51 protein-coding genes (1 of these 51 running past the window's edge) are annotated in these 57671 nt (G+C 58.2%); 25 read left to right on the top strand and 26 right to left on the bottom strand.

All coding sequences use genetic code 11. From position 1 onward, the window contains the following. The 4 genes from KUF73_RS22740 to rpsU all read right to left on the bottom strand — a co-directional run. A protein-coding gene (locus tag KUF73_RS22740) for a bifunctional diguanylate cyclase/phosphodiesterase (protein ID WP_218440263.1) crosses the window boundary here: on the bottom strand, nt 1-3318 show its 5' portion. Its footprint begins 429 nt before the window's first position; 3318 of the gene's 3747 nt are visible here — the first part of the coding sequence; it begins with the start codon at nt 3316-3318; the stop codon falls past the left edge of the window. A gap of 122 nt (nt 3319-3440) precedes the next feature. Further along, nucleotides 3441-5288, bottom strand: coding sequence for an RNA polymerase sigma factor RpoD (gene rpoD, locus KUF73_RS22735; protein WP_218440262.1), 1848 nt, complete (start codon nt 5286-5288; stop codon nt 3441-3443). A gap of 67 nt (nt 5289-5355) precedes the next feature. Then, entirely contained in the window at nt 5356-7335 is a 1980-nt protein-coding gene (gene dnaG / locus KUF73_RS22730; RefSeq protein ID WP_218440261.1) for a DNA primase, read from the bottom strand. 480 nt (nt 7336-7815) lie between these two features. Then, nucleotides 7816-8031, bottom strand: a complete 216-nt coding sequence (gene rpsU, locus KUF73_RS22725; protein ID WP_002551877.1) for a 30S ribosomal protein S21 — start codon at nt 8029-8031, stop codon at nt 7816-7818. 199 nt (nt 8032-8230) lie between these two features. Between rpsU and tsaD the strand changes: the two genes are divergently transcribed. Beyond that, complete coding sequence (tsaD, locus tag KUF73_RS22720) at nt 8231-9256, top strand: tRNA (adenosine(37)-N6)-threonylcarbamoyltransferase complex transferase subunit TsaD (protein WP_218440260.1); 1026 nt, start codon at nt 8231-8233, stop codon at nt 9254-9256. A 23-nt stretch (nt 9257-9279) separates the two neighbouring features. On the opposite strand, the gene plsY is transcribed toward tsaD, so the two are convergent. After that, the gene (plsY, locus tag KUF73_RS22715; RefSeq protein WP_218440259.1) at nt 9280-9849 is read right to left on the bottom strand and encodes a glycerol-3-phosphate 1-O-acyltransferase PlsY; all 570 of its coding nucleotides are present in this window, start codon (nt 9847-9849) and stop codon (nt 9280-9282) included. A gap of 74 nt (nt 9850-9923) precedes the next feature. Here plsY and folB point away from each other — a divergent pair, with 74 nt between their 5' ends. Both folB and folK read left to right on the top strand, forming a co-directional pair. Further along, the gene (gene folB / locus KUF73_RS22710) at nt 9924-10280 is read left to right on the top strand and encodes a dihydroneopterin aldolase (RefSeq protein ID WP_218440258.1); all 357 of its coding nucleotides are present in this window, start codon (nt 9924-9926) and stop codon (nt 10278-10280) included. Next, entirely contained in the window at nt 10271-10789 is a 519-nt protein-coding gene (gene folK / locus KUF73_RS22705) for a 2-amino-4-hydroxy-6-hydroxymethyldihydropteridine diphosphokinase (RefSeq protein WP_218440257.1), read from the top strand. Before folB ends, folK begins: the two co-directional genes overlap by 10 nt. A gap of 78 nt (nt 10790-10867) precedes the next feature. Here folK and KUF73_RS22700 read toward each other — a convergent pair whose 3' ends face one another. The 11 genes from KUF73_RS22700 to KUF73_RS22650 all read right to left on the bottom strand — a co-directional run bounded on the left by KUF73_RS22700 (nt 10868) and on the right by KUF73_RS22650 (nt 25006). Beyond that, entirely contained in the window at nt 10868-12091 is a 1224-nt protein-coding gene (locus KUF73_RS22700; RefSeq protein WP_218440256.1) for a multifunctional CCA addition/repair protein, read from the bottom strand. 63 nt (nt 12092-12154) lie between these two features. Further along, the gene (locus tag KUF73_RS22695; protein WP_218440255.1) at nt 12155-13717 is read right to left on the bottom strand and encodes a SpoVR family protein; all 1563 of its coding nucleotides are present in this window, start codon (nt 13715-13717) and stop codon (nt 12155-12157) included. Continuing rightward, nucleotides 13714-14985 carry a YeaH/YhbH family protein gene (locus KUF73_RS22690; protein ID WP_218440254.1) on the bottom strand — a complete coding sequence of 424 codons (1272 nt, stop codon included), beginning with the start codon at nt 14983-14985 and terminating at the stop codon, nt 13714-13716. Before KUF73_RS22690 ends, KUF73_RS22695 begins: the two co-directional genes overlap by 4 nt. Before the next feature lie 141 nt (nt 14986-15126). Next, nucleotides 15127-17049: a PrkA family serine protein kinase gene (locus tag KUF73_RS22685; RefSeq protein WP_046029985.1), complete on the bottom strand. Its 1923-nt coding sequence runs from the start codon at nt 17047-17049 to the stop codon at nt 15127-15129. A gap of 297 nt (nt 17050-17346) precedes the next feature. Then, entirely contained in the window at nt 17347-17676 is a 330-nt protein-coding gene (gene glpE, locus KUF73_RS22680) for a thiosulfate sulfurtransferase GlpE (RefSeq protein WP_218440253.1), read from the bottom strand. Between the two features lie 33 nt (nt 17677-17709). Then, the gene (locus KUF73_RS22675; protein WP_218440252.1) at nt 17710-18594 is read right to left on the bottom strand and encodes a symmetrical bis(5'-nucleosyl)-tetraphosphatase; all 885 of its coding nucleotides are present in this window, start codon (nt 18592-18594) and stop codon (nt 17710-17712) included. After that, nucleotides 18594-18974, bottom strand: a complete 381-nt coding sequence (apaG, locus tag KUF73_RS22670) for a Co2+/Mg2+ efflux protein ApaG (protein ID WP_218440251.1) — start codon at nt 18972-18974, stop codon at nt 18594-18596. Before apaG ends, KUF73_RS22675 begins: the two co-directional genes overlap by 1 nt. Nucleotides 18975-19097: 123 nt before the next feature. Beyond that, on the bottom strand, nt 19098-19916 hold the full coding sequence (rsmA, locus tag KUF73_RS22665; protein WP_218440250.1) for a 16S rRNA (adenine(1518)-N(6)/adenine(1519)-N(6))-dimethyltransferase RsmA: 819 nt from the start codon (nt 19914-19916) through the stop codon (nt 19098-19100). Then, a complete protein-coding gene (pdxA, locus tag KUF73_RS22660; protein WP_218440249.1) occupies nt 19913-20902 on the bottom strand; it encodes a 4-hydroxythreonine-4-phosphate dehydrogenase PdxA in 990 nt (329 codons plus the stop codon). Before pdxA ends, rsmA begins: the two co-directional genes overlap by 4 nt. Beyond that, the gene (gene surA, locus KUF73_RS22655; protein ID WP_218440248.1) at nt 20899-22215 is read right to left on the bottom strand and encodes a peptidylprolyl isomerase SurA; all 1317 of its coding nucleotides are present in this window, start codon (nt 22213-22215) and stop codon (nt 20899-20901) included. Before surA ends, pdxA begins: the two co-directional genes overlap by 4 nt. After that, nucleotides 22196-25006, bottom strand: a complete 2811-nt coding sequence (locus KUF73_RS22650; RefSeq protein WP_218440247.1) for an LPS-assembly protein LptD — start codon at nt 25004-25006, stop codon at nt 22196-22198. Before KUF73_RS22650 ends, surA begins: the two co-directional genes overlap by 20 nt. A gap of 130 nt (nt 25007-25136) precedes the next feature. On the opposite strand from KUF73_RS22650, the gene KUF73_RS22645 reads away from it, so the two are divergent. The 3 genes from KUF73_RS22645 to KUF73_RS22635 are packed head-to-tail and all read left to right on the top strand — an operon-like array spanning nt 25137 to nt 27590. Then, on the top strand, nt 25137-26156 hold the full coding sequence (locus tag KUF73_RS22645) for an aminoglycoside phosphotransferase family protein (RefSeq protein ID WP_218440246.1): 1020 nt from the start codon (nt 25137-25139) through the stop codon (nt 26154-26156). Continuing rightward, nucleotides 26153-26824, top strand: a complete 672-nt coding sequence (gene murU, locus KUF73_RS22640) for an N-acetylmuramate alpha-1-phosphate uridylyltransferase MurU (protein WP_218440245.1) — start codon at nt 26153-26155, stop codon at nt 26822-26824. Before KUF73_RS22645 ends, murU begins: the two co-directional genes overlap by 4 nt. A gap of 1 nt (nt 26825) precedes the next feature. After that, entirely contained in the window at nt 26826-27590 is a 765-nt protein-coding gene (locus KUF73_RS22635; RefSeq protein WP_218440244.1) for a TerB family tellurite resistance protein, read from the top strand. Nucleotides 27591-27689: 99 nt separating this feature from the next. Here the strand turns inward: KUF73_RS22635 and KUF73_RS22630 are convergent, their stop codons facing one another. Further along, a complete protein-coding gene (locus KUF73_RS22630; RefSeq protein ID WP_218440243.1) occupies nt 27690-28679 on the bottom strand; it encodes an alpha/beta hydrolase family protein in 990 nt (329 codons plus the stop codon). Nucleotides 28680-28752: 73 nt separating this feature from the next. Between KUF73_RS22630 and KUF73_RS22625 the strand changes: the two genes are divergently transcribed. The 14 genes from KUF73_RS22625 to KUF73_RS22560 all read left to right on the top strand — a co-directional run bounded on the left by KUF73_RS22625 (nt 28753) and on the right by KUF73_RS22560 (nt 44633). Then, nucleotides 28753-31146 carry a PAS domain S-box protein gene (locus KUF73_RS22625; RefSeq protein WP_218440242.1) on the top strand — a complete coding sequence of 798 codons (2394 nt, stop codon included), beginning with the start codon at nt 28753-28755 and terminating at the stop codon, nt 31144-31146. 103 nt (nt 31147-31249) lie between these two features. Next, nucleotides 31250-31879: a response regulator transcription factor gene (locus KUF73_RS22620; protein ID WP_218440241.1), complete on the top strand. Its 630-nt coding sequence runs from the start codon at nt 31250-31252 to the stop codon at nt 31877-31879. A gap of 325 nt (nt 31880-32204) precedes the next feature. Continuing rightward, entirely contained in the window at nt 32205-33329 is a 1125-nt protein-coding gene (locus KUF73_RS22615) for an ABC transporter ATP-binding protein (protein WP_218440240.1), read from the top strand. A gap of 47 nt (nt 33330-33376) precedes the next feature. Beyond that, a complete protein-coding gene (locus KUF73_RS22610; protein WP_218440239.1) occupies nt 33377-34420 on the top strand; it encodes an ABC transporter substrate-binding protein in 1044 nt (347 codons plus the stop codon). 197 nt (nt 34421-34617) lie between these two features. Beyond that, a complete protein-coding gene (locus KUF73_RS22605; RefSeq protein WP_218440238.1) occupies nt 34618-35865 on the top strand; it encodes an ABC transporter permease in 1248 nt (415 codons plus the stop codon). 12 nt (nt 35866-35877) lie between these two features. After that, nucleotides 35878-36702: an ABC transporter permease gene (locus tag KUF73_RS22600; RefSeq protein WP_218440237.1), complete on the top strand. Its 825-nt coding sequence runs from the start codon at nt 35878-35880 to the stop codon at nt 36700-36702. A gap of 218 nt (nt 36703-36920) precedes the next feature. Then, complete coding sequence (locus KUF73_RS22595; protein ID WP_218440236.1) at nt 36921-38069, top strand: iron-containing alcohol dehydrogenase; 1149 nt, start codon at nt 36921-36923, stop codon at nt 38067-38069. Nucleotides 38070-38161: 92 nt separating this feature from the next. After that, nucleotides 38162-38836 (top strand): ribulose-phosphate 3-epimerase, encoded by a 675-nt coding sequence (gene rpe / locus KUF73_RS22590; RefSeq protein ID WP_218440235.1) that lies wholly within the window; start codon nt 38162-38164, stop codon nt 38834-38836. Then, the gene (locus tag KUF73_RS22585; RefSeq protein ID WP_218440234.1) at nt 38833-39651 is read left to right on the top strand and encodes a phosphoglycolate phosphatase; all 819 of its coding nucleotides are present in this window, start codon (nt 38833-38835) and stop codon (nt 39649-39651) included. Before rpe ends, KUF73_RS22585 begins: the two co-directional genes overlap by 4 nt. A gap of 70 nt (nt 39652-39721) precedes the next feature. Then, nucleotides 39722-41203: an anthranilate synthase component I gene (gene trpE, locus KUF73_RS22580; RefSeq protein WP_218440233.1), complete on the top strand. Its 1482-nt coding sequence runs from the start codon at nt 39722-39724 to the stop codon at nt 41201-41203. Between the two features lie 112 nt (nt 41204-41315). After that, nucleotides 41316-41909, top strand: coding sequence for an aminodeoxychorismate/anthranilate synthase component II (locus KUF73_RS22575; RefSeq protein ID WP_218440232.1), 594 nt, complete (start codon nt 41316-41318; stop codon nt 41907-41909). Between the two features lie 9 nt (nt 41910-41918). Continuing rightward, on the top strand, nt 41919-42968 hold the full coding sequence (gene trpD, locus KUF73_RS22570) for an anthranilate phosphoribosyltransferase (RefSeq protein WP_218440231.1): 1050 nt from the start codon (nt 41919-41921) through the stop codon (nt 42966-42968). Further along, nucleotides 42965-43801 carry an indole-3-glycerol phosphate synthase TrpC gene (gene trpC, locus KUF73_RS22565; RefSeq protein WP_218440230.1) on the top strand — a complete coding sequence of 279 codons (837 nt, stop codon included), beginning with the start codon at nt 42965-42967 and terminating at the stop codon, nt 43799-43801. The genes trpD and trpC overlap by 4 nt, the downstream gene beginning before the upstream one ends. A gap of 130 nt (nt 43802-43931) precedes the next feature. Continuing rightward, nucleotides 43932-44633, top strand: coding sequence for a lipoate--protein ligase family protein (locus KUF73_RS22560; RefSeq protein ID WP_218440229.1), 702 nt, complete (start codon nt 43932-43934; stop codon nt 44631-44633). A gap of 10 nt (nt 44634-44643) precedes the next feature. Here the strand turns inward: KUF73_RS22560 and crp are convergent, their stop codons facing one another. After that, on the bottom strand, nt 44644-45288 hold the full coding sequence (gene crp / locus KUF73_RS22555; RefSeq protein ID WP_218440228.1) for a cAMP-activated global transcriptional regulator CRP: 645 nt from the start codon (nt 45286-45288) through the stop codon (nt 44644-44646). 223 nt (nt 45289-45511) lie between these two features. Between crp and KUF73_RS22550 the strand changes: the two genes are divergently transcribed. Together KUF73_RS22550 and speD are read left to right on the top strand one after the other, a co-directional pair. Then, on the top strand, nt 45512-45934 hold the full coding sequence (locus KUF73_RS22550; protein ID WP_008061600.1) for an OsmC family protein: 423 nt from the start codon (nt 45512-45514) through the stop codon (nt 45932-45934). Between the two features lie 238 nt (nt 45935-46172). After that, entirely contained in the window at nt 46173-46967 is a 795-nt protein-coding gene (gene speD, locus KUF73_RS22545; protein WP_218440227.1) for an adenosylmethionine decarboxylase, read from the top strand. 174 nt (nt 46968-47141) lie between these two features. Here speD and coq7 read toward each other — a convergent pair whose 3' ends face one another. The 6 genes from coq7 to hemJ form a co-directional block, all read right to left on the bottom strand. Then, a complete protein-coding gene (gene coq7 / locus KUF73_RS22540; protein WP_218440226.1) occupies nt 47142-47789 on the bottom strand; it encodes a 2-polyprenyl-3-methyl-6-methoxy-1,4-benzoquinone monooxygenase in 648 nt (215 codons plus the stop codon). 175 nt (nt 47790-47964) lie between these two features. Beyond that, entirely contained in the window at nt 47965-48303 is a 339-nt protein-coding gene (locus KUF73_RS22535) for a histidine triad nucleotide-binding protein (RefSeq protein WP_053162884.1), read from the bottom strand. Nucleotides 48304-48384: 81 nt separating this feature from the next. Then, nucleotides 48385-49173 carry an SDR family oxidoreductase gene (locus KUF73_RS22530; protein WP_218440225.1) on the bottom strand — a complete coding sequence of 263 codons (789 nt, stop codon included), beginning with the start codon at nt 49171-49173 and terminating at the stop codon, nt 48385-48387. 61 nt (nt 49174-49234) lie between these two features. Beyond that, nucleotides 49235-50185: a DUF805 domain-containing protein gene (locus tag KUF73_RS22525; RefSeq protein ID WP_218440224.1), complete on the bottom strand. Its 951-nt coding sequence runs from the start codon at nt 50183-50185 to the stop codon at nt 49235-49237. Nucleotides 50186-50260: 75 nt separating this feature from the next. After that, a complete protein-coding gene (locus tag KUF73_RS22520; protein ID WP_218440223.1) occupies nt 50261-51229 on the bottom strand; it encodes a nitronate monooxygenase family protein in 969 nt (322 codons plus the stop codon). Nucleotides 51230-51262: 33 nt separating this feature from the next. Further along, nucleotides 51263-51694, bottom strand: coding sequence for a protoporphyrinogen oxidase HemJ (gene hemJ / locus KUF73_RS22515; protein ID WP_218440222.1), 432 nt, complete (start codon nt 51692-51694; stop codon nt 51263-51265). Nucleotides 51695-51829: 135 nt separating this feature from the next. Here hemJ and argC point away from each other — a divergent pair, with 135 nt between their 5' ends. Both argC and erpA read left to right on the top strand, forming a co-directional pair. After that, nucleotides 51830-52864: an N-acetyl-gamma-glutamyl-phosphate reductase gene (argC, locus tag KUF73_RS22510; RefSeq protein ID WP_218440221.1), complete on the top strand. Its 1035-nt coding sequence runs from the start codon at nt 51830-51832 to the stop codon at nt 52862-52864. A gap of 168 nt (nt 52865-53032) precedes the next feature. After that, nucleotides 53033-53383 (top strand): iron-sulfur cluster insertion protein ErpA, encoded by a 351-nt coding sequence (erpA, locus tag KUF73_RS22505; protein WP_007906865.1) that lies wholly within the window; start codon nt 53033-53035, stop codon nt 53381-53383. 66 nt (nt 53384-53449) lie between these two features. On the opposite strand, the gene KUF73_RS22500 is transcribed toward erpA, so the two are convergent. After that, entirely contained in the window at nt 53450-54541 is a 1092-nt protein-coding gene (locus KUF73_RS22500) for an anhydro-N-acetylmuramic acid kinase (RefSeq protein WP_218440220.1), read from the bottom strand. Between the two features lie 3 nt (nt 54542-54544). Beyond that, on the bottom strand, nt 54545-55963 hold the full coding sequence (locus KUF73_RS22495; protein WP_218440219.1) for a peptidoglycan DD-metalloendopeptidase family protein: 1419 nt from the start codon (nt 55961-55963) through the stop codon (nt 54545-54547). A gap of 212 nt (nt 55964-56175) precedes the next feature. Here KUF73_RS22495 and tyrS point away from each other — a divergent pair, with 212 nt between their 5' ends. Continuing rightward, nucleotides 56176-57375 carry a tyrosine--tRNA ligase gene (gene tyrS, locus KUF73_RS22490; protein WP_218440218.1) on the top strand — a complete coding sequence of 400 codons (1200 nt, stop codon included), beginning with the start codon at nt 56176-56178 and terminating at the stop codon, nt 57373-57375. Nucleotides 57376-57671: the final 296 nt, after the last annotated feature.

Here is a 57671-nt window from a genome sequence, read left to right as displayed (position 1 = left end):
TTCCAGTTGCAGTAAGTCGGGTTTGAGGTGGTTGTCCTTGAGCAGCTGTTCGATGCGGCCGAGCAGATTTGGTTGGCGCAACTGCGCGCCGGCGAGATTGACCGATAACGGGCCGAGGCCTTCGTAGGTCAGGTTCCATTCGCGCATTTGCCGGCAGGCGGTTTCGAGCACCCAATCGCCGATTTGCAGGATCATGCCGTTTTCTTCGGCCAGGGAGATGAAGTGTTCCGGCGATACGTCGCCAAGGGTCGGGTGACGCCAGCGAAGCAGCGCTTCTGCGCCTACCAGGCGATAGTCGTCGAGGCTGATTTTCGGTTGATAGTACAGCTGCAATTCATTGCGCTCGATGGCACGGCGCAGTTCATGTTCCAGCGCCACGCGCTCACTGGCTTGCGCGGTGAGGTCGCAGGTGTAGCTTTCGACCCGATTGCGGCCCTTGGCTTTGGAGCGGTACATCGCCGCGTCGGCGTTCTTGATCAGCGTGGCGACGTCGCAGCCGTCCTGTGGGTAAAGGCTGGTGCCGATGCTGGAACTGATGAAGAACTCGTGTTCTCCCGCCTGGAACGGCGCGGTGAAACAATTGAGCAGCTTGGTGGCGAGGTTGTCGGCGTCGCTGGGTTGCTGCAGGCCCGGAAGCAGGATGATGAACTCATCGCCGCCCAGGCGCGCCACGGTGTCGATATCCCGTAGCTGTTCCTTGAGGCGCACGGCAATGCCCTTGAGTAGCAGGTCGCCGACCGGGTGACCAAGACTGTCGTTGATGTGTTTGAAACGGTCCAGATCGAGGAACAGCACCGCGCCCTGGCCGCCATTTTCCTTCTGGGTATTGAGTGCGGTCAGCAGGCGGCTTTCGAATAGCGTGCGATTGGGCAGGCCAGTCAGTGGATCGTGATGCGCCTGGTAATCGAGTCTTGCCTGGGCGTGTTTAAGGCTGGATATATCGGCGAATACGGCGACAAAGTGAGTAATGAACTTGTCGCGGTTGCGCACGGCGCTGATGGTCAGCCAGCTCGGGTAGAGCTCGCCGTTTTTACGGCGGTTGGAAATCTCGCCTTGCCAATGACCTTCAGCGGTCAGTTGATGCCACATGGCGGCGTAGAACGCGCTGTCATGCAGGCCCGAGGCCAGCAAGCGCGGGGTATGGCCGAGTGCTTCGCTTTCGCTGTAACCGGTGATTTCGGTAAAAGCGCGATTGACTGCGCTGATGTGTTGCTGCGTGTCGGTGATCAACACGCCTTCGGCGGTGCTCTCGAACACCGTGGCGGCCTGTTGCAGTTTTTCCTGCATCAGATGGCGCTCGGTGATGTCGCGGGCGATGGTCAGCATGCAGTCTTCGTCGCCAATCGGCAGTGGCCGGCTGGACACTTCGCAGAGACGGATTTGCCCGTCACTGCGGCGGATATGGCAGCTGAAGTCGCGGACGAATCCGTCGCGGTGCAGCAAATCGAGCATCTGTTTGCGCTCGTTTAAGTTGACCCAAATCCCCAGGTCCAGCGCCGAGCGATCCACAGACATCGCGCTGTTGAACCCGGTAATTCGGCTAAAACCCTCGTTGACCTCAATCAGCAAGCCATCGCTCTGGCGCGATAGCAGCAAGCCGTCGGGGGAAGCGTGGAAGGCTTTGGCGAATTTTTCTTCGGAGGTTTGCAGTTGTTGCTGGGTTTCCTTGAGCTGGGTGATGTCGCGTACGACCACCACCAGCGCTGGAGTCGTATCGAGGTCGAAAGGCTCCGCTGAGATCAGGCCGGTAAACACTTGGCCATTGCTGCGGCGAAAGGGCATCTCCAGGTTGCGGATGCTGCCGGCCTGCAAGCGTTGCAGCAATCCCGGCCCGACGCCGGGGATGCCCCAGATGTTGAGGTCGGTGGCGGTCTGGCCGATGACTTCTTCGGCGCTGAGCCCGATCTGCTCCTCGAACGCTTCGTTGACTTCCAACAGGCAGCCGTCGGAGAGGCGCGCTATGACCAGGATGTCCGGGCATTGCTGAAAGACCGAGGCAAACTTCTGTTCCGACAGGCGTAACGCCTCTTCAGTGCGCTTGGCTTCGGTGATGTCGATCATCAAACCGCGCATCACAGGCTCGTGGCCGTGTTCGATCAGGCTGACGATGTCGCGCACCCACAAGCAGCGACCGTCAGCGGTGATGACCCGGTAGTCGAGGCTATGATCGCGCCCCGCCAGCACTTCGTGATCGCAGAAATTTTGTGCGCGGATAAGGTCAGCGGGGTGAATGATGTTGCGCCAGAAACCCGGAATCAACCAATGGGACAGGGGATAACCGAGCAGTTCCTCGGCATGAGGCGAGACATAGCTGTAGGTAAAGTCGCTCATCCGCGCTTCCCAGGCAATGGCCGACAAACTCTCCACCAGCCCGCGATAGTGATATTCGCTGCTGCGCAGTTCCTGCTCCAGATCGACTCGACGGGTGATTTCCGAACTTAGTCGGCGATTGACCCGGATCACTGCGGCCAACACCATAATCAGCAGCAATAATCCAGGCACGCCGTAGACCAGCAAATCGGACCAGAAAGTACGATGATCGAGGACGTTGCCTACCCAATGTTCCTGGATAGAGCTGATTTCGGCCGGAGACATGTCCGCCAGGACTTTGTCCAGGATGCCGACCAGAATTTTGTTGTCTTGCGGCACGCCCATGGCTAATTGGTAGCGATAGGGGGTTTCGCCGCTGACATACAATCCGTCCAGCTTGAGCTGTCGCAGGCTCCATACGCTGGAAGCGAGATCGCCAACCACGGCGTCCACCTCATCAGTCGCCAGCGCCTGCAAAGCCGAGCTGACGTTGGGCATGGCGACCAGATTCAAGTCGGGATTGTGGGTGCGTAACAACTCATGGGGCGCATAGTTTTCTACCACGGCGATTTTTAGCCCGTACAAATCCTCGATTTTGCGTGGCTCGGGCCCGCCGACATGCGCCAGGATGACAATCGGGAAGTCCAGGTAAGGGCGCGTGAACGATAGAAAAGCCTGACGCTCCGGGGTCGACATGATGCCCGGCAAGACATCCAGCTTGCCTTGTTTGGCCTGGTCCAGCACTGCCGTCCAGCTCACAGGCTCGATGGGCGTGAGCTTGACCGCCAAACGCTGGCGGATCAGGTCGATATAGTCTGCTGCCAGGCCCTGATAGCGGCCCTGATCATCGCGAAACTCAAAAGGTGGCCATGACGCATCTACACCCAGGCGCAAGTCTGGGTGGGCCGCAAGCCAGCTACGTTCTTCGTCGGTCAGAGTCAGCGCGCCAGCCGTTGCGGTCCAGGTCATTAGCGACAGCAAAAAAAGCACGGTCGGCAGTCTGGGCATAACGGTCTCGTTATGGCTCGGGGGAATGCTTCGAGTGTAGACGGGCAAATCGGCGGGAGGGGAGAGCGGGGGGATTTAATCTGCAGAAAGCAAAACCCCCGGCTGGGCCGGGGGTTTTGTGATTACTCGTCGAGGAAGGAGCGCAGATGCTCGCTTCTCGTCGGGTGGCGCAGCTTGCGCAGCGCCTTGGCTTCGATCTGACGAATCCGTTCACGGGTCACGTCGAACTGCTTACCAACTTCCTCAAGGGTGTGGTCGGTATTCATGTCGATACCGAAGCGCATGCGCAGCACCTTGGCTTCACGGGCAGTGAGGCCGGAGAGAACTTCGCGAGTCGCTTCTTTAAGGCTCTCAACGGTTGCAACATCGATTGGCGACTGCATGGTCGAGTCTTCGATGAAGTCACCCAGATGGGAGTCTTCGTCATCACCGATCGGGGTTTCCATGGAGATCGGCTCTTTAGCGATCTTCAATACCTTACGGATTTTATCCTCAGGCATTTCCATGCGTTCGCCCAGCTCTTCCGGGGTCGGTTCGCGACCCATTTCCTGCAACATCTGGCGGGAAATACGGTTGAGCTTGTTGATCGTCTCGATCATGTGCACCGGAATACGGATGGTGCGGGCCTGGTCGGCGATCGAGCGAGTGATCGCCTGACGGATCCACCAGGTGGCATAAGTCGAGAATTTGTAGCCGCGACGGTATTCGAACTTGTCTACCGCTTTCATCAAGCCGATGTTGCCTTCCTGGATCAAATCGAGGAATTGCAGGCCACGGTTGGTGTACTTCTTGGCGATGGAGATCACCAGACGCAAGTTCGCTTCAACCATCTCTTTCTTCGCGCGGCGGGCCTTGGCCTCACCGATCGACATGCGACGGTTGATGTCCTTGATCTCGGCGATCGTCAAACCGGTTTCGGTTTCCAGCGCGGTCAGCTTCTGCTGGCAACGAATGATGTCCGGCTGCAGGCGACCAATGGCTTCAGCGTATTTGCTTTTGCCTTTGGCCAGCGCATCGGTCCAGCTTTCGTCGACTTCGTTGCCCGGGAACTGGCGCAGGAAGTCGGCACGCGGCATGCGCGCATCGCGAACGCAAAGCTGCATGATCGCGCGCTCTTGCTGACGCAGACGATCCAGCGCACTGCGAACACGCTCGACCAGGCCTTCGAATTGCTTCGGAACCAGTTTGATCGGCATGAACAGCTCGGCCAGCGCCAACAGTTCGGCGATAGTCGCCTTGTTGCTGCGACCGTGCTTTTTCAGCGCTTTGCGGGTGATTTCCATCTGATCGGCAACGGCGCCAAAGCGCTGTGCAGCGATGATCGGATCTGGACCGCTTTCGGCTTCTTCTTCGTCATCCGAAGCTTCGGCGTCATCGTCGTCGGTATCGTCGTCCGCTTTCACGGCTTTCGGATCGATCGGCGGTGGCACTTCGGCTGCAGGCGGCGCAATGCCGTCGTCCGGGTCGATATAACCACTAAGGACGTCGGACAGGCGACCACCTTCGGAGGTGACGCGGGTGTACTCGGAGAGAATATGATCAACCGTGCCAGGGAAGTGCGCGATTGCGCTCATCACTTCACGGATGCCCTCTTCAATACGCTTGGCGATTTCGATTTCGCCTTCACGCGTGAGGAGCTCTACAGTACCCATTTCGCGCATATACATGCGCACTGGGTCGGTAGTGCGACCAATGTCGGTCTCGACCGCTGCCAACGCTGCTGCTGCCTCTTCGGCCGCGGCTTCGTCGGTATCGGCGTCGGCCAGCATAAGGGAATCCTTATCTGGCGCAACCTCGAATACGTTGATCCCCATGTCATTGATCATGCGGATGATGTCTTCCACCTGTTCCGGATCTGAAATATCCTCCGGCAGGTGGTCGTTGACCTCCGCGTAAGTCAGGTAACCCTGCTCACGACCAAGTGTGATCAACTCTTTGATACGAGACTGCTGTTGCGCTTTTCCGGACATAACACCCTATCCACTGAAGGTCTTGGCGGGCAAAAAACAAGCCGAGGATTATACCTGAGCTATGACCTCACGCGCCAGTTGAGGTCGGGTTTGGTGCAGCCATATTGCGTTTTAATAGGTCGCGCATCTGATTTGCTATCTGATTTGCTTCCTCGGCAGTCAACCCTGGCTGCCTGGCTTTCCTGATGAGTTCTTCCAGGCTATCGGTGTGTTGACCTGCTGATAACCTAGTAATGGTGTCTAAAAACTGTTGTTCAAGGTTGTCGCCGTCAATCAGCCACTCCTTTTCTGCAAGGGCTTTGAGCAGGCGTCCTTGTTCGGTCCCATGCCAGCGAGCCATAAGCTGAATAGAGTTTAGCTTAGGATTTTTCTGCACCGCTTCGATGAGGGCTACCAGCAATTGTGCGTAGGTGTTGCTCTCATTGGCGAAATGATTGGCGGTTTCTACCTTGCCAGCCAATTGCGGATGATGAATGAGTGTGCGTAGCGCAATTAATGTGGGGGCTTCGACTGCAATCGGTTTGCGCGGGGCGCTCTGTTGATCGCGATCACCGCCGCGTTTGCCAGTCTTGTCCCAGGGTTTTTTGTCCCATTTCTTGCCGCCAGCACCGGGTTTCTTCGGCGTCCATTCTTGTTGCGGCACATACATTTCTTGCGACTGCGGCTGATGATAGTCGCTGTAATCGGGCATCGCGTCGTAATCGACGCCGGGATCGTAGGCGGGCGGCGCTTCCTGTGGTGCGCTTTGGGCCAATTGACTGACCGTTTCATTGCTCAGGCCGGTAATTTCGGTCAGGCGCTGGCGCATCAAGATGCGCAGATTGGCCCCTGGCACCTTGTCGATCAGCGGCGCCGCAAGCGTGGCCATGTGGGCCTTGCCTTCGAGCGAGCGCGGGTCCGATTCTTCGGTCAGCTGCTGAAAGAAGTAATCCGCCAACGGTTGGGCGTGCTGGTTGATTCGCGCACGGAAGGCGTCTGTACCCTCGGAACGGACCAGTGTATCCGGGTCTTCGCCTTCGGGCAGAAACAGGAAGCGTGCGCGACGGCCGTCTTGCAGGCTCGGCAAAGTTGCTTCCAGTGCGCGCCACGCGGCGTTGCGACCAGCCTGGTCGCCGTCGAAGCAGAAAAGCACGTTGGGTACGACGCGAAACAGTCGCTTCAGGTGCTCTTCGCTGGTGGCGGTGCCCAGGGTTGCGACGGCGTTGCGCAGGCCTTGCTGGGCGAGGGCAATAACGTCCATGTAGCCTTCGACAACGATGATCTCGTCGAGATTGCGGTTGTTCTTGCGCGCTTCATACAGGCCGTAGAGTTCCTGGCCTTTATGGAATACCGGGGTTTCCGGTGAGTTCAGGTATTTTGGCTTGTCGTCGCCCAGAACCCGGCCGCCAAAGGCGATGATGCGCCCGCGACTATCGCGGATCGGGAACATCACGCGATCACGGAAGCGATCGTAGCGTTTGCCGGATTCGGCGTTCTCGATCAGCAAGCCGGCATCAATCATGGCTTTTTGTTGCAGGGTGTCGCTGCTCAGGTGCTTGAACAGGTTGTCCCAGCCCGGAGGTGCGAAGCCAAGGCCGAAATCGCGGGCGATCTCGCCGGTCAGGCCGCGACCTTTCAGGTAGTCCACGGCAGCCTTGCGCGAGGGATGGCTTTTCAAGGCTTGGCGATAAAAATCGGCGGCGGCAGTGAGCAGCGGGTATAGCGGCGAATCGGTTGGCTGCCGCGGTTTGTGCGGGCGGCCGCTTTCTTCGCGAGGGATTTCCATGCCGGCGGCTTTGGCCAGTTCTTCGACCGCCTGGACGAAATCCAGGTTGTCGTGATCCATCATGAAGCCGAGGGCATTACCGCCAGCGCCGCAGCCGAAGCAGTAATAGAACTGCTTGTCGGGGCTGACGCTGAACGATGGAGTTTTTTCTTTGTGGAACGGGCAGCAGGCGGTGTAGTTCTTGCCGGCTTTTTTCATTTGCAGGCGCGAGCTGACCACATCGACGATGTCGGTGCGGTTCAGAAGGTCGTCAATGAAGCTCTGGGGAATTAGCCCGGCCATGGCGTTCTCGTCATCTGCGCTGAATGGGGTCCGGAACGAAGGGTAGCCGAACGTAGGTCATTGTTTGGGCGCGCAAGATGTGCGGCTCGACCGGTGTCGTCTGCGTAATCGTTGTCGGGAAGTGTATCTGCCGAAAATCCACTGACGTTAATTCCAATCAGTATTCGACTATTTGAAAGTGTTGCGCTGAGTCCGTCTGCGGCCTGTCATGGGCCTCGGATAGCTCATCATTTGGCACGCAAGGAGGTGCCTTGGCTGATCGTCGTGAGAGGAATCAGTGGGTGTGCTCGTCAGTAGCCTTGAAAGGCTCGTCAGAAAAGACGTGCACCGCTGGCAAAAGAGCCAGGTCTGACGCGGTGAAGCAGATTTGTCTTGGTCGCGTCTGCGGCTTCGACAGTGAAGCATCAAGCGTTTTACGCAAATGCCATTAGCCCGGCTGAGAGCCGGGCTTGGCAGAAGCTTGCTACGGTCGTCTGTGTATTAGTACAGACGAACGGCGCGGCGCTGTTCGCGCTGAACTTTCTTGGCGTGACGCTTAACAGCGGCTGCTGCTTTGCGCTTACGCTCAGAAGTTGGCTTCTCGTAAAATTCGCGGCTACGAACTTCAGCCAGTACACCGGCTTTTTCGCAGGAGCGCTTGAAACGACGCAGAGCTACGTCGAAGGGTTCGTTCTCTTTTACTTTGACGGCTGGCATCCAGAGCTACCTTCATTCATTACCGGGGGCAACATCCTCGCGGCAAAAGAGCACTTGAAGACGTCGGTTTTTAAGGGTTGCGGATGTTAACCCCTCATCGCACGGATTGCAAAGCCTCTGATCGAAAACCGCTGGTCGGGGCATCACGCGACGACTATTATGCGCGCCTTCGAATTCAGCCTAAACAAGGCGCAAACCCATGCTAGTACTGGGATTAGAAACCTCCTGCGACGAAACCGGTGTCGCACTTTACGACAGTGAGCGCGGCCTGTTGGCCGACGCGCTGTTCAGCCAGATCGACCTGCACCGCGCCTACGGTGGCGTGGTGCCGGAGCTGGCCTCGCGTGATCACGTCAAACGCATGCTGCCCTTGATTCGTCAGGTGTTGGCAGAAGCCGACTGCGTCCCGACCGAGATCGACGCCATCGCCTACACCGCGGGTCCTGGCCTGGTCGGGGCATTGCTCGTCGGTGCCTCCTGCGCTCAGGCGCTGGCGTTTGCCTGGGGCATTCCGGCGCTGGGCGTGCACCACATGGAAGGCCACTTGCTGGCGCCGATGCTGGAGTCGCAACCACCGGAATTCCCGTTCGTCGCTTTGTTGGTATCGGGCGGCCATACGCAACTGGTTCAAGTCGACGGGATCGGTCAATACACATTGCTGGGCGAAACGCTTGACGACGCAGCAGGCGAAGCGTTCGACAAGACGGCGAAAATGATGGGCCTGCAATATCCAGGCGGCCCGGAAATCGCGCGCATGGCAGAGCAAGGGGTTGCAGGACGCTTCGTCTTCCCGCGCCCAATGTGCGATCGCCCTGGCCTGGATTTCAGCTTCAGCGGCTTGAAAACCTTCGCCCTGAACACCTGGCAGCAGTGCGTAAGCGCCGGGGACGACGGCGAGCAAGCCCGTTGCGACATCTCGCTGGCGTTCCAGCAGGCCGTGATAGAGACTTTGACCATTAAGTGCAAGCGCGCCCTGAAAGCTGCTGGGATGAAACGCTTGGTGATTGCCGGCGGCGTGAGTGCAAACAAGGCGTTGCGCACTTCTTTGGAAAAAATGCTCGGCGACATGAAGGGCGATGTGTTTTATGCCCGTCCGCAGTTCTGTACCGATAACGGCGCAATGATCGCGTTTGCCGGTTGCCAGCGTTTGCAGGCCGGTCAGCATGAAAGCCTGGCGATCAGTGTTCAGGCGCGCTGGCCGATGGAGCAATTGTCAGCGCTGTGATGAGCGTGGCTCACGATCGGTATCTAAAAATGCCGTTCGCGCCCGGCAAACAGGTCGCGTAGATTGCCGCGGTGGCGCCAGACGATCATCCCCGTGAGTGCGCTCATGGGCAGCAGCGCTGCCGGTTCTTGCCAGGCCAGCAACGGCAGGGTCAGAGGTGTGGCAATCAAGGCAGCCAGCGAGCTGGTTCGGGTCAGGTAGAACGTCAGCAGCCATGCGCACACCGCTAGCAGGGCCGCAGGTGGGTATAGGCCCAGCAACATGCCGGCAGCAGTGGCGACGCCTTTGCCGCCGCGAAAGCGGAAGTACAGCGGGAACAGATGGCCGATGACGGCGCAGACACCGATCCAGGCTTGATCCTGTAGCGAAAGGCCCGAAATTTCGGCGATCAGCACAGGCAGAAGGCCTTTGCAGAGATCGCCGAGCAACGTCAGGATGGCGAGTTTTTTGCCGGCCAGGCGCAACATATTGGTGGCGCCGGCATTGCCAGAGCCACTCATTCGCGGATCGGGGTTACCGGTCAGGCGGCTGAGCAAAATGGCGAAGGACAGAGAGCCGAGCAGGTAGGCGAGGATCGCCAATAACCAAAACATGCTAACTATTCCGGGCGAGGACGCCCTGATTCTAACGGCGCATTGCGCCCTTGTCGTGTAGCGGAGAAAAGTGCTTGGACAGAGTGTTTATCGAGGGCCTGGAAGTCGACACCGTGATCGGTGCCTACGACTGGGAGCGAAGCATCCGACAGTGCTTGCGTCTTGATCTGAGTTTCGCCTGGGATAATCGTCCGGCAGCGGCCGGCGATGACCTGACCCTGGCGCTCGATTACGCGAGTGTTTCGTCGCGCATCCAGGCCTTTGCCGAGCAGGCGCAGTTCCAGCTGGTCGAGACCTTCGCCGAGCGTCTGGTTGAAGTATTGATGAGCGAATTCAAGATAACTTGGGTGCGCCTCAAGCTGACCAAGCCCGGTGCAGTGCCGGCCGCTACCGGTGGCGTGGGCGTGGAGATCGAGCGCGGATGTCGCTGACTCAGGTCTATCTCGGGCTCGGTAGCAATATCGAGCGCGAAACCCATTTGCAGGCTGGCCTGGATGCCTTGGCAGGTTTTCTGGTGGATATCCGTTGCTCGGCGGTTTTTGAAAGTCAGCCGGTGGGGATCAGGAGCGGTCCGTTTTTCAATTTTGTGGTATCGGCCTTTACGGATCTGCCGCTGATCGAACTGGACCGCCGGCTGAAATTTATCGAAGCCGATAACGGCCGTTACGCGCCGGACCGCAAGGGTTTGCCGCTGGATATCGATGTATTGCTGTTCGGTGATCTGGTGGGCAACTTCGATGGCTTGATCTTGCCGCGCGCAGAGATTCTGAAGAATGCCTTTGTGTTGTGGCCCTTGTCGCTGATTGCGCCGGATCGCGTGCATCCGGGTGTCGGCGAAAGCTTTGCGACGCTGTGGCGTGATGCGCAGATTGATCAGGTGTTGGCGCCGGTGGCGTTTGAGTGGCGCGGTGAGCAGTTGACCCCTTCGGGATTGCTGTAAAGCAAAGATCGCAGCCTGCGGCAGCTCCTACATCAATCCACGTAGGAGCTGCCGCAGGCTGCGATCTTTTGATCTTGCCTAAGTGCTTTCCTTGTACACCTTCAACGCCTTGAGCCGCTCACGTTTGATCGCCTCACCCAACTCTGGCCCTTTAAATCCCTTCTCCAGCAACGGCTGAACCGCCACGCTACGCGCCGCAGTAGCCGCCCCACGCAGATAGTCCGCCTGTGGGTAACTTCTCTGCTCCAGCCCTTTGCGCCCGCGTGCGTCCATCTCGCATGCCGCAATGAACTCCTCGAACCGTTGCGGCCGTCGGTAAACATCGAAGCTCTGCAGCAACTCCAGCAAGGTCGATGGCTTCAGTTCAAGGGCGCGGTGGCCGTGAGTGTGATATTCGCCCACCAACAGCGCCAACTCCTGGCAATCCCTCGGTGCCTTGAAACGTTCGTTGACCGCTTTGATCAACTTCAGCCCATTGAACTCATGGGCAATATGCCGAGGCCATTCTTCTTCCGGCGTCAGTCCTTTGCCCAAGTCATGCAGCAGGCAGGCCCAGCGTACAGTCAGCGGTTGTTCATGCCGTGCGGCTTGTTCCAGCACACTCAAGGTGTGCACGCCCGTGTCGATTTCCGGGTGATGGGCTTCTGGTTGCGGCACGCCGAACAACGCATCGACTTCCGGCATCAGCACTCTTAGAGCGCCGCATGCGCGCAAAACTTCAAGAAACACTTGCGGTTGATCTTCCATCAGTGCGCGGGAGATTTCTTTCCAGCTTCGTTCAGCTGTCAGTGCTTCAAGCTCGCCTGACTCGCTGAGTTGGCGCATCAGCTCCAGCGTTTCCGGGGCGACGTTGAATCCCAGTTCGGCATAGCGCGCAGCGAACCGTGCAACGCGTAGAACCCGGAGCGGATCTTCGGCAAACGCGGGTGAAACATGGCGAAGAACGCGAGCTTCAAGATCGCGTTGGCCATGGTAGGGGTCTGTCAGATTCTGTTGATCGTCTTCGGCCATGGCGTTGATCGTCAGGTCGCGGCGAATCAAATCTTCTTCGAGGGTCACTTCGGGGCTGGCGTGGAACGTGAAGCCGCCGTAGCCGCGTCCGCTTTTGCGTTCAGTGCGGGCGAGGGCGTACTCCTCACCGCTTTTAGGGTGCAGGAATACCGGGAAATCCGCCCCTACCGGGCGAAAGCCCTTGGCCAGCATCTCTTCGGTAGTAGTGCCTACCACCACCCAGTCGATATCGGTGACAGGTTTGCCCAGCAGACGATCGCGTACCGCACCGCCGACTTTATAGATCCGCATAAAAAACCTCCGTTAGCTCGACAGGATAACCGCTGCGTCAAGCTTTCGGAGGCACAAACAGGATCAAAGATGAATGACGGCCAGGTCCAGTCGTCCGTACTCGCCTTCGCTGTGCTCGCTTCTGGGTGGAACGTGGTGGGTTTTCATCACCTGGTCTCCTTGCAGGGTCTCCAGGTGAATGTCGAAGCCCCAGAGCCGATGCAAGTGCTTGAGCACTTCCTCGGTGGATTCGCCCAACGGTTTGCGGTCGTGTTGTTGGTGGCGCAGGGTCAGCGAACGATCACCACGGCGGTCGATGCTGTAGATCTGCACATTGGGTTCGCGATTGCCCAGGTTGTACTGGGCGGCCAGGGTTTCACGGATGATTCGATAACCACCTTCGTCATGAATGGCCGGGACCAGCAGATCGTCCTTCTGGTCGTCATCGAGGATGCTGAACAGTTTCAGGTCGCGGATCACCTTGGGTGACAGATACTGCAGGATAAAACTCTCGTCCTTGAAGCTGCTCATGGCGAACTTGATGGTAGAAAGCCAGTCTGTGCCAGCAATTTCAGGGAACCAGTGGCGATCTTCTTCTGTTGGCTCTTCACACATGCGCCGAATATCCCGGTACATGGCAAACCCCAAGGTGTAGGGGTTGATTCCGCTGTAGTAAGGGCTATCGAACCCGGGTTGGTAGACCACACTGGTATGAGAAGTCAGAAACTCCATCATGAAGCCGTCGGTGACCAGGCCTTCGTCGTATAGGTCATTCATCAGGGTGTAGTGCCAGAACGTCGCCCAGCCTTCGTTCATTACCTGAGTCTGGCGCTGTGGATAAAAATACTGGGCGATCTTGCGCACGATCCGTACGATTTCCCGCTGCCACGGCTCCAGCAACGGGGCGTGTTTTTCGATGAAGTACAGGATGTTCTCCTGCGGTTCGGCGGGGAAACGCGCGTTGTCCTTGTCGCTGTATTTGTCCGCGCCTTTAGGAATGGTGCGCCACAGATCGTTGATCTGTTTCTGCATATGTTCTTCCCGATCCTTTTGCCGGCGACGTTCTTCTTCGGCAGAAATCGGATAAGGCCGTTTGTATCGGTCGACCCCGTAATTCATCAGCGCGTGGCAAGAATCGAGCAGGTCTTCGACCGCATCGATGCCGTGGCGCTCTTCGCACTGCATGATGTACTGCTTGGCGAACACCAGGTAATCGATGATCGAACTGGCGTCAGTCCAGGTCCGAAACAGGTAATTGCCTTTGAAAAAACTGTTGTGTCCGTAGCAGGCATGCGCGACGACGAGCGCCTGCATGCAGATGGTGTTTTCTTCCATCAGGTAGGCGATGCACGGATCCGAGTTGATCACGATCTCGTAGGCCAGTCCCATCTGGCCGCGGCTGTAGGATTTTTCGGTGCTGAGGAAGTGTTTGCCATAGGACCAATGGTGATAGCCCAGCGGCATGCCGACGGAGGCGTAGGCATCCATCATTTGCTCGGCGGTAATCACTTCAATCTGGTTGGGGTATGTGTCGAGTGCATAGCCGGCCGCTATACGACTGATTTCACGGTCGTAGGCCTGGATCAGCTCGAACGTCCATTCTGAGCCGGTGGAAATGGGTTGGCGCTTCTGCTCTTTGGCGGTCATGTCACTAACCTGCGCTGGAAGAGTTCACGGAAGACCGGATAGATATCCCCGGCCGAGACCAGTTGTTGCTGGGCAAAAGTGTCAGAAAAGGCTTCGGCGATGCGCTCGTACTCGAACCACAGGGCCTGGTGTTCACGCGGGGTGATCTCAACGTAAGTGTAGTACTGCACGAACGGCATGATCTGGTTGATCAGGATGTCGCGGCAGATCGGTGAATCGTCGTTCCAGTTGTCGCCGTCGGAGGCCTGGGCAGCGTAGATGTTCCATTCGTTGCTCGGATAGCGCTCGGCCATGATCTCCTGCATCAGTTTCAAGGCGCTGGACACGATGGTGCCACCGGTTTCGCGGGAGTAGAAAAACTCCTCCTCGTCCACTTCGCGGGCGCTGGTGTGGTGGCGAATGAACACGACGTCGATCTTGTCGTAGTTACGCTTGAGGAACAGGTACAGCAGGATAAAGAAGCGCTTGGCGATGTCCTTGGTCGCTTGGGTCATTGAGCCGGACACGTCCATCAGGCAGAACATCACCGCCTTCGAGCTGGGGTTGGGTTGCTTGATGAGCAGGTTGTATTTGAGGTCGAACGTATCGAGGAATGGAACGCGGTGAATGCGCGCGCTGAGTCGTTCGATTTCTGCTTCGATTTTCTGAATATCGCCGAAGTTGTCCGGTTCTTCCTGCTTCAATCGCAGGAGTTCATCCTTGGCTTCGCGCAGTTTCGCGCGGCTGCTGCCAGACAGCGCGATTCGCCGTGCATGGGCCGAACGCAACGTGCGGATGATGTTGATCCGGGACGGATTGCCCTCGTTGCTGATCCCCGCACGAACGGTTTTGAAGGTGTCGGTGCCGGTCAGGTTGCGCTTGACCAGGTTCGGTAGCTCCAGGTCCTCAAACATGAATTCGAGGAATTCCTCCTGGGTGATCTGGAAGACGAACTCGTCCATGCCTTCGCCCGAGTTACCGGCCTTGCCAGGCCCTCTGCCTCCGGCTCCTCCCGGTGGGCGCGCAATATGTTCGCCGCTGGTAAATTCTTTGTTTCCCGGGTGCACGACCGTTTGCTTGCCACCGCGGCCGTGGTGAAGCACCGGCTCGTCGATGTCGCGGCCGGGGATGCTGATTTGCTCGCCGTGTTCCATATCGGTGATGGAGCGCCGGCTGACCGCCTCTTCGACGGCTTTCTTGATGTGATCACGGTAACGCCGCAGAAACCGCTGACGGTTCACCGTGCTCTTGTTCTTGCCATTGAGACGTCGGTCGATCACATAGCTCATAGGCCCTCCGGGGAGCTTCGAGTCATAAGCTTCAAGCTGCAAGACAGAAGCTTCAGAAACAAGCGGCGCGCGACATATGGCCACAATTACGCAAACAGCGCGTTTTCGCAGGTGAAGTGTCGTTTGCCGCTTGCAGCTCCCTTATTGGGACTTTCTAACCCGCAAGTACCACTCGGACAGCAGCCGTACCTGTTTGTCTGTGTAACCGCGCTCGACCATTCGTGTAACGAAGTCGTTGTGTTTCTGCTGGTCCTCTTTGCTGGCCTTGGCATTGAAGCTGATGACCGGCAGCAGGTCCTCGGTGTTGGAGAACATTTTTTTCTCGATGACCACCCGCAGTTTTTCGTAGCTGAGCCAGGTCGGATTCTTGCCGTTGTTGTTGGCCCGGGCACGCAGTACGAAGTTGACGATTTCGTTGCGGAAATCCTTCGGATTGCTGATGCCAGCCGGTTTTTCGATTTTTTCCAGCTCCTCGTTGAGTGCTACGCGATTGAGGATTTCGCCGGTTTCCGGGTCGCGGTATTCCTGATCCTGAATCCAAAAGTCGGCGTACAGCACGTAGCGATCGAAGATGTTCTGGCCATACTCGCTGTAAGACTCGAGGTAGGCGGTCTGGATCTCCTTGCCGATGAATTCGATATAACGCGGCGCCAGGTATTCCTTGAGGAAGCGCAGGTAGCGTTCACGGGTCTCGGCCTGGAATTGTTCCTGTTCGATCTGTTGTTCCAGCACGTAGAGCAAGTGCACCGGGTTGGCAGCGATTTCGTGCGGATCGAAGTTGAAGACCTTCGACAGGATTTTGAACGCGAAGCGAGTCGATAGGCCGTTCATGCCTTCGTCGACACCGGCGTTGTCGCGATATTCCTGGATCGACTTGGCCTTCGGATCGGTGTCCTTGAGGTTTTCACCGTCATACACACGCATCTTGGAATAGATGTTGGAGTTCTCCGGCTCCTTCAGACGAGATAGCACGGTGAACTGGGCAAGCATCTTCAAGGTGTCAGGCGCGCAATGGGCTTTGGCCAGCGAACTGTTGAACAGCAGCTTGTCGTAAATCTTCACTTCGTCGCTGACACGCAAGCAGTACGGTACTTTGACGATGTAGATCCGGTCGATGAACGCTTCGTTGTTCTTGTTGTTGCGGAAGGTGTGCCATTCCGATTCGTTGGAGTGGGCCAGCAGGATCCCGGTAAACGGAATCGCGCCAAGACCTTCGGTACTGTTGTAGTTGCCTTCCTGGGTGGCCGTCAGCAATGGGTGCAGCACCTTGATCGGTGCCTTGAACATTTCGACGAACTCCATCAGGCCCTGGTTGGCCCGGCACAGTGCGCCCGAGTAGCTATAGGCGTCGGCATCGTTCTGTGGGTATTCCTCCAGTTTGCGGATATCGACCTTGCCGACCAGTGCCGAGATGTCCTGGTTGTTTTCATCTCCCGGCTCGGTTTTGGCCACGGCGATCTGGTTGAGGATCGACGGGTAGAGTTTCACTACGCGGAACTGGCTGATGTCGCCGCCGAATTCGGCCAGGCGTTTGGTGGCCCAAGGCGACATGATGGTGTTGAGGTAGCGCCGTGGAATGCCGAAATCTTCCTCAAGGATCGCGCCATCTTCAGTGGCGTTGAACAGACCCAGAGGCGATTCGAAAACCGGCGAGCCCTTGATCGCGTAGAAGGGCACTTTTTCGATCAGCTGTTTCAGCTTCTCGGCCAGGGACGATTTACCACCACCCACGGGGCCGAGCAGATAGAGGATTTGTTTCTTCTCTTCCAGGCCCTGAGCGGCATGGCGGAAATACGACACGATCTGGTCGATGCATTCTTCCATCCCGTGGAAGTCTTCAAAGGCTGGATAGCGGCGGATGACCTTGTTAGAGAAGATTCGCGACAGCCTCGAATTGGTCGAGGTGTCGAGCAGTTCCGGTTCACCGATGGCCAGCAGTAGACGCTCGGCGGCGGAAACGTAGGCGCTGCGGTCCTTTTTGCACAGCTCAAGATACTCTTGCAGCGAGAGTTCTTCCTGGCGTGTGGACTCGAAACGTTGTTGGAAGTGGCTAAAGATACTCATGACGTCACCTCGCTCGATACGTGGAGCCGACGCCGGATCATTCAGTCGATGCTGGCAGCAACCGAACAGGCAGTCGCTGTTTACCCCCCAGAACTCTTTCGCAGCTCATTGCTGCGAAAGCTACTCCCGATGACCCGCGCGCCGGTGTACCGGCTCTCCCCTGTTTTGGATGGCCTGCGCTTAAGGATAGTTGGGAATTCGGGAGGTAAAGGCGAGATACGTAATTAGTTGTGGCAGACCGTTCGTCTGCCACCGCGCTGGCCCGCAGGAGCCGGGGCCTGCAACGTTACAAAAAAATTATTCGGAGGTGCCTTGCGCCGTTTCCGCAGGATACGTCGTACGCCACAACTCAAATCCGCCATCCATGCTGTAAACATCCGAGAAACCCTGGCTGATCAGGTACGCCGCTGCGCTCTGGCTGGAGTTACCGTGATAGCAGACCACTACGGTCGGTGCGTCGAGGTCGGCGGCCCGGATGAAATCGGAGATGGAAACGTTGTCCAGATGCCTGGAGCCACTGATGTGCAGCGCGGCAAAGGTCGCAGGATCGCGGACGTCGACCACCACTGCGCCTTGTTCGCGCAGGGTCTGGGCTTGTTCCGGGGGAATACGTTTGAATTCGCTCATGGCGGGCTCCTGTGGCTCGGCTGAAAGCGCAGTCTAGCGCGGGGCGCTGGCTGACGATGGTTCGGAAATGGATGGGGCGACTGGCGGCACGGTGGCATGGCCATGTTCGTCGCATTTGCAGGACAAGCGTTCGCCCGTATCGACATTCATCAGGGTCAGGGCACCGCCCCAGACGCAGCCGGTGTCGAGCGCGAAGATATTTGGCTCCAGGACTTTGCCTTCCAGCGCGGCCCAGTGCCCAAAGATGATTTTTACGTCTTTGGTCTTGCGGTCCTTATGTTGGAACCAGGGTTTGTAGCCCGGTGGCGCCGAGTCGAGACCTTCCTTGCTCTTGAGGTCCAGCTTGCCTTCGGCGGTGCAAAAGCGCATCCGGGTGAAGTAGTTGGTGATCACCCGCAGGCGTGTTACGCCTTTGAGATCGCTGTCCCATTTCGCCGGATCGTTGCCGTACATGCCGTCGAGGTAGGGCGGCAGCAGGTTATCGTCACGCAAAGCTGACTCGACTTCGGCGGCACACTTCAATGCCTTGCGCAGCGACCATTGCGGCGGTATGCCGGCATGTACCAGAGCGAGATTACGTTGTTCGTCGTAGTGCATGAGTTTTTGCTGACGCAGCCATTCCAGCAGCTCGGCGCAATCAGGGGCTTCGATAATCTCTCGCAGGGTGTCGCCTTTCTTCAGGCGCTCGATGTTCTTTCCGGCAGCCAGCAAGTGCAGGTCGTGGTTTCCGAGTACGCACACCAGGGATTCGCGGATGCTATGGAGGAAACGCAATGTTTCCAGCGATTGCGGGCCACGGTTGACCAGATCACCGACCAGCCACAGGCGATCTTTTGCCGGGTCGAACGCGATTTTTTTAAGCAGGCATTGCAGCGCGTCAAGACAGCCTTGCAGGTCGCCGATGGCATACGTCGCCATCAGTGCAAGGCTCCGGGCACCGCTAGGCGAAATGGAGCAATGATGGCGTCGAAATGCTTGCCGTCGTCGGCGAGCATCTGATAGGTGCCTTGCATGGTTCCGACCTTGCTGGTCATGACCGTACCGCTGCTGTAAGTGTGGCTTTTGCCGGCCTCGATCAATGGTTGCTGACCAACCACACCTGCACCACGAACTTCTTCGACATGCCCGTCACCGTCGGTGATCACCCAGTGCCGTGACAGCAGTTTGGCAGGTAGTTCGCCATTGTTTTGCACGGTAATGGTGTAGGCGAAGGCAAAGCGTTCGTGTTCGGGTTGAGATTGTTCTGCCAGATAGCGGGTGACGACGCTGACGTCGACCTGATAACGAGGATCGGACATGCAAGAGGCCTTAAAAACGAAGCGGGACGCGGGGCGTAGCTGATTGAGTTCAGTCTAGGCCAAGTATCGGATAGTAAACCAGACATGGGCGCTGGTGTCCTATCCGATAACGCTTCAGGCCTGTCAGATATCGGCGGGCGTTTGCTGGGGCTGTTCGCTGAGCTTGTCCGCCAGGCGCACGAAGGCGGCCAGGTCGAGTTGCTCGGGACGCAGGCTGCCATCGACGCCGGCGGCTTCAATTTCGGCATTGGTCAGCAGCAGCTTGAGGGTGTTGCGCAGGGTTTTACGGCGCTGGTTGAAGGCCTCGCGCACGACGCGCTCCAGCAGCTTGTGGTCCTTGGCCGGGTGCGGCAGTACCGCGTGAGGCACCAGGCGCACGATGGCTGAATCGACTTTCGGCGGCGGGTTGAACGCGCCTGGGCCGACATTGAACAGATGCTCAACCCGGCAATGGTACTGAACCATGATCGACAGCCGGCCCCAGTCGCCTCCGCCAGGCCCTGCTGCCAAACGTTCAACCACTTCCTTTTGCAACATGAAGTGCATGTCGCGAATCAGGTGGGAGTTGTGCAACAGGTGGAAAATCAGCGGCGTGGAGATGTTGTACGGCAGGTTGCCAACCACGCGCAGGCTACCCGGCGCGGCATTCAGGCTGTTGAAGTTGAACTTCAATGCGTCGCCCTGGTGCAGGTTGAAGTTGCTCTTGCCGGCGAACTGTTGGTTGAGGATCGGGATCAGGTCCTTGTCCAGTTCCACCACATCGAGTTGCGCGCCGCTGTTGAGCAGGCCTTCGGTCAGCGCACCCTGACCCGGGCCGATTTCCAGCAGGCGGTCATCGGGTTTGGCGTGGATGGAGCGCAGGATGCGGTCGATAACGCCGGCATCGTGCAGAAAGTTCTGGCCAAAGCGTTTGCGCGCCTTGTGTTGGTATTGCTCGTTCATAAACGGGTCTCGGCCATCTGGTAGGCGGTTTCCAGGGCGACTTGCAGGCTGCCGGTATCAATCTTTCCGCTACCGGCCAGGTCCAGGGCGGTGCCATGGTCGACCGATGTGCGGATGATCGGCAAGCCGAGGGTCACGTTGACTGCCGCGCCGAAGCCTTTGTATTTCAGCACAGGCAGGCCCTGGTCGTGGTACATCGCCAGCACTGCATCGCAGTGCTCCAGATATTTGGGGGTAAACAGAGTGTCGGCGGGCAAGGGGCCACGCAGGTCCATGCCTTCGCCGCGCAGGCGCTCTAATGTGGGTTCGATGATATCGATTTCTTCATGGCCCAGGTGTCCACCCTCACCGGCGTGCGGGTTTAGGCCGCAGACCAGGATGCGTGGCTGGGTGATGCCGAATTTGTCTTGCAGGTCGGCGTGCAGGATTCGCGTAACCCGCTCCAGCCGCTCAGGCGTGATCGCATCGGCAATCTCGCGTAGGGGCAGGTGAGTGGTGACCAGCGCTACGCGCAGCCCGCGGGTGGCGAGCATCATCACCACTTGCGCGGTATGGGTCAGGTCGGCGAGAAACTCTGTGTGCCCGGAAAAGGCAATCCCGGACTCGTTGATCACACCCTTGTGTACGGGCGCGGTGATCATCCCGGCAAAGTGCCCATCGAGGCAGCCTTGGCCGGCTCGGGTCAGGGTTTCCAGGACAAAAGCAGCATTGGCTTTGTCCAGTTGCCCGGCGACGACTTTGGTATTGAGCGGTGTATCCCAGACATACAGGCTGTTGGCTGGTGCGGGCGCATCCGGCCAGCTGTCGGGTGTGACCGGCAGCAAGTTGACAACCACACCCAGCTGCGCGGCCCGCTCAAGGAGCAGGTCACGGCTGGTAATGGCAATCAGGGGGTGTGGCTGGGCTTGCGAGGCGAGCAGCAGGCACAGGTCGGGACCTATGCCGGCCGGTTCGCCGGGTGTCAGCGCGAAACGTTTCGGTTTCACTGCGCTGCCTGGTCGGCGCCAGGGAGTTTGATTTCTACGTACGCTTCGTCACGGATCTGACGCAGCCAGGTTTGCAGCTCTTCGTCGTATTTGCGGTTGCGCAGTACGGTCATAGCCTGTTGCTCGCGCGCCTGGGTGGTGTTGTCAGTGGCACGACGGCCAAGGACTTCCAGGACGTGCCAGCCGTATTGAGTCTTGAATGGCTTGGACAGTTGACCTTGCGGGGTCTTGGCCATCACTTCGCGGAATTCTGGAACCAGTGCATTCGGGTCGATCCAGTTCAGGTCGCCGCCATTGAGGGCAGAACCCGGGTCTTCCGAGTAGCTTTTCGCCAGCTCGCCGAAGTCTTCGCCCGCTTCAATACGGGTGTAGAGCGACTGGGCCAGGGCCCGGGTCTTTTCTTCGTCGCGGATCGGGCTCGGTTTAACCAGGATGTGGCGCACATGCACTTCGTCACGCACCTGGGTTTCGCCGCCACGCTTGTCGGTGATCTTCAGGATGATGAAGCCGCCTGGCGTGCGCATTGGCTGGGTGACATCGCCGACGGCCATGGTGCTCAGCATACGATCGAATGGCGGTGGCAGTTGAGCGGCTTTACGCCAGCCCATGTCGCCGCCTTCCAGTGCCGTTTCGCTGGCGGATTTGGCGATGGCCAACTGACCGAAGTCAGCGCCTTGCTTGAGCTGCTGGTAAACCGCATCTGCCTGTTTGGCGGCATTCTGAATCGCATCGGAGTTGGCGCTTTCCGGCGTAGGAATCAGGATGTTGGACAGACGGAACTCTTCGGACAGCTGCATTTTGCCAAGGTCCGAAGCCAGGAAGTTCTTCACTTCCTGCTCGGACACCTGGATGCGCTCCGCCACGCGGCGCTGACGTACACGGCTGATGACCATCTCGCGACGAATCTGGTCACGTGCGTCGTCGTAGGACAGACCGTCGTGAGTCAGGGCGGCACGGAATTGCTCGACCGACATGTTGTTACGCTGGGCAATAGTGCCGACAGCCTGGTTCAGCTCTTCATCGGTGATGCGGATGCCGGAGCGTTCGCCAATCTGCAATTGCAGGTTTTCGACGATCAGGCGCTCAAGCACCTGTTGCTCCAGTACGCTGGCCGGTGGCACGGCAGAGCCGCGCTTGGCGATGGTTTGCTGAACTTCATGAACACGTTGGTCCAATTGGCTCTGCATGACCACGTCGTTGTCGACAATGGCCACCACTTTATCGATGGACTGAACCGCGGCGTTAGCCGCGGTACCCAGGAACAGCGCGCCCAGCAACAGCGGGCGCAGACAATCAGAAAGCTTGGTCTTCACGTTCACGATAACCTTGGATGCCTTTGTCGAGGAAGCTCTCTACTTTGGCGCCAGTGACGCCGCCGAGACCCTTCAGAACGATTTGTAGGAATACGCCGTGGTCGCCTTTTTCGTTTTGCGGTGCTTCCTGACTGAATTCGTCGTAGGAAACCCAGTAACGGTTGATCAGGCGCAGTTTCCAGCAGCAGTTGTCGTACTCGAAACCACCGAAGGCTTCCAGGGTACGGTTTTGGTTGTAATCGTACTGCCAGCGGCTGATGGCGTTCCATTGCGGCACGATTGGCCAGATCACCGAGAAGTCGTGCTGTTGGATTTTGTAGTAATCCTTCACAAAGCCAGGCGTGCCAGGGGTGCCGTAGTCACCGCCAAACTGCCATTGACCGGTGTTCTGGTTGAAGATCACCTGGTCGTTACGATAGCGATAGCCCGCGTTGATAACTTTGTTCGGGTTGTCTTCAGGCTGGTAGTGGAACATCGCGCTACCCGAGCGAGGGCTGCGGCTGTCCGGGTCCCAGTTGTAGTCGGCTGTGGTGCGCCAATCGCGGTTCCAGCGGTACTCGTACTCCAGAGCGTAGGGTGAAACGTTGGCTTGAGCGTCGGCGCGGACTTGTGCATTGACCCCCGGCAACTGGACTTCGCGGTCCTTGAAGTACAGGGCCTGGCCTACGCTGAAGCGTTGGCGTTCAAAGCCGTCGTCTTCGATCCAGCGGTTGGTGATGCCCAACGACAGTTTGTTCTCGTCGCCGACACGGTCGGAGCCAGAGAAACGGTTGTCACGGAACAGCGAGGCATAGCTGAAGGTGTATTCGCTGGTATCGAACACAGGAATATCTTCCTGGTTCTCCTCTGGGACATAGAGATAGAAAAGGCGTGGTTCAAGGGTCTGGCGGTAGTTCTTGCCGAACCATTGGGTATTGCGGTCGAAGTACAGTCCGCCGTCGATGCTGGCGATCGGCACGCCACGGTTCTGGTTGCTGCCGAAATTGCCGTTGAAATTTTTTGTCCCGGCTGCAGCTGCGGCCTGATCTTGAGCCACGATCTGGCTTTTGCCGATGCTGTCCAGATCCAGTTGGTACTGGGTGTATTGATACTTGAGCTTCGGCTTCAGGAAACCATAAGTCCAGTCCAGCGGCAGGCTGACGGCTGGCGCCAGGTTGAGGCGATCACCGGTGGCACGGGCCAGGCCTTGAATGTTGGTATCGAGGCGTGGGGTGACGCTGCCATCCTCATTGGTAAAGTCGCCGTTCTGCAGGTCCCGGTCGAAACGCACAATTTCAGTGTTGTACGAGAAATTCAGACCGTTTGGATGATAGGGCAGCGCACCATCGAAGGTGATCTGAGGCAAGCGGTCGTACGGCGTGATGTTCGATACGGTCGCCAGCTGATAAGCCTGGGCGTTCACGCGAGCGGTATAGCTATCGCCACGATAAGTAACGGAGCCTTGCTGATTCACATAGTCAGCGCTTTTCACGCCAATCTGGTCAGTTTCCAGATCCTGGAAGTAATACGGATCGCTGATCTTGGTGTAGTCGACTTGCGTGAAGACGCGCGAGTCAAGGCCACCTTTGTGCTGCCAGTTGTACATGTAGCGGTTTTTTTCGTATTCGGACTGTTTGCTGCGGTCAGTGTCCTCGTCGTTGAGGTACGCCGCACCGAATTGCCCTTCGCTGGACTTGGTCAGGTAGCGGAACTCGCCTTCCATCAACAGGCCATGCTTGGTCATGTAACGCGGATACAACGTGGCGTCGTAGTTAGGCGCCAGGTTGAAGTAGTACGGGGTGACCAGCATGAAGCCGGTATCGCTGCCGGTGCCAATGGTCGGCGGCAGGAAGCCGGACTGGCGACGGTCGTCGATCGGGAAATAGATGTACGGCGTGTACAGGACCGGAATGTCCTTGACCCGCAATGTCACGTTGGTCGCGGTACCGAAGCCGGTGGCCGGGTTCAAGGTGATGTTGTTGCCCTTGAGCTGCCAGGCGTTGCTGTTCGGTTCGCACGTGGTGTACGTACCATCCTTGAGGCGGATGATCGCGTTCTCGGCACGTTTGGCGTACAGCGCGTTACCGCGGATACGGGACTTGTGCATCACGTATTCGGCGTTATCAACCTTGGCTTCGCCGGTATCGAGTTGCACGTCGGCGTGGTCGCCCACGATCAGTGCGCCATTGTCGCGAATGCGTACGTTGCCGCTCAGTTCGCCACGGCTTTCTGCCTGATACAGGTTGGCCTCGTCGGCTTCGACCTGCATGCTGCCCTGACGCATGACTACGTCACCGGCCAGGGTGGCAACTTGCTCATCCTGCTTGTAGCGAGAGGCTTTCGCGCCGATAAAGGTCGGGGCGTCACTTTTATTCGTCTTGTCGTTCATGCCAGGACGAATCGGTTCGATATAGGAACCAGAGCAATAAGGACCTGTCTCGGCCAATTGTGCTGCGGTGAGCTGATCGCGAGGAACCCAGTCGAGGTGACTGTAGTCTTCGCTACGCGACTTCATGCCGCGGCCCTTGGACTCGGTAACCAACGCAGGTTTGGCGCCGGTGTCTTCACTGGTACCTTCCTGTGCCGGGGCCTCGCCGGTAGCGCTGACTGCGCTGCCGTCATGGACCGGACGCGGTGGCAAGGCAGCCGCTGGCGATTTTGGCGCGCAGTCCCAGGAGCCCGAAGCAGAGACTGAGCAGTCATACTGTTCCGCGGCGACCACGAAGGAAGTGGCTAAAGGTTGCAAGGCCAGCAAACTGCCGGTTACCAACAACGGAAATTTTTTACGAAACGCGGGGGATTTCAATGCCATCTTATTAGTCCGGGCTTCCTGCGTGCCATCTGCCCGCGGTGTGGGCCGCACGCCTCTCGATGGTCTGAAAAAGATGCTGGATAATAAAGCATGACCCGCTTGACGGCTAGCGCCGTCGGAGACCCTTGCAATGCCTGACCAAGATGTACGTTTGCAACACCTGAAAGTTTGGCTCGATGAGCAGTTGACGAACCTTTTTGCAGCGCAGGGCTGGGGTGCCGTACCCCCGGCCACGTTGACCGCGGCCAGTAGCGACGCGAGTTTTCGACGTTATTTTCGTTGGGAAGGCGCGGGCAAAAGTTTCATCGTAATGGATGCGCCGCCGCCCCAGGAAAACTGCAAACCCTTCGTGGATATCGCTTTTTTGCTGGCGAAATCCGGAATAAATGTGCCGAAAATTTATGCCGAAGACATTGAACGCGGATTTCTTTTGCTCAATGACCTGGGCAACAAGACATATCTGGACGTGATCGACGGCGAAAACGCCGACGATTTGTTCAAGGATGCCCTGCAAGCGCTGCTGGCTTTTCAGCAATTGCCGATGGTTGCGCCGCTGCCAAGTTATGACGTGGCGCTGTTGCGTCGCGAACTGGAACTGTTCCCCGAGTGGTACGTAAAACGCGAACTGGGTATCGAGTTCGACGCCGCGCAGCAGGTGCTTTGGCAGCAGGTCAGTGATCTGCTGATCGACAGCGCCCTGGCCCAGCCGAAAGTCTTGGTGCATCGCGACTACATGCCACGCAACCTGATGCTCAGCGAGCCGAACCCTGGTGTACTGGATTTCCAGGATGCTGTGTATGGTCCGGTCACTTATGACGTGACTTGCCTGTTCAAGGATGCCTTCCTCAGTTGGCCCGAAGAGCGCGTGCGTGGCTGGCTGGAAAATTATTGGCAGCAGGCTGCGGCATTGAGTATTCCGGTACAGCCCGACTTTGAAGACTTCCTGCGCGCCAGCGACCTCATGGGCGTGCAGCGTCACCTGAAAGTAATCGGCATCTTCGCCCGGATTTGCCACCGCGACGGCAAACCGCGCTACCTGGGTGATGTGCCGCGATTCTTCGCCTATATAGAAGGAGTGATCGCCCGTCGTCCCGAACTGGCTGAGCTGGATGTATTACTGGCCAGTTTGCGTGCTGGAGTGAAGGCATGAAGGCAATGATTCTGGCCGCAGGTAAAGGCGAGCGCATGCGCCCGCTGACCCTGACCACGCCAAAACCGTTGGTTCGCGCAGGCGGAGTGCCGCTGATCGAGTATCACCTGCGCGCGCTGGCCGCTGCCGGATTTACCGAAATCGTGATCAACCATGCCTGGCTGGGTCAGCAGATCGAAGATTACCTGGGCGATGGCTCGCAGTTTGGCGTGCACATCCAGTACTCACCGGAAGGCGAGCCACTGGAGACCGGAGGCGGGATTTTCCGCGCGTTGCCGTTATTGGGTGATGAGGCGTTTGTGGTGGTCAACGGTGACATCTGGACCGACTACGATTTCAGCGTGCTGCACCAGCCGATTGTCGGCCTGGCTCACCTGGTGCTGGCGAACAACCCGCCCCATCATCCGGGCGGTGATTTCCAGCTGATCGACGGGCTGGTGCGAGATGGCCAATCGGACGCCACCACCCTGACTTACAGCGGCATCGCAGTACTGCATCCGCAACTGTTCGAAGGATGCTCGGCCGGGGCGTTCAAACTAGCGCCTCTGCTGCGTACCGCGATGGCCAATGGGCAGGTCTCCGGCGAGCGGCTGAACGGGTTGTGGGTGGATGTCGGAACTCATGAACGCTTGGCGGAAGCTGAAACCTTGATTGAAGCGAGACGCTGACATGCTATGGCCAGGGACTCTGATTGGAGCCGGAGCAGGTTTTGCCATTGCCAGTATTCCGGGGGCCATGCTTGGCGCGTTATTGGGGCAGGCGCTGGATCGCCATCTGAACTTGCAGAGCTGGGGGCACCTGCGTGAAAAGCTCGGAGGGCGGCCTGTACTGCGCAATGATGAATTGCTGTTTGTGTTGTTGGGGCGGTTAGCCAAAAGCGACGGGCTGGTAGTGGACGGTCATATTCAGCAGGCGCGTCAGGAAATGCGCTCGCTGGAGATGAGCGAGTCGGCCCAGCGCCGAGCGATTGCCGCATTCAATCGAGGCAAGTCGGGCAATGACCGGTTGCGGGGTTATCTGCGCCGGTTGAGTGCTCAACCCCATGCGGCAGAAGGCGTGTTGCGCGCCTGTTGGCGGATGGTTTGGGCAGATGGTCGAGCGGGCACCCGTGAACGCGAACTGATTGCTCAATGGGGCAAGTGGCTGGGCTGGAGCCGGCATCAGGTACGAGCCTTGGCGGCCGACTATGAACCGCAAAAACGATCGCTGGCCAACAAAGGTGCAACTTATCAGGACGCCTTGCGACTGTTGGGCGTGTCGGCCACTACTGAGCCGGCGCAGATCAAGCGTGCCTATCGCCGTCTGCTCAGTCGCCATCACCCGGACAAGGTTGCCGGTAACGGGGCGACGGAGTTGCAAGTGCGCGAGGCCACTGAGAAGACTCGTGAACTGCACGGTGCCTATACATTGATTCGTCAGCGCCGGGATTTTTGACAGCGGATAAAAAGATCAAAAGATCGCAGCCTGCGGCAGTTCCTACATGAAACGTATTCCCCTGTAGAAGCTGGCGAAGGCTGCGATCTTTGCTTTTTCTTACTCCACGTTCTGTGGATTCAACCAACCGCGCACTCGTCGCACCAACTGCTCCTGCTCTGCCTTGGCATTGCCCGGCAACGCCTTGAGCGATACCTGGCTGAACGCCGAAGCCTTCAAGCGTTTACTGGCCTGCAAGCGAGCCAGTGCCGCATTACGATCCAGCGGCTTGTCCATGTAGAAAATGTCAGCGGTAGGCAGCTTCAGGGTCGGCGTCAATTCATCCAGTTCAGGCTTGGCTTGAACCGGCGTCTGCGCAGCAACCATGACGAACCGCTCGACCTGCGATGTCTGCTTTTCGCTCAGATACCGCGCAGCCCAATAAGCGCCGGTGCCATGCCCCAATACGACGATGCTGCGCGCACTTTGCTGTTCGGCGAACGCAATAGCGGCATCGATACGGGCGAAGATTCGCTCGGCGTCAGCCTTGGATTGTTCCTCGGTGGTTTCGGCGATCGCTTTGTCGGCCACGTCCGCTTCTCCGCCCGCCGCTTGTTCGATGGGGGCCGCGGTGGTCGAGTCTTTGCTGCCGGTCTGCGCGACCTTGGGGGCTGGCACCACTTCCACGATGCGTGGCGCGATGGCATCGCTTTGCAAATCCGGCAAGGTGATACTCAGGCTGCTCCATTTGGCGTCCGGCAAATTGCGCCGCAGCGGACCGATTGCTTGCGGCCAGTCAACGGTTTCGCCAGCGCCCGGGATGATAATCACCGCGCCTTTGGGTTCGGCGGTATTGGCCGGTTTCCACAAGGCCAGGAACGTATCGCTGCCCGCTTGCAGTTGTTGCTGTTCCTGGGTCGGGATTTTTCGTTCCAGTGCTGTCGCTTCTTCCTGACTACGCTCAGGCAACGGCTGGCGTTCGACCGGTTTTTCTTCGGCGGGCTTTTGCGCGGCGGCAGGCGCCGGGTCGGCAGCTTCGACGGAAAAAGCACAAGGCAGGATCAGCGACAGGCACAATGCTGGCAGTGCCAGGCGGTAGACAGGGGGCATCGGATATTCCAGGCCAGAAGTTATTCCGGCAGCCTAATGGGTTGGTCAGTATTTGTCAGTGTGTGAGAGTTCGATGATGCGTTTTCGCTGCCTGTGGGTTATCGGCTGTTTGTGGTTTCCCTTGATGGGCTGGGCGGCCGTCGTGCCTCCGGCGCACGTTGCAATGTTGTCACCCAAGCAACAACAGTGGTTGGCGCAGCAGGGGGAATTGCGAGTCGGGCTGGTGTTGCAGGCACCTTATGCGCAATACGATCGCCGCTTGCAGCGGTTGTCCGGCGTCAACGTCGACCTGATGAAATGGCTGGCCAAGTCGCTCAAGGTCGAGCTGAGCTGGCGTAACTTTCCCGACCTTGAACAGCTGGAGGCCGCTGCACGCGAGGGTGAAATCGACATCGCCCCAGGCTTGACCCAAAGCCCCGGCGGCCTGCGCCTATGGCAATTTTCCGATCCGTACATGCGGGTGCCGCAGCTGGTGGTGAGCGACCAGAAAAGTACCGGTGCGGTAGAGCTGGAAAAGCTCGACAGCCAGACTCGCGTCGCCGTGCGCATGCCCAGTGCCACTGCCGATTACCTGCGCGGCAATTATGCTCATCTGAATCTGCAAGGTGTTCCCGTTGAACGTCAGGCACTGCAATTGTTGTTAAGTCAGCAAGCCGCTTACGCTGTGATCGACGAAGCGCAACTGGGGCGGCTGTCCGTCGAACCGGAGTTCGCCGGGCTGGTGGTGGTGGGCGACATTGGCTTGCCGCAGTTGCTGCGAATAGCGACGCGGCGCGACCGGCCTGAACTGGCGGGCATTATCGAAAGTGCGTTGCGGGCGATCCCGGCCAAGGATCTGGAGCAACTGCACAATCAATGGCTGCAACCCAAGTACCCCCGACTCACGGAGTCCCCGGGCTTCTGGCAAAACCTCTGCCTGCTGCTGTTAGTGTTGGCGCTGAGCAGCATGGCCATTGTGTTCTGGCAACGACGCCAGCAGCTCAGCCTGGAGCAGCGACTGGCAGCGGCGCAGGAAGACATTGCCTTGCGCACCGCTAGCGAAGAGGCCTTGCGGCTTACCCAGTTTTCCATTGATCAGAGCACCGTCGGCATCCTCTGGGTCAATTGGGACAGCCACGTGCGCTACGCCAACCGCGCGGCTGAAACCATGTTGGGTTATGCCTCGGGCGGGATCATCGACCGGCCCTTGATCGACTTCGAGCCCGGCCTGCACATGGATCGCTGGCTGAACCTGTGGAAAAGTGCCCGGGCCAGCGATGACACACCGCAAAGCTTCGAAACCAATTGTCTGCGGGCCGATGGCAGCATCTTGCCGGCCGATGTTTCGTTGAGCTTTCTGCGCTTTCGCGATGGCGAGTACCTGGTGGTTTATCTCACCGACGTTACCGAGCGCCGCCGCGCCCTGGCTGCATTGCAGGAAAGTGAAGCGCGGCTGCAAGGGATCGCGGCAAACGTGCCCGGATTGGTCTTTCGCCTGGAGCGTGCACCGGTGACAGGGCAAATCGACTTTGCCTACATCAGTGAAGGCAGCGAAAGTCTGGTGGGTTACTCGCCGGCCACCCTGGCTCATCGCGACAGAGGCTTGCGTAGTCTCGTTCATCCTGACGATAAGGCCAGTTATCACCAGACCCAGGACCAAGCGCTGGACACAGACAGCGACTGGTCATGGCAAGGGCGAATGCTGACGCGTCAAGGTGATGAGCGCTGGGCGGAAATCAAGGCGATTACCCGGCAGCTCGAGGACGGTGCCTACGTCTGGGACGGCATTGTCTGGGACATCAGCGAGAGCAAGCGCATTGAGTTGGAACTGGCCAGTTCCCGGGAACAACTGCGTGAATTGTCCGCACACCTGGAGAGCGTGCGCGAAGAGGAAAAGGCCCGCATTGCCCGGGAAGTCCACGACGAGTTGGGTCAGATGTTGACCGTGCTCAAGCTGGAAACGTCCATGTGCGAATTGGCCTACGCGCAACTCGACCCAGGTCTGAACGAGCGCTTGAACAGTATGAAGCGCTTGATCGCCCAACTATTCCAGTTAGTGCGCGATGTGGCGACGGCATTGCGCCCACCGATTCTTGATGCCGGGATCGCCTCGGCCATCGAGTGGCAGGCTCGTCGCTTCGAGGCGCGCACGCAGATTCCGTGCCTGGTGCAAGTACCGGATAACTTGCCGGTACTCAGTGATGCCAAGGCGATCGGCTTGTTTCGAATCCTTCAGGAAGCACTGACCAATGTCATGCGCCATGCCCAGGCGCATACTGTCGAACTGACATTGGCCCTTGAGGGCGACGGGCTATGTCTGACCATCAGCGATGATGGCGTAGGATTTGTCGCCGCCTCTGGAAGGCCGACATCCTTCGGGGTGGTCGGTATGCGTGAGCGAGTGCTGATCATGGGTGGGCAGTTGTCGCTTGAAAGTGAGCCGGGCGAGGGCACGACCCTGATTGTGCGAGTGCCGCTGGACCGCTGAAAGATCGCAGCCTGCGGCAGCTTCTATATGGAACGTATTCCCCGTAGGAGCTGCCCAAGGCTGCGATCTTTTTGGCGACAAGGTAATTTTTGAGGAGAGGCAAGTGATCCGTGTACTGGTAGCCGAAGACCACACCATCGTCCGCGAAGGCATCAAGCAACTGATTGGCCTGGCCAAGGACTTGCTGGTGGTGGGGGAGGCGAGCAATGGCGAGCAGTTGCTCGAGACCTTGCGTCACGTGCCCTGCGAAGTGGTGCTTTTGGATATCTCCATGCCGGGCGTTAACGGACTGGAGGCGATCCCGCGAATTCGTGCGTTAAGCAATCCCCCGGCGATTCTGGTGTTGTCGATGCACGACGAGGCGCAAATGGCCGCGCGGGCATTGAAGGTTGGTGCCGCTGGCTACGCGACCAAGGACAGCGATCCGGCATTGTTGCTGACGGCGATCCGCAAAGTCGCGGCGGGCGGACGTTATATCGACCCGGACCTGGCCGATCGCATGGTCTTCGAAGTCGGCCTGACCGATTCGCGGCCGCTGCATTCGCTGTTGTCAGAGCGCGAATTTTCGGTGTTCGAACGCCTGGCGCAAGGCGCCAACGTCAACGACATCGCCCAGCAACTGGCATTGAGCAGCAAGACCATCAGCACCCACAAGGCACGGCTGATGCAGAAACTCAACATCACCTCGCTGGCCGAACTGGTGAAGTACGCGATGGAGCACAAACTGCTCTAAAACCGCATGCAGTCCCTGTAGGAGCGAGGCTTGCCCGCGAAGCTTTTAGCGCTAGTGAAGACGCCTTCGCGGGCAAGCCTCGCTCCTACAGGAAAGCAGTGGCATATCCATTTACGACATCCCACCAAACCGCTTTTACCATTCCTTGCGGCTTGCAGCTTCAAACTCGCCACTGCACCTATCCAATCCCGCCATCCGTGTAGGGCAATCCCTACCCCCAACCTTCCATCCGTCTGAGGACATTCTCTCCTGCGCCCCGATTTGCGTGCTCCCCAGCGTCCACTAGGCTTAGTCCACAGCAGTCATCAACAACAAAGGTGTGGGTATGAGCCAGGTCGATTCAAGCGCAGGGGCCAATGATGTTCTGGTCAGCTTTCGTGGAGTGCAGAAGAGCTACGACGGCGAGAACCTGATCGTCAAAGACCTCAACCTGGAGATTCGCAAAGGCGAATTCCTCACTTTGCTTGGGCCGTCCGGTTCAGGCAAGACCACCAGCCTGATGATGCTCGCCGGTTTCGAAACACCGACCGCAGGCGAAATCCTGCTGGCCGGGCGCTCCATCAACAACGTGCCGCCGCACAAGCGTGACATCGGCATGGTGTTCCAGAACTACGCATTGTTCCCGCACATGACGGTCGCCGAGAACCTGGCGTTCCCGCTGACCGTGCGCGGTTTGAACAAAAGCGATGTCAGCGACAAGGTCAAAAAAGTCCTGAGCATGGTCCAGCTCGACGCCTTCGCTCAGCGTTACCCGGCACAACTGTCCGGCGGTCAGCAGCAGCGTGTAGCCCTGGCCCGGGCGCTGGTGTTCGAGCCGCAACTGGTGCTGATGGACGAACCCCTCGGCGCACTCGATAAACAACTGCGTGAACACATGCAGATGGAGATCAAGCACTTGCACCAGCGTCTGGGCGTGACCGTGGTCTACGTGACCCACGACCAGGGCGAAGCCCTGACCATGTCCGACCGAGTGGCGGTATTCCATCAAGGCGAAATCCAGCAAATCGCTCCACCGCGCACGCTCTACGAAGAGCCGAAAAACACTTTCGTCGCCAACTTCATCGGCGAGAACAACCGTCTCAATGGCCGTTTGCACAGCCAGACCGGTGACCGCTGCGTGGTCGAACTGGGTCGCGGTGAAAAAGTTGAAGCGCTGGCGGTGAATGTCGGCAAGACCGGCGAGCCGGTGACCTTGTCCATTCGCCCGGAGCGCGTGAGCCTCAATGGTTCCAGCGAGTCTTGCATCAACCGCTTCTCGGGACGGGTGGCGGAATTCATCTATCTGGGCGACCACGTCCGGGTTCGCCTGGAAGTCTGCGGCAAGACCGACTTCTTTGTGAAACAGCCGATTGCCGAGCTCGATCCAGGGCTGGCGGTGGGTGATGTGGTACCGCTTGGCTGGCAGGTCGAACACGTTCGAGCGCTCGACCCACTTCTAGAGGCGAATTGATCGCCCCGGCTTCAACACACCAACCCTGCACGTGGAGAAAACAATAAATGTTGAAATCCCTGAAATTCACCGCTCTGGCACTGGGCATGATGGGGGCAGCCAGCGCAATGGCGGCTGGCCCGGACCTGACCGTGGTGTCCTTTGGCGGGGCGAACAAGGCAGCACAGGTCAAAGCCTTCTATGCACCGTGGGAAGCGGCAGGCAACGGCAAGATCGTGGCGGGCGAGTACAACGGCGAAATGGCCAAGGTCAAAGCCATGGTCGACACCAAGAGCGTGTCCTGGGACCTGGTAGAAGTTGAATCGCCAGAACTGTCCCGTGGTTGCGACGAAGACATGTTCGAGCCGCTGGATCCGAAACTGTTCGGCAAAACCGAAGACTACGTCAAAGGCGCGATCCAGCCTTGCGGCGTAGGCTTCTTCGTGTGGTCCACCGTGTTGGCCTACAACGCCGACAAACTGGCCTCCGCACCGACAAGCTGGGTGGATTTCTGGGACACCAAGAAATTCCCTGGCAAGCGCGGCCTGCGTAAAGGCGCCAAATACACCCTGGAATTCGCTCTGATGGCCGACGGCGTTGCGCCGAAAGACGTCTACAAAGTGCTGGCCAGCAAAGACGGTCAGGACCGCGCGTTCAAGAAACTGGATGAACTCAAGCCAAGCATCCAATGGTGGGAAGCCGGCGCACAACCGCCGCAATACCTCGCCTCCGGTGACGTAGTCATGAGCTCGGCCTACAACGGTCGTATCGCTGCCGTGCAGAAAGAAAGCAACCTGAAAGTGGTGTGGAACGGCGGCATCTACGACTTCGACGCATGGGCCATTCCAAAAGGTCTGGACAAGGCGCGTGCTGAGGCAGCGAAGAAATTCATCGCTTACTCGGTCATGCCGCAGCAGCAGAAGACCTACTCCGAAAACATCGCCTACGGCCCGGCCAACACCCAAGCCGTACCGTTGCTGTCCAAGGATGTCCTGAAAGACATGCCGACCACCCCGGAAAACATCGCCAACCAGGTGCAGATCGACGTCAGCTTCTGGGCTGACAACGGCGAGCAACTGGAACAGCGCTTCAATTCCTGGGCTGCGAAGTAGCAACTGCGTGCAATTCACGCAAACTCTGTAGGAGCTGCCGAAGGCTGCGATCTTTTGACGTTGGCTTTTCAAGATCAACAGATCGCAGCCTCGTTTCACTCGACAGCTCCTGCAGGGCCGGCGTTTTCAATGCGTGTTGATGTAATGCGGCATCGCTGTGTGCGATGCCGCCCATCCAAAGATTTCCGGAGTACGCCATGGCTATCGCCGTTCCCCTGAACGCGGGCACTGACCCCACCTTGAAGCAGCGGCTCAAGCACGCCGAGCGGGTCAACCGCTGGAAGGCCCAAGCCTTGATCGCGCCGCTGGTGCTGTTTCTGTTGCTGGTGTTCCTGGTGCCGATCGTGGCGCTGCTCTACAAAAGTGTCGGTAACCCGGAAGTGGTCGGCGGCATGCCGCGCACTGTTGCGGCTATCGCCAGTTGGGACGGCCGAGGCCTGCCCGCTGAACCGGTTTACAAAGCGGCCGCCGAAGACCTCGCCGACGCCCGCAAGAATCAAACCCTGGGCGATTTGTCCAAGCGCCTGAATATGGAGTTGGCCGGCTACCGCAGCCTGCTGACCAAAACCGCTCGCGCGTTGCCGCTGGCCACTGAACCCGCCTCTTATAAAGAAGCACTGGAAGGCCTCGACGAGCGCTGGGGCGACCCGGCCTACTGGCAAGCCGTACGCCGCAACACCAGCAGCATCACGCCTTACTATTTGCTGGCTGCGGTCGACCATCGCATCGACGACCTCGGCGAAATCGCCCCGGCCACCCCGGACCAGGCGATCTACCTCGACATCTTCGCCCGGACCTTCTGGATGGGCCTGGTCATCACCGCGATCTGCCTGGTGTTGGCGTATCCGTTGGCTTACCTGCTGGCGAACCTGCCGTCGCGCCAAAGTAACCTGCTGATGATTCTGGTTCTGCTGCCGTTCTGGACGTCGATTCTGGTGCGCGTCGCCGCGTGGATCGTGTTGCTGCAATCAGGCGGGTTGATCAACAGCGGCCTGATGGCCATGGGCATCATTGATAAGCCGATCGAGCTGGTGTTCAACCGCGTCGGTGTCTACATCTCGATGGTGCACATCCTGCTGCCGTTCATGATTCTGCCGATCTACAGCGTGATGAAAGGCATCTCGCCGACCTACATGCGTGCCGCGATTTCCCTCGGCTGCCATCCGTTCGCCAGTTTCTGGCGGGTGTACTTCCCGCAGACTTATGCCGGTGTCGGCGCTGGTTGCCTGTTGGTGTTCATCCTCGCCATTGGCTACTACATCACCCCGGCCTTGCTGGGCAGCCCGAACGATCAGATGGTCAGCTACTTCGTCGCTTTCTACACCAACACCAGCATCAACTGGGGCATGGCAACCGCGCTCGGTGGGTTGCTGCTGTTGGCGACCGTTGTGCTTTATCTGATTTACAGCTGGCTGGTGGGCGCTAGCCGCCTGCGCTTGAGCTAAAGGGAGAACGAAATGCTGAGTCCTTATATGTCGCCCATTGAGCGGGTGTGGTTCTACAGCTTGCGGATTCTCTGCGGCTTGATTCTGTTGTTCCTGATCCTGCCGGTGCTGGTGATCATTCCGCTGTCGTTCAACTCCGGCAGTTTCCTGGTGTACCCGCTGCAAGGTTTCTCGCTGCACTGGTATCAGGACTTCTTTGCCTCGGCCGAGTGGATGCGGTCGTTGAAGAACAGCATCATCGTCGCCCCGGCGGCTACGGTGCTGGCGATGGTCTTCGGTACATTGGCGGCCATTGGCCTGACCCGTGGCGACTTCCCTGGCAAGGCGCTGGTGATGGCATTGGTGATTTCGCCGATGGTGGTGCCGGTGGTGATCATCGGTGTGGCGAGTTATTTGTTCTTTGCACCGCTGGGCCTGGGCAACAGCTTCTTCTCGCTGATCGTGGTGCACGCGGTGTTGGGTGTGCCGTTCGTGATCATCACGGTGTCGGCGACATTGCAGGGGTTTAACCAGAACCTGGTGCGCGCTGCTGCCAGCCTTGGTGCGTCGCCACTGACGGCATTTCGTCGCGTGACCTTGCCATTGATTGCGCCGGGTGTGATTTCCGGCGCGCTGTTCGCCTTCGCCACCTCGTTCGATGAGGTCGTAGTAACGCTGTTCCTTGCCGGCCCAGAACAAGCGACCTTGCCACGGCAGATGTTCAGCGGTATCCGCGAAAACCTCAGCCCAACCATCGCCGCCGCCGCGACACTGCTGATCGCCTTCTCGGTGATCCTGTTGCTGACCCTGGAATGGCTGCGTGGCCGCAGCGAAAAACTGCGCACCGCCCAGGTCTGACGCAATCCCCTGTAGGAGCTGTCGAGTGAAACGAGGCTGCGATCTTTTGATCTTGATCTTTAAAAATCAAAAGATCGCAGCCTCGTTTCACTCGACAGCTCCTACAGGGGTTTGTGTAGGTTTGGGTTGTGGGGTCATTCATGGCCTGAATATGAGACTACGCCAAAACCCCAGCTACTATTGTGCCCAGCTCCCCTACCTATAAGAGGCTGCGCACAATGAGTCTTTCCTCTTTCAAAATCGCACACAAACTGATCACCGGCGCAGGGGCTATCGAGCAACTGGCGGCGGAACTGACACGCCTGGACATCGACAACCCACTGATCGTCACCGACGCCGCACTGGTCAAGTCCGGCACCGTCGAGCTGGCGCTGGCGCAGATGGGGGATCGGACCTATGAAATCTTCGACCGGGTGCTGCCCGATCCGGAGATCGCCATCGTCGAAGACTGCATGCGGGTCTACCGCGAAGGCGGGCATGACGGGTTGATCGGCCTGGGTGGCGGCAGCGCCATCGACATTGCCAAAAGCGTGGCTGCGTATGCCGGTTATCACGGCGCTCTGGAGGATTTGTTCGGTATCGATCAGGTGCCGCGCAAAGGTCCGCCGCTGATCGCCATCCCGACCACCGCCGGCACCGGCTCGGAAGTGACCAATGTTGCGATCCTTTCCGACAAGGTCGCGCAACTGAAGAAGGGTATTGTCAGCGACTATCTATTGCCGGATGTGGCGCTGGTCAGCCCGCAAATGACCCTGACTTGCCCGCGCAGCGTTACGGCAGCCAGTGGCGTCGATGCGCTGGTGCATGCCATTGAATCCTATCTGTCGGTGAATGCCTCACCCATTACCGACGCCCTCGCCATTGGTGCCATCAAGCTGATCGCCAAGGCGTTGCCCAAGGCCTACGCCAATCCATCCAATCTGCAAGCCCGCGAAGACATGGCCACCGCCAGCCTGATGGCCGGCATGGCGTTCGGCAATGCCGGGGTCGGCGCGGTGCATGCGCTGGCGTATCCGCTGGGTGGGCGTTTCAATATTGCTCACGGCGTCAGCAACGCCTTGCTGCTGCCTTATGTCATGACCTGGAACAAGATGGCGTGCGTCGAACGCATGCAAGATATTGCCGAAGCCATGGGCGTCAAGACCGCTCATCTGAGTGTCAATGAAGCGGCCGATAAAGCCGTGGAGGCCATGAGCGACTTGTGCGCGGCGGTGGAAATTCCGGCAGGACTGCGCAGTTTCGGGGTTCCCGAGGACGCCATTTCGGCCATGGCCGAGGAGGCGGCCGGCATCGAGCGTCTGATGCGCAATAATCCGCGCAAACTGAGTGCTGTCGATATCGAGAAAATCTACCGCGCGGCGTACTAGGCAAAAGCCCAATCATCGCGGTCACGGTGCGCGCGTCAAAGCATGAGGTATACAATGCGCGCCATCGTGATTTTGCTCAGAAAAGGTGCGTCATGCAGCCCTTCGTAATTGCTCCGTCGATTCTCTCCGCCGACTTTGCCCGCCTGGGTGACGAAGTGGACAACGTCCTGGCCGCTGGCGCCGACTTCGTGCACTTCGATGTCATGGACAACCATTACGTGCCCAACCTGACCATCGGCCCGATGGTTTGCGCAGCGCTGCGTAAATACGGCGTGACTGCGCCGATCGACGCACACCTGATGGTCAGCCCGGTGGACCGCATCGTCGGCGACTTCATCGAGGCCGGCGCGACTTACATCACCTTCCACCCGGAAGCCACGCAACACGTCGATCGTTCCCTGCAGTTGATCCGCGAAGGTGGCTGCAAGTCGGGCCTGGTGTTCAACCCGGCGACCCCGCTGGACGTGCTCAAGTACGTGATGGACAAGGTCGACATGATCTTGCTGATGAGCGTCAACCCGGGCTTCGGCGGGCAGAAATTCATCCCCGGCACCCTCGACAAGCTGCGTGAAGCACGTGCGCTGATCGATGCTTCCGGTCGTGACATTCGCCTGGAAATCGACGGCGGCGTCAACGTGAACAACATTCGTGAAATCGCTGCGGCGGGAGCCGACACCTTCGTTGCCGGCTCCGCGATCTTCAATGCGCCGAACTACCAGGAAGTTATCGACAAGATGCGTTCCGAACTGGCACTGGCTCGCCCATGAGTGGTTTTGAGCAGCTGTTCCCGGGAAGTCTGCCAAGGCTGGTGATGTTCGATCTGGATGGCACGCTGATCGATTCGGTCCCGGACCTCGCAGCGGCTGTGGATAACATGCTGCTCAAACTGGGCCGCAAACCCGCCGGCATCGAGTCGGTGCGCGAGTGGGTTGGCAATGGTGCGCCGGTTCTGGTGCGCCGTGCGCTGGCCGGTAGCATCGATCACTCGGCGGTCGATGACGTCGAAGCCGAGCATGCGCTGGAAATCTTCATGCAGGCTTATGGTGAAAGCCATGAGCTGACCGTGGTCTATCCCGGCGTGCGCGACACCCTGAAGTGGCTGCACAAGCAGGGTGTCGAAATGGCACTGATCACCAACAAACCGGAGCGTTTCGTCGCGCCGCTGTTGGATCAAATGAAAATCGGTCGTTATTTTCGCCTGATCATCGGCGGCGATACCTTGCCGCAGAAAAAACCGGACCCGGCTGCGCTGTTTTTCGTGATGAAGATGACCAACATCCCGGCGTCGCAATCCTTGTTCGTCGGCGATTCGCGCAGCGATGTGCTGGCGGCGAAAGCGGCAGGGGTCAAGTGCGTGGCCCTGAGTTACGGCTACAACCACGGTCGCCCGATCGCCGAAGAGTCGCCGACACTGGTGATCGACGATCTGCGCAAGCTAATTCCCGGTTGCCTGGATCTTTGCGCTGAGATAACGTTGCCCGACGCTGTTCAATCCCCTCCTGGAAACTCCATCGTGGTGGTCACTCGCAAACTCTGGATGAAAGTCATCAAGGCCCTGGCCCGCTGGCGTTGGCGCGCCTGACTTGATCCTGGCCGGTTGTCCGGCGCGTTTGCATACCTGACTGTTTGATCCTCAAGCCACGAGGCACCTCATGATCCGCGAAGAATTCCTGCGTTTGGCCGCTGCCGGCTACAACCGCATCCCGCTTGCCTGCGAAACCCTGGCCGACTTTGACACTCCGCTGTCGATCTACCTGAAACTGGCCGACGAGCCTAATTCCTACTTGCTGGAATCCGTACAGGGCGGCGAGAAGTGGGGCCGTTACTCGATCATCGGCTTGCCGTGCCGCACCGTGCTGCGGGTTCACGACCATCACGTCAGCGTGACGATTGATGGCGTCGAGACCGAAAGCCACGACGTGGAAGACCCGCTGGCCTTCGTCGAAACTTTCAAGGCCCGTTACAACGTGCCGACCATCGCTGGCCTGCCACGCTTCAACGGTGGCCTGGTGGGTTACTTCGGTTACGACTGCGTGCGTTATGTGGAGAAGCGTCTGGGCAAGTGTCCGAACCCGGACCCGCTAGGCGTGCCGGATATTCTGCTAATGGTTTCCGATGCGGTGGTGGTGTTCGACAACCTCGCCGGCAAGATGCATGCAATCGTCCTGGCCGACCCGGCGCAGGAAGACGCTTTCGAACAAGGTCGCGCACGCCTTGAAGAGCTGCTGGAAAAACTCCGTCAGCCGATTACCCCGCGTCGTGGCCTGGATTTCAGCAAGCAGCAGTCGGCTGATCCGGTGTTCCGCTCCAGTTTCACCCAGGACGATTACGAAAAAGCCGTCGACACCATCAAGGAATACATCCTGGCCGGCGACTGCATGCAGGTCGTGCCGTCCCAGCGCATGTCGATCGACTTCAAGGCTGCGCCAATCGATCTGTATCGCGCGCTGCGCTGCTTCAACCCGACGCCTTATATGTACTTCTTCAACTTCGGTGACTTCCACGTCGTCGGCAGTTCCCCGGAAGTGCTGGTGCGGGTCGAAGACAATCTCATCACCGTGCGCCCGATCGCCGGCACTCGTCCGCGTGGTGCCAGCGAAGAAGCTGACCTGGCGCTGGAAAAAGACCTGCTGTCCGACGATAAGGAAATCGCCGAACACTTGATGTTGATCGACCTGGGTCGTAACGACACCGGTCGCGTCTCGGAAATCGGTTCGGTGAAACTCACCGAGAAAATGGTCATCGAGCGTTATTCCAATGTGATGCACATCGTCTCCAACGTCACCGGCCAACTGAAAGCCGGGCTGACGGCGATGGACGCACTGCGGGCGATCCTGCCGGCGGGCACTTTGTCCGGCGCACCGAAGATTCGCGCGATGGAAATCATCGACGAACTGGAACCGGTGAAGCGTGGCGTCTACGGCGGCGCCGTCGGCTACTTCGCCTGGAACGGCAACATGGACACCGCCATTGCGATTCGCACGGCGGTGATCAAGAACGGCGAACTGCACGTGCAGGCCGGTGGCGGCATCGTTGCCGACTCGGTGCCGGCGCTGGAATGGGAAGAAACCCTGAACAAGCGCCGCGCGATGTTCCGCGCCGTTGCCCTGGCTGAACAAACTCCAGAAAGCTGACCCATGAACTGACTCGTATGCCGGCCGCCTTGACCAATCAAGCGCAGGCCGCAGCGGGCGATTCATCCGAGGCTGTATTAGTAGTCAGTGAATTCAAGAGGTTCTTAACGCCATGTTGCTGATGATCGATAACTACGACTCTTTTACCTACAACGTTGTGCAATACCTTGGTGAGCTGGGCTCCCAGGTCAAAGTCGTGCGCAACGATGAACTCACCATTGCTGAAATCGAAGCCCTCAACCCTGAGCGCATCGTCGTGTCTCCAGGTCCGTGCACGCCGACCGAAGCCGGCATTTCGATTGAGGCGATCAAGCATTTCGCCGGCAAGCTGCCGATTCTTGGTGTGTGCCTGGGCCATCAGTCCATCGGCCAGGCCTTTGGCGGCGATGTGGTTCGTGCGCGCCAAGTCATGCACGGCAAGACCAGCCCGGTCTTCCACGAGGACAAAGGTGTGTTCGCTGGCCTGAACAATCCGCTGACGGTTACCCGCTATCATTCGTTGATCGTCAAACGCGAAACCCTGCCGGATTGCCTGGAGCTAACAGCCTGGACCCAGCTCGAAGACGGTTCGGTCGACGAGATCATGGGCCTGCGCCATAAGACACTGAACATTGAAGGCGTGCAGTTCCACCCTGAGTCGATCCTCACCGAGCAGGGCCATGAACTGTTCGCGAACTTCCTCAAACAAACCGGCGGCACGCGCTAAGGACTTTTCATGAATATCAAGACAGCCCTGGGCCGTATCGTCGATCACCTCGACCTCAGCACCGATGAAATGCGCGATGTGATGCGCGAAATCATGACTGGCCAATGCACCGACGCGCAGATTGGCGCGTTCATGATGGCCATGCGCATGAAGAGCGAAAGCATCGACGAAATCGTTGGTGCCGTGTCGGTCATGCGCGAACTGGCCGACAAGGTCGAACTCAAGACCCTCGACGGCGTGGTCGATGTGGTGGGTACTGGCGGTGACGGTGCCAATATTTTCAACGTGTCGACCGCTTCCTCGTTCGTGGTCGCGGCGGCCGGTTGCACCGTGGCCAAGCACGGTAACCGTGCGGTTTCGGGCAAAAGTGGCAGTGCCGACTTGCTGGAGGCGGCGGGTATCTACCTGAACCTGACCCCGGTTCAGGTGGCGCGCTGCATCGATAACGTCGGCATCGGTTTCATGTTTGCCCAGACCCACCACAGTGCCATGAAGTACGCTGCCGGCCCGCGCCGTGATCTCGGCTTGCGTACCCTGTTCAACATGCTCGGCCCGCTTACGAATCCGGCCGGTGTGAAACATCAGGTGGTGGGCGTGTTCACCCAGGCATTGTGCCGGCCATTGGCCGAAGTCTTGCAGCGCCTGGGCAGCAAGCATGTGCTGGTGGTGCATTCGAAGGATGGTCTGGACGAGTTCAGCCTGGCAGCGCCGACCTTTGTCGCAGAACTGAAAAATGACCAGATCACCGAGTATTGGGTCGAGCCGGAAGATTTGGGCATGAAGAGCCAGAGCCTGCACGGCCTGGCGGTGGACAGCCCAGCGGCGTCCCTTGAGTTGATTCGTGATGCATTAGGCAAGCGCAAGACCGAAAACGGTCAGAAAGCCGCCGAGATGATCATGCTCAATGCCGGTGCCGCGTTGTACGCCGCCGACCATGCGAGCAGTTTGAAAGAGGGTGTTGCCCTGGCGCACGATGCGCTGCACACCGGCCTCGCTCGGGAAAAACTCGAAGAGCTGGGTGCATTTACCGCGGTATTCAAAGTGGAGAATGAGGGATGAGTGTACCGACGGTTCTGGAGAACATTCTGGCGCGCAAGGTCGAGGAAGTTGCCGAGCGTAGTGCTCGCGTAAGCCTCGCCGAGCTGGAAAGTCTGGCCAAGGCGGCCGATGCACCCCGTGGCTTTGCCAAGGCGTTGCTGGCCCAGGCCAAGCTGAAGCAGCCGGCAGTCATTGCTGAAATCAAAAAAGCGTCGCCGAGCAAAGGTGTGATCCGCGCGAACTTCGTTCCTGCCGATATCGCTAAAAGCTACGAGAAGGGCGGCGCGACCTGTTTGTCGGTGCTCACCGATATCGATTACTTCCAGGGCGCCGATGTATACCTGCAGCAGGCCCGTGCAGCGTGCAAACTGCCGGTGATCCGCAAGGACTTCATGATCGATCCGTACCAGATCGTCGAAGCCCGGGCGCTGGGCGCGGATTGCGTGCTGTTGATCGTCTCCGCTCTGGACGACGTGAAGATGGCCGAGTTGGCATCGGTTGCCAAAAGCGTCGGCCTTGACGTGCTGGTGGAAGTCCATGATGGCGACGAGTTGGAGCGGGCCTTGAAAACCCTCGACACGCCTCTGGTCGGCGTGAACAACCGCAACCTGCACACTTTCGATGTCAGCCTGGAAACGACCCTCGACCTGTTGCCGCGTATTCCACGTGATCGTCTGGTGATCACCGAGAGTGGGATCCTCAACCGTGCTGATGTCGAACTGATGGAAATCAGCGACGTTTACGCGTTCCTGGTCGGTGAGGCGTTCATGCGCGCCGAAAGCCCGGGTACTGAGTTGCAGCGCCTGTTCTTCCCTGAGCGTGGCGTTCCTGTCAGCGGATCGACCCTCGACTGAGTCAACCCTTGCGCGAGCAGGCTCGCTCCTACAAAAGATCCTGGGCCGCCAAAAATCTCATGTGGGAGTGAGCCTGCTCGCGAAGGCGGCATAAGATGCACCACAGACTGACCGTCCTATGGAAGACCTTATGAGCTCACCTATCTCCCTGACCATCGAAGCCGGACTGCAAGCCGAGCAGGATTTGTTGGCGTCAGTCTGCGCCGGCGACGCGGAATTCGGCTTGCTCTTCTGGCAACCGAGCGATCGTGCCTTGGTCATGCCGCGCCGCTTGAACCGGCTACCCGGCTTCGACCACGCCTGTGAAGTCTCCGCCGCTGCCGGCTGGCCGGTGCTGCTGCGTGAAACCGGTGGCGAACCGGTTCCGCAATCAGCGACAACGATCAACATCGCACTGGTTTACGCACCACCGCGCAGCGAAGGCGATCTGAACCGCATCGAATCCGGTTACCGGCGTCTGTGCGACCCGATCTGTCAGTTGCTGGATGAACTGGGTGGCACTTCGTCGCTAGGTGAAATCGAAGGCGCTTTCTGCGACGGCCGATTCAACGTCAACCTCGACGGACGCAAAATGGTCGGCACTGCCCAACGCTGGCGCCAGAGCCAGGGTGGCCAACGTCCGGTGGGATTGGTGCACGGTGCGATGCTGCTGGATGACGAGCGCGAATCGATGGTAGCGGCGGTCAATCGCTTTAACGAGGCCTGCGGTCTGGAGCAGCGGGTGCGCGCCGAAAGCCACATCGCCCTGCATGAGAAGTTCTCGGCGCCCGATGCGCTTGAGCGTCTCGATGCACTTTACCGACTGATGCTGGCGCAGATGTTCAGCGACTAAGTTTGCGAGCTTAGCGCGTACCGAAGACCACCATGGTCTTGCCTTTGACGTCCACCAGGTTGCGTTCTTCCAGATCCTTGAGTACGCGACCGACCATCTCACGGGAACATCCGACTATCCGCCCGATTTCCTGACGGGTTACCTTGATCTGCATGCCGTCGGGGTGGGTCATCGCGTCGGGTTGCTTGCACAGTTCCAGCAGGCAACGGGCGACACGACCGGTCACGTCAAAAAACGCCAGGTCACCGACCTTGCGTGTGGTGTTACGCAGGCGTTGTGCGATTTGTCCGCTTACCACGTAAAGAATGTCTGGATCCTGCTGCGAAAGCTCACGGAATTTCGTGTAGCTGATTTCCGCAACTTCGCATTCGACCTTGGCGCGCACCCAGGCACTGCGTTCCTGTTCCTGTCCTGCTTGTTCAAACAGACCCAGCTCACCGAAAAAATCCCCGGCGTTCAGGTACGCGATGATCATTTCGCGGCCGTCGTCATCCTCGATCAGAATGGTGACCGAGCCTTTAATAATGAAGGACAGGGTTTCGGAGCGGTCGCCGGCACAAATGATGTTGCTCTTGGCCTGATAGCGACGACGCTGGCAATGCATCAACAGTTTGTCGAGGTTCTTGATTTTGGGGGTTGGGGCAATAGCAACCATGGTTGAATCCCGAAAAGACTGCACGGTGTTTTTTTATGAATAGCGGAAGCTGCGGCAAAGCTGGCTAAGCGCCAGCGAATTGGCGTCAGCTTAACAGACACTTCTTGCAATATTCGAGAATTTACCTACACGGCGGAAGGTTATGTCCTAGGAAGGCGGACGCTGTCAATCTCGGGGCCTGTGCTAAGCTGGCGACCCTTTTTTATACAGTGGAGTCTTGGCGATGAAGGCACGCATCCAATGGGCTGGCGAAGCCATGTTCCTCGGCGAATCCGGTAGCGGTCATGTCGTGGTTATGGACGGTCCGCCCGATGCTGGCGGTCGTAACCTGGGTGTCCGGCCAATGGAAATGCTCCTGCTGGGTGTCGGCGGTTGCAGCAATTTCGACGTGGTCAGCATCCTCAAGAAGTCCCGTCAGGCGGTCGAAAGCTGTGAAGCCTTCCTCGAAGCCGAGCGCGCGACCGAAGACCCAAAGGTTTTCACCAAGATTCACATGCACTTCGTGGTCAAGGGCCGTGGCCTGAAAGAAGCCCAGGTCAAGCGTGCCATCGAGCTGTCGGCCGAGAAGTATTGCTCGGCATCGATCATGCTCGGCGCCGCTGGTGTCGAGATTACCCACGACTACGAAATCATCGAGCTCGGTTGAATCGACATTCAACTATCATAAAAGCAGTGCAGACTCTGGCGATCCCAAGCCGACGTCTGCATAATGCGCCACTTTTTTCAGGGTAGTGGTCAGTCAGCCGACAGGCCGCGCACCCGAACAGACAACCAAAATCGCCATCGCGAAGAGGTGTTAACCGTCCTACGCAGGTGCGTCGTTCGCATCTGACGGGCATGCTTGATCACGCGGCCGGGCCGCAATACATAGAGAGTTTTTAACGGTGAAAAGCAAACTCAAGCTCCACGGGTTCAATAACCTGACAAAGACCTTGAGCTTCAACATCTATGACATCTGCTACGCGGAAACCCCGCAAGACCAACAGGCTTACGTTGAGTACATCAATAAAGAGTACAACGCCAAGCGCCTGACGCAGATCCTCACAGAAGTTGTCGATATCATTGGTGCCAACATCCTGAACATCGCCAGTCAGGATTATGAGCCGCAGGGCGCCAGCGTCACGATTCTGATCTCTGAAGAGCCGGTGACGCCGACCGACAGCCAGATCGAAGAATCTCCGGGCCCGTTGCCCGAAATTATCCTGGCCCACCTCGACAAGAGCCACATCACGGTGCACACCTACCCGGAAATCCATCCGGTCGACGGTATTGCAACTTTCCGTGTGGATATCGACGTGTCGACGTGCGGCGTCATTTCACCGCTTAAAGCGCTCAACTTCCTGATTCACCAGTTCGATTCGGACATCGTGACCGTGGATTACCGTGTGCGCGGTTTCACCCGTGACGTTGAAGGCAAGAAACACTTCATCGACCACGAGATCAACTCGATCCAGAACTACCTCTCCGAAGACACCCGCGACGCGTATCAGATGACCGACGTGAACGTGTACCAGGAAAACCTGTTCCACACCAAAATGCTGCTGAAGAATTTCGAACTGGATAACTACCTGTTCGGCGACGCCACCAGCAACCTGTCCTCGGAACAACGTGCTCAGGTGACCGATCGTGTGAAACACGAAATGCTCGAAATCTTCTACGCGCGCAACATGTCGAACTAAGATTCAACGAGCACAAAAAAGGCGACTCCCTCACGGTAGTCGCCTTTTTCGTGTCTAGCCCTTGCAGGAGCGAGCTTGCTCGCGATGGGCGTTAACGATAACGCGTGTTTTCTGGATGAACGTGTCGTCCTCAGGTTTTTCGCGAGCAGGCTCGCTCCTACAAAAAAACTGACGTCAGATTCGATAAGTACTCTTGGTCATTACTTTCGCCATCAAGCTCATCCCGAACTTCACCGGTGCTGGAAATCTAAAACCACCAGCCTCCAGCGCACTTTCAGCATGCTGCTCTTCATCAATACGCATTTGCTCAAGAATCGCCCGGGACTTTTCGTCTTCGGCCGGTAGTTGCTCAAGGTGTTCGTTCAAGTGCTTGCACACTTGATCTTCGGTCGCCGCAACAAACCCCAGGCTGACTTTGTCGCTGATCAACCCGGCAACCGCGCCAATCCCGAAAGACATGCCGTAAAACAGCGGATTGAGAATGCTGGTGTGACTGCCCAACTGATGGATGCGTTGTTCGCACCAGACCAGATGGTCGATTTCTTCTTCGGCGGCATGCTCCATGGCGGCGCGCACTTGCGGCAGCTTGGCGGTCAGCGCTTGGCCCTGATACAGCGCCTGGGCGCAGACTTCACCGGTATGGTTGATGCGCATCAGGCCGGCAACGTGACGGGTGTCTTCGTCGCTCATTTTCGCATCCGGCTGCACGATGGCGGGCGACGGACGGTACGGCTGGCCACTGGAGGGCAGCAAAGTACGCATCGCGGCATCGGCTTGCAGCAGAAGTCGGTCAATTGGCGAATAGTGACGTTGGGTAGTCATGCTGACCTCCAGGGGAATCTCGGCGGCCAGTTTAACCCAATCGGCCGGGGAAGGTTTGCGCTGGGTCACTTCTGGGTGGGAGTACCACCAAACCTGTAGGAGCACGGCTTGCCGGCGATGGCGATCTCAATCACGCCATCGCCGGCAAGCCGTGCTCCTACATGGGCGTGTTGAATCAGCCCGGCGGCCAATGCATCTGGCGCTGACCCAGCACATGCATATGAATGTGATAGACAGTCTGCCCACCTTCTTCATTGCAGTTCATGACAACGCGGAAGCCTTTTTCACAACCCAGTTCCAGTGCCAGACGCTGGGCGGTGAACAGAATGTGCCCGGCCAATGCCTTGTCGTCCTCGGTCAGGTCATTCAGGGTGCGCACCGCTTTCTTCGGAATTACCAAAAAATGCACCGGTGCCTGTGGGGCGATGTCGTGGAAGGCCAGTACCTGGTCGTCCTCGTAAATGATCTTCGCCGGGATTTCCCGGTTGATGATCTTGGTGAACAGAGTATCCACAGCTGTTTTCTCCGTTGTTTGGGCTGGCCTGAGTGTACTCATGGGATTTGTTCGAGCCCAGCGTTTTACCTTGTAGCTCGATTAGCGTGGGCAGTGAGCCTTGATGAGCATGCCGGTGATTGTGCGGATCAGCCAGCGCGAGCCAAACCGGGGCAGGGCAGCGAACCAGCGGTTGCGGCGTCCCGGAATTATGATTGCGCGATTTTTATCCAGGGCCCTGACGGTGTAGAGCGCGACTTCTTCCGGGCTCATCAGCAATTTGCTGTTGGCCAGTTTGTCGGTGTCCAGTTGAGCGGTGCGGAAAAAACCGGTGCGAGTCGGGCCGGGGCAGAGGACCGAGACCTTGACCGCGCATTTTTTCAGCTCGACGCGCAAGCCTTCGGAAAAATGCAGCACGTATGCCTTGCTGGCGTAATAGGTGCTCATCCAAGGGCCGGGATGGAAAGCTGCGACCGAGGCCACATTCAGAATCTGCCCGCCACCCTGCAAGGCCATGCTGTTGCCGATGGCATGGCACAGGCGAGTCAGCGCCAGAATGTTTACTTCTATGAGGTCTTGCTCGGTCATCCAGTCCTGCGCGAGGAACGGGCCGCAAGTACCGATACCGGCGCAGTTGACCAGTAAATCGATCTGTCGGTCACCTTCCTCCAGCTCCAGCAGGAAACCGGACAGCCGCAACGGCTCGCCCAGGTCACAGGCACGGAACAACACTTCCACGCCAAAACGTTGAGTCAGTTCAATTGCAATACTTTCCAGCTGATCACGCTGTCGGGCCACCAGAATCAGGCTGCGGCCGCGCCGGGCCAGCGCTTCGGCCAGTGCCAGGCCGATACCGCTGGAAGCGCCAGTGATCAGAGCGTAACGGGTCATGCAGTTCTCCATCGCAACAGCTCCGCGCCGCGACGCAGGTGTCGCGCGCGGGGAGCGCTGTTCATTCTTGCGCAGAGTCTACAGGGGGCTGGGCTTCTTCGGCTGCATCGTCAGCGGAATTTGGTGCGGGTTCGGTCTCGACATCGATTTCATCGGTGGTGACTGAGCCGCTCTGGTAGCTGCTTTCCAGGGTGCTTTCGTATTCGTCCTGAATTGCCGAGATACCGCCCGCCAATGCGCCGACTATAAGCAACGCAATCAACACCACCCATAACGACGACAGCACCTTGACCGCTGTGCTGTTGGGCGGTGGTGGTGCGCCATAGCGGTTGGCGATGTTGGTTCCGGGCACCACCAGCAACAGCAGCGGGAAGAAACTGCCCACGAACGGCACAAGGTTCAGCAACCAGAGCCAACCCGACCAGCCGATATCGTGCAGGCGCTGAACACTGATCAGGATACTGGCGATAAGGAACGCTACGCACAGGCCGAAGGCCAGAATGCCGCCGATGATCAGGCCTGCGGTTGAGTCGGTACTGACCAGCGCCAGGCCGATCACGGCAAATACGCCGACAACGGCTATCGTGATGAGACTCAGCACCATCGACCACGCAAGGAAACGCAAGCGCCCGATCCGTCCTTCCACACCGAATGGCTTGAGTGTGGCAAATTCGGGCGCGCGTTCTCCGACGTTGGCTTGCGGCGGTGCGTAAGGGGATTGCGCGTGTGCCCCAACGGGCGCGTGATCGTGAACGTCGGACAGGTTCAGCTCGATCGAGGGATCGGGCTCGATGCGGGCATCGATGCCGGTTTTCTTCAGCGCTTGCAGGTAGGTCTGTGCGTCGACTTGGGACAGGTCGCGTTTAAGTGCGACCGGTTTGCCGCTGAACAGACGCTCGATGGCAGCAACGTCACTCTTGAATAGCGCGGCGAGATTGAGTTTGGCGGTGGTGATATCAACGCCGGGCAGTAGCGTGCCGTCGAATACGATCTTGAAACGGGTTTCGCTCATTGCCGAGGCATCCTTGTCGCGAGTGTTTGAATAAGGGGAGAGTAGGGCCAGCCAGCGCAGCCGGCCCGCTTTCTTTCAACGCGGCCAGCGCTTGGGCAGTTGCGCCGCGTGCTCCAGTGCCTTGCGATACTCCGCGTCGAGGCGCGCGACTAACTGATCAACGCTCGGCAAGTCATTGATTTGACCCACGCCCTGGCCCGCGGACCACACAGTTTTCCAGGCTTTGGCTTCATCGCTGATGGGCTTGAGTTTGGAACCGAAATTGACATCACCCTTGTTCTGCAGTGCCGCCATGTCGAAACCGGCGGCTTCCAGGCTTTGGCGCATGAAACTCGCCGGTACGCCGGACACCGCTGGAGTATGGACGATGTCTGCGGCTCTGGCAGTCAGCAGCATCTCTTTGTAGGCGTCAGGTGCGTGACTTTCGGTAGTGCCGATAAATCGAGTGCCGAAGTAGGCCAGGTCCGCACCGAGCAATTGCGCAGCGAGGATTTCGTGACCGTGGTTCAGGCAGCCGGCCAGCAACAGGGTTTTGTCGAAGAACTGGCGAATCTCGGCGATCAGCGAGAACGGGCTCCAGGTCCCTGCATGCCCACCGGCACCAGCGGCGACGGCGATCAAACCGTCCACGCCGGCTTCGGCGGCCTTCTCTGCGTGGCGGCGAGTCGTCACGTCATGAAACACCAGGCCACCATAGCTGTGGACGGCATCGACTAGCTCTTTCACTGCGCCGAGGCTGGTGATCACGATCGGCACCTTATGCTCGACGCAGATCGCAAGGTCCGCTTGCAGTCGCGGGTTGCTGTTGTGGACGATGAGATTGACCGCGTAAGGCGCGGGGTTCTCCAGTGCCGCCAGGCCGGTTTCGATTTCCTCCAGCCACGCCTTGAACCCGCTACTTTCACGCTGGTTCAACGCAGGAAAGCTGCCGACAACGCCATTACGGCAGCAGGCGAGCACCAGTTGCGGATTGGAAATCAGGAACATCGGTGCTGCCACCACGGGTAGGCGCAAACGTTGTTCGAGCAGAGCGGGCAGCGACATTGGAAGTACCCCGGTGAGTTGTAACTATTGGATTTAGAACGGTCGAACGACGACCAGAATTACGATAGCCAGCAATATCAGAACCGGCACTTCATTGAACCAGCGATAAAAGACATGGCTGCGGGTGTTTTCGCCACGGGCAAAACGCTTCACTTGGGCGCCGCACATGTGGTGGTAGCCGATCAGCAGCACCACCAGGGTCAGCTTGGCATGCATCCAGCCACCTTGGCTGAAGTAGGCGCCGGGATTGAGACTAATCAGCCAGCCACCGAAAATCAGGGTCGCGATCATCGCCGGCGCCATGATGCCGCGATACAGCTTGCGCTCCATGATGCTGAAGCGCTCCTTGCTGACAGCGTCTTCGCTTTGCGCGTGATAAACGAACAGGCGCGGCAGGTAAAAAAGGCCGGCAAACCAGCACACGACGCTGATGATGTGAAAAGCTTTGAGCCACAGATAAAGCATTTTTAGTTATTCCCAGGTTCACAGTGGCAAAGATAGTAGAGGGTAGAGCGTCCGCACGTCACCTTGCCGGTTGTCGCAGGACGATGCGGGCCCTATTATCGACGGCTTTCCAGTGGGTTCGTTGAGGGCAGGTTTATGGTCAAGGTCGGTATCGTCGGCGGCACGGGTTACACCGGTGTCGAACTGCTGCGTCTGTTGGCACAGCATCCGCAAGCTGAAGTGGTTGTCATCACTTCTCGATCCGAGGCTGGCCTGGCCGTGGCCGACATGTACCCGAACCTGCGAGGTCACTACGACGGCCTGGCGTTCAGTGTTCCGGACATCAAAACCCTGGGCGCTTGTGATGTAGTGTTCTTCGCTACGCCGCACGGCGTTGCGCATGCGCTGGCGGGCGAGTTGCTGGCGGCCGGGACCAAAGTAATCGACCTGTCGGCAGACTTCCGTCTGCAAGACGCCGATGAGTGGGCCAAGTGGTACGGCCAGCCACACGGCGCGCCGGAGCTGCTGGAAGAAGCGGTTTACGGCTTGCCGGAAGTCAATCGTGAGCAGATCAAACAGGCGCGGCTGATCGCGGTGCCGGGTTGCTACCCGACTGCAACGCAATTGGGTTTCCTGCCACTGCTTGAAGCAGGTCTGGCCGATGCTTCGCGCCTGATCGCCGACTGTAAATCCGGTGTAAGCGGTGCTGGTCGTGGTGCTGCAGTGGGTTCGCTGTACTCCGAGACGTCGGAAAGCATGAAGGCCTACGCCGTCAAAGGGCATCGTCACCTGCCGGAAATTCGCCAGGGTCTGCGTCGCGCAGCGGGCACGGATGTGGGTCTGACCTTCGTTCCACATCTGACGCCGATGATCCGTGGCATTCACTCCACGCTCTACGCAACTGTGGTGGATCGTTCGGTAGATCTGCAGGCGCTGTTTGAAAAGCGCTATGCCAACGAGCCGTTCGTCGACGTCATGCCGGCCGGTAGCCATCCGGAAACCCGTAGCGTACGCGGCGCCAATGTGTGCCGTATCGCCGTGCATCGTCCGCAGGACGGTGATCTGGTGGTGGTGCTGTCGGTGATCGACAACCTGGTCAAAGGGGCATCGGGCCAGGCGGTTCAGAACATGAACATTCTGTTCGGGCTGGATGAGCGTCTTGGGCTGTCCCACGCGGGCATGCTTCCGTAACGCAAATTTGAGCGTAGTAAAAAGGCCCGTTGAACGGGCCTTTTTGCATTCCGGGCAGGCGATTGGGTTGGTTGATATACCATAACAATAGTTGACCGCTTTTCTAGGAGAAGCGGATAATGCGCGTCATCACGCAATATGACGGCGTAACGCCGGGAGATAGTCAGCATGAGCGTCGAATCCTTCACCCCCACGGCTTTGCAATTCACCCACGGTGCCGCGCACAAGGTGAAGAGCCTGGTCGATGAAGAGGGGAATGATCGCTTGAAGCTGCGCGTATTCGTTACGGGCGGCGGTTGTTCAGGTTTTCAGTACGGCTTCACCTTCGATGAAGAAGTGGCCGATGACGACACCATCGTCGAGCGCGAAGGTGTGAGTCTGGTAGTTGATCCGATGAGCTTCCAGTACCTGGCAGGTGCCGAGGTGGATTATCAGGAAGGTCTGGAAGGTTCGCGTTTCGTCATCAAGAACCCGAATGCGACCACCACGTGTGGCTGCGGCTCTTCGTTCTCGATCTGATCAGCGCGCCAGCATCACCAAGCGCCGCATGGCCTCAGGGCTCTGCGGCGTTTTGCTGTCTGGCGTTTATGCCGGGTAGATGGCGCCGAGCACGCGCAGGCCGCGGGCTCCGGTAACGCTCGGGCGATTGGCCGCGATACCTTCAAGACAACAGTGAGCCAGCCAGGCGAAGGCCATGGCTTCGACCCAGTCGGGGTCAACGCCATGAGTGGCGGTACTGCTGACCTTCGCGTTTGGCAGCAGGTCGGCCAATCGTTTCATCAAGGTGGTGTTGTGCGCGCCGCCGCCGCAGATCAGCAATTCCTGAGTATCTGCTTGAGCATTTTGCAGTGATTCGATGACGGTCAGGGCGGTGAGCTCAAGCAGCGTTGCCTGCACGTTCTCTGCTGTGAAGGCAGGTAGCTGTGCCAGGTGCTGCAATAGCCATGGCAGGTTAAATACTTCCCGGCCAGTACTCTTCGGTCCCTTTGTCACGAAAAATGGATCACTGAGCAGAGCCTTCAACAGCGTTGGTTCGACCTTGCCGCTAGCGGCCCACAGGCCGTCACGATCGTAGTTGTCGCCGCGTTCCTGTTGAATCCACGCATCCAGCAGTACGTTTCCTGGGCCACAGTCGAAACCGGCAACAGGCTTGCCGGGCTCGATAAGGCTGAGATTGCTGAAACCACCGACGTTCAGCACTGCGCGATTGCCTGCCTGTTCATCAAATAAAGCTTCATGGAAGGCCGGGACTAGCGGCGCGCCTTGACCGCCAGCGGCGACATCACGGCTACGGAAATCGCTGACCACGGTGATGCCAGTCAGCTCCGTCAGCAGGGCCGGATTGCCAATCTGCACAGTAAAGCCGCGCGCGGGTTCATGGCGAATGGTCTGGCCGTGGCTGCCGATCGCACGAATGTCGTCAGGGTTGAGGTGCTGTTCAGCGAGGAGGGTGTGAATACCGTGTGCTGCCAGTGTCACCCATTTCTGCTGGGCGATGGCGGAGCGGGCAATTTCGTCCGGGCCGCTGGCGCACAAGCCAAGCAGCTCGGCGCGCAGAGATTCAGGCATGGGAATGTAGTGGGTGGCGATCAGCTTGATTGCCGGGGCTTGTTCAATCAGCGCAATGTCCAGGCCATCAAGGCTGGTCCCGGACATCACACCTATATAAAGCGCCATGACTTAACGCTTGCTCGAAGCCAGCAGCGTGGCTTTTTCCTGTTCCATGCGCGCCATCAGCGGCTGGCTCTGTGCGAGGAAGCGTGCGCGTTCGGCTTTAGCGATTGGATCAGCCATTGGCAGTTTTTGGCCGAGTGGGTCGACGTGTACACCATTGACCTGGAACTCATAGTGCAGGTGCGGCCCGGTGGAGAGACCCGTGGTGCCAATATAGCCAATCACTTGGCCCTGTTTCACTGTGCCGCCAGTCTTCACGCCTTTGGCGAAACCTTGCATGTGGCCGTAGAGCGTGGTGTAGGTATTGCCGTGCTGGAGGATCACGGTATTACCGTAGCCGCCACGGCGACCGGCCAGCAAGACCTTGCCGTCACCGGCTGCCTTGATCGGCGTACCACGCGGCGCAGCATAGTCCACGCCTTTGTGGGCACGGATCTTGTTCAGGATCGGGTGTTTGCGTCCCATGGAAAATTTGGAACTGATGCGGGCGAAGTCTACTGGGGTACGGATAAACGCCTTGCGCATGCTGTTGCCGTCAGCGGTGTAGTAGCTGCTGTTGCCTTGTTTGTTGGTGTAACGCACGGCGGTGTAGGTCTTGCCGCGGTTGGTGAAGCGTGCGGACAGGATCGGGCCAGTGCCGACGGCTTTGCCATTGACGACTTTCTGTTCGTAGATCACATCGAACTCGTCGCCCTGGCGAATATCCTGGGCGAAGTCCACGTCGTAGCCAAACACGCTGGCCATGTCCATGGTCATGCTGTGGGAAAGACCGGCGCGAGCGGCGGACTGCGACAGCGAGCTGTTGATCACGCCATGAACATAGGCGGAGCGTACGGTTGGCTTGGCAGTAATGCGGTTGAACGAGTAACCCTTGTCATTCTTGGACAGGGTAATGGTTTCGAGGTCGCTGACCTTGCTGTGCAGGCTGGTCAATTGGCCGTCGGGGCTCAATTCGAATTCAAGTTTCTGGCCGTGCTTGAGCTGGCTGAATTGCTTGGCCTGCTTGTCGCTGGCCAACACGTCATGTACCGAAGTGGCAGGAAGACCGACCTTCTCAAACAGGGTGGAGAGGGTATCGCCCTTGGCGACGATCACTTCCCTGTGGTTCGGGGCCTTCTTTTCTTCTACGGCCGGTGCAGGCGCAGCTTCAGCGGTTTCTTGAGCATCTTCTGCGCTGTTGTCGATCTGCGCGAAAGGAGAAGCTACGGGCTCATTTGTGGCTTGGACGGCGTCAGCAGCGTCTTGATCTTGTGTCAGTTGTTCAGCAGGGCTTTCCAGTTCAAGACTCAAGGTCGTCTTTTTGGCTTCAACATCACTGGAAGGAAATACCAGAAGCGCCAGGCTCAAAAGAGCGGCGATGCCACTTGCAGCGAGCAGGTGAGTCTTCGGGTAAAGCGGTGGCGCTTTAGACGATTCTTTGGTCATAAGTAATTTTTGACTTTGAAAAAGATGAATTGGAAAAGATGAATGACATGATGAAGATGAAATAACTGTATAAAATATAACCAAATCATCTCTGAAGCAAGTCTGCGGGCACTCTGTCCGTGGATTGGCGGCCGTGCGCCGGGCAAACCTTGTATTTGACGCGCGATCTTGTATGGTTGGTTCCCTTTGAATCTGAGCCTTGCGGGTCTGTTATGAAGTCGGTTGAAGAGCAGCTAACGCTGATCAAACGTGGTGCGGAAGAACTGTTGGTCGAGTCCGAGCTGATCGAAAAGCTCAAGCGTGGCCAGCCGCTACGTATTAAGGCGGGCTTCGATCCGACTGCGCCGGATTTGCACCTGGGTCATACCGTGCTTATTAATAAGCTGCGCCAGTTCCAGGAGTTGGGTCACCAGGTGATCTTCCTGATTGGTGACTTCACCGGGATGATTGGTGATCCGAGCGGCAAGAGTGCGACGCGTCCTCCGTTGACTCGCGAGCAGGTTCTCGAGAACGCCGAGACCTACAAGACTCAAGTCTTCAAAATTCTAGATCCGGCCAAGACTGAAGTGGCGTTCAACTCCACCTGGATGGATCAGATGGGGCCGGCCGACTTCATTCGGCTGACCTCGCAGTACACCGTGGCTCGTATGCTTGAGCGCGATGACTTTGACAAGCGTTACACCACCAATCAGCCAATCGCCATTCACGAGTTCCTCTATCCGCTGGTCCAGGGTTATGACTCGGTTGCCTTGCGTGCGGATGTGGAGTTGGGTGGTACCGATCAGAAGTTTAACCTGCTGATGGGGCGTGAGCTGCAGCGTGGTTATGGTCAGGAAGCTCAATGCATTCTGACCATGCCGTTGCTTGAGGGTCTGGATGGCGTGAAGAAGATGTCCAAGTCGTTGGGCAACTATGTAGGTATCCAGGAAGCTCCGGGCGTCATGTACGGCAAGCTGGTCTCCATTCCGGATGCGTTGATGTGGCGTTACTTCGAGCTGCTCAGCTTCCGCTCTATGGATGAGATCAATGCCTTCCGTGCTGATGTAGAGGCGGGTGCCAATCCGCGTGATATCAAGATCAAGCTGGCTGAAGAGATTGTTGCTCGTTTCCATGGTGAAGAGGCTGCGGCCAATGCTCACCGTGCGGCGGGTAACCGCATGAAGGATGGCGAGCTGCCGGATGATCTGCCTGAGATCGAATTGACCGCTGCTGAGGATATGCCGATCGCTGCTGTGCTTAATAAGGCAGGCTTGGTGAAGAACTCGGCGGTGGCTCGGGATCTGCTCGGCTCTGGTGGTGTGCGTATAGATGGTGAGGTTGTTGATCGCTCCTTTATATACGTGCTGGGCGCGACTCATGTTTGTCAGGCGGGCAAGAAGGCATTTGCACGTATTACGCTCAAATCCGAATAAACCTAAATTAAGTGTTGACGGCGAATTTTAGAAGCCTATAATTCGCCCCACTTCCGGCGCAGTCGAAACGGAAAACTCCTTTGTAAACAAAGAGTTACGCAGTTTTCGGCAGCAAGTTGCTTCAGGTCATCGAAGCCAAAAGGAAGTTGAAAAAGAGGTGTTGACAGCAGCGAGTAACGCTGTAGAATTCGCCTCCCGCTGACGAGAGATCTGAAGCGCAAGTGGTTGAAGTTGTTCAGGAAGTTTTGAAAGCTTCTGAAAATAACCACTTGACAGCAAATGAGGCTGCTGTAGAA

Origin of the sequence: Pseudomonas sp. PD9R, assembly GCF_019200975.1 — a bacterium.
Lineage (GTDB): Bacteria > Pseudomonadota > Gammaproteobacteria > Pseudomonadales > Pseudomonadaceae > Aquipseudomonas.
The sequence above is the reverse complement of the archived record's forward strand: the minus strand, read 5'-3'. Positions and strand labels throughout refer to the sequence as shown.

Bases quoted from the DNA above. Each gene is read 5' to 3' on its own strand.
- KUF73_RS22635 (WP_218440244.1), top strand. From the start codon at position 26,826: ATGCTATGGCCAGGGACTCTGATTGGAGCCGGAGCAGGTTTTGCCATT.
- rpsU (WP_002551877.1), bottom strand. From the start codon at position 8,031: ATGCCAGCCGTCAAAGTAAAAGAGAACGAACCCTTCGACGTAGCTCTG.
- KUF73_RS22530 (WP_218440225.1), bottom strand. From the start codon at position 49,173: ATGACCCGTTACGCTCTGATCACTGGCGCTTCCAGCGGTATCGGCCTG.
- KUF73_RS22700 (WP_218440256.1), bottom strand. From the start codon at position 12,091: ATGCGGATCTATAAAGTCGGCGGTGCGGTACGCGATCGTCTGCTGGGC.
- KUF73_RS22650 (WP_218440247.1), bottom strand. From the start codon at position 25,006: ATGGCATTGAAATCCCCCGCGTTTCGTAAAAAATTTCCGTTGTTGGTA.
- murU (WP_218440245.1), top strand. From the start codon at position 26,153: ATGAAGGCAATGATTCTGGCCGCAGGTAAAGGCGAGCGCATGCGCCCG.
- rpoD (WP_218440262.1), bottom strand. From the start codon at position 5,288: ATGTCCGGAAAAGCGCAACAGCAGTCTCGTATCAAAGAGTTGATCACA.
- KUF73_RS22605 (WP_218440238.1), top strand. From the start codon at position 34,618: ATGGCTATCGCCGTTCCCCTGAACGCGGGCACTGACCCCACCTTGAAG.
- crp (WP_218440228.1), bottom strand. From the start codon at position 45,288: ATGGTTGCTATTGCCCCAACCCCCAAAATCAAGAACCTCGACAAACTG.
- hemJ (WP_218440222.1), bottom strand. From the start codon at position 51,694: ATGCTTTATCTGTGGCTCAAAGCTTTTCACATCATCAGCGTCGTGTGC.
- glpE (WP_218440253.1), bottom strand. From the start codon at position 17,676: ATGAGCGAATTCAAACGTATTCCCCCGGAACAAGCCCAGACCCTGCGC.
- KUF73_RS22610 (WP_218440239.1), top strand. From the start codon at position 33,377: ATGTTGAAATCCCTGAAATTCACCGCTCTGGCACTGGGCATGATGGGG.
- KUF73_RS22615 (WP_218440240.1), top strand. From the start codon at position 32,205: ATGAGCCAGGTCGATTCAAGCGCAGGGGCCAATGATGTTCTGGTCAGC.
- KUF73_RS22685 (WP_046029985.1), bottom strand. From the start codon at position 17,049: ATGAGTATCTTTAGCCACTTCCAACAACGTTTCGAGTCCACACGCCAG.
- trpC (WP_218440230.1), top strand. From the start codon at position 42,965: ATGAGTGTACCGACGGTTCTGGAGAACATTCTGGCGCGCAAGGTCGAG.
- KUF73_RS22600 (WP_218440237.1), top strand. From the start codon at position 35,878: ATGCTGAGTCCTTATATGTCGCCCATTGAGCGGGTGTGGTTCTACAGC.
- KUF73_RS22520 (WP_218440223.1), bottom strand. From the start codon at position 51,229: ATGTCGCTGCCCGCTCTGCTCGAACAACGTTTGCGCCTACCCGTGGTG.
- KUF73_RS22645 (WP_218440246.1), top strand. From the start codon at position 25,137: ATGCCTGACCAAGATGTACGTTTGCAACACCTGAAAGTTTGGCTCGAT.
- plsY (WP_218440259.1), bottom strand. From the start codon at position 9,849: ATGTTTTGGTTATTGGCGATCCTCGCCTACCTGCTCGGCTCTCTGTCC.
- KUF73_RS22575 (WP_218440232.1), top strand. From the start codon at position 41,316: ATGTTGCTGATGATCGATAACTACGACTCTTTTACCTACAACGTTGTG.
- KUF73_RS22495 (WP_218440219.1), bottom strand. From the start codon at position 55,963: ATGACCAAAGAATCGTCTAAAGCGCCACCGCTTTACCCGAAGACTCAC.
- KUF73_RS22585 (WP_218440234.1), top strand. From the start codon at position 38,833: ATGAGTGGTTTTGAGCAGCTGTTCCCGGGAAGTCTGCCAAGGCTGGTG.
- rsmA (WP_218440250.1), bottom strand. From the start codon at position 19,916: ATGAACGAGCAATACCAACACAAGGCGCGCAAACGCTTTGGCCAGAAC.
- KUF73_RS22675 (WP_218440252.1), bottom strand. From the start codon at position 18,594: ATGGCGACGTATGCCATCGGCGACCTGCAAGGCTGTCTTGACGCGCTG.
- KUF73_RS22695 (WP_218440255.1), bottom strand. From the start codon at position 13,717: ATGACCGCCAAAGAGCAGAAGCGCCAACCCATTTCCACCGGCTCAGAA.
- folK (WP_218440257.1), top strand. From the start codon at position 10,271: ATGTCGCTGACTCAGGTCTATCTCGGGCTCGGTAGCAATATCGAGCGC.
- KUF73_RS22595 (WP_218440236.1), top strand. From the start codon at position 36,921: ATGAGTCTTTCCTCTTTCAAAATCGCACACAAACTGATCACCGGCGCA.
- argC (WP_218440221.1), top strand. From the start codon at position 51,830: ATGGTCAAGGTCGGTATCGTCGGCGGCACGGGTTACACCGGTGTCGAA.
- tyrS (WP_218440218.1), top strand. From the start codon at position 56,176: ATGAAGTCGGTTGAAGAGCAGCTAACGCTGATCAAACGTGGTGCGGAA.
- KUF73_RS22625 (WP_218440242.1), top strand. From the start codon at position 28,753: ATGATGCGTTTTCGCTGCCTGTGGGTTATCGGCTGTTTGTGGTTTCCC.
- erpA (WP_007906865.1), top strand. From the start codon at position 53,033: ATGAGCGTCGAATCCTTCACCCCCACGGCTTTGCAATTCACCCACGGT.
- KUF73_RS22690 (WP_218440254.1), bottom strand. From the start codon at position 14,985: ATGAGCTATGTGATCGACCGACGTCTCAATGGCAAGAACAAGAGCACG.
- tsaD (WP_218440260.1), top strand. From the start codon at position 8,231: ATGCTAGTACTGGGATTAGAAACCTCCTGCGACGAAACCGGTGTCGCA.
- KUF73_RS22550 (WP_008061600.1), top strand. From the start codon at position 45,512: ATGAAGGCACGCATCCAATGGGCTGGCGAAGCCATGTTCCTCGGCGAA.
- rpe (WP_218440235.1), top strand. From the start codon at position 38,162: ATGCAGCCCTTCGTAATTGCTCCGTCGATTCTCTCCGCCGACTTTGCC.
- KUF73_RS22525 (WP_218440224.1), bottom strand. From the start codon at position 50,185: ATGAGCGAAACCCGTTTCAAGATCGTATTCGACGGCACGCTACTGCCC.
- trpD (WP_218440231.1), top strand. From the start codon at position 41,919: ATGAATATCAAGACAGCCCTGGGCCGTATCGTCGATCACCTCGACCTC.
- apaG (WP_218440251.1), bottom strand. From the start codon at position 18,974: ATGTCCGATCCTCGTTATCAGGTCGACGTCAGCGTCGTCACCCGCTAT.
- KUF73_RS22560 (WP_218440229.1), top strand. From the start codon at position 43,932: ATGAGCTCACCTATCTCCCTGACCATCGAAGCCGGACTGCAAGCCGAG.
- coq7 (WP_218440226.1), bottom strand. From the start codon at position 47,789: ATGACTACCCAACGTCACTATTCGCCAATTGACCGACTTCTGCTGCAA.
- KUF73_RS22630 (WP_218440243.1), bottom strand. From the start codon at position 28,679: ATGCCCCCTGTCTACCGCCTGGCACTGCCAGCATTGTGCCTGTCGCTG.
- dnaG (WP_218440261.1), bottom strand. From the start codon at position 7,335: ATGGCCGGGCTAATTCCCCAGAGCTTCATTGACGACCTTCTGAACCGC.
- KUF73_RS22500 (WP_218440220.1), bottom strand. From the start codon at position 54,541: ATGGCGCTTTATATAGGTGTGATGTCCGGGACCAGCCTTGATGGCCTG.
- trpE (WP_218440233.1), top strand. From the start codon at position 39,722: ATGATCCGCGAAGAATTCCTGCGTTTGGCCGCTGCCGGCTACAACCGC.